This window comes from Anaerovibrio sp. (assembly GCF_045637405.1).
Classification (GTDB): domain Bacteria; phylum Bacillota; class Negativicutes; order Selenomonadales; family Selenomonadaceae; genus Anaerovibrio.
Genome location: NZ_JAZTZI010000100.1, coordinates 1 through 50,990 on the forward strand (window position 1 = coordinate 1; position 50,990 = coordinate 50,990).

At 42.6% G+C, this 50,990-nt stretch carries 51 protein-coding genes and 1 pseudogene; 6 read left to right on the forward strand and 46 right to left on the reverse strand.

Features of this window, described 5'->3' with window-relative positions:
- Window positions 1-151 precede the first annotated feature (151 nt).
- From ACKI5G_RS07215 to ACKI5G_RS07240, 6 genes are all read right to left on the reverse strand, one after another.
- The gene (locus ACKI5G_RS07215) at window positions 152-619 is read right to left on the reverse strand and encodes a hypothetical protein (protein WP_407399005.1); all 468 of its coding nucleotides are present in this window, start codon (window positions 617-619) and stop codon (window positions 152-154) included.
- A gap of 24 nt (window positions 620-643) precedes the next feature.
- A complete protein-coding gene (locus tag ACKI5G_RS07220; RefSeq protein ID WP_407399007.1) occupies window positions 644-1,036 on the reverse strand; it encodes a (deoxy)nucleoside triphosphate pyrophosphohydrolase in 393 nt (130 codons plus the stop codon).
- 15 nt (window positions 1,037-1,051) lie between these two features.
- Window positions 1,052-4,057 (reverse strand): DUF3427 domain-containing protein, encoded by a 3,006-nt coding sequence (locus ACKI5G_RS07225; RefSeq protein WP_407399009.1) that lies wholly within the window; start codon window positions 4,055-4,057, stop codon window positions 1,052-1,054.
- Window positions 4,058-4,160: 103 nt separating this feature from the next.
- Complete coding sequence (locus ACKI5G_RS07230) at window positions 4,161-4,469, reverse strand: hypothetical protein (RefSeq protein ID WP_027397786.1); 309 nt, start codon at window positions 4,467-4,469, stop codon at window positions 4,161-4,163.
- Window positions 4,470-4,614: 145 nt separating this feature from the next.
- The gene (locus tag ACKI5G_RS07235) at window positions 4,615-5,070 is read right to left on the reverse strand and encodes a peptide deformylase (RefSeq protein ID WP_407399011.1); all 456 of its coding nucleotides are present in this window, start codon (window positions 5,068-5,070) and stop codon (window positions 4,615-4,617) included.
- A gap of 31 nt (window positions 5,071-5,101) precedes the next feature.
- Window positions 5,102-5,818 carry an SDR family oxidoreductase gene (locus tag ACKI5G_RS07240; RefSeq protein ID WP_407399013.1) on the reverse strand — a complete coding sequence of 239 codons (717 nt, stop codon included), beginning with the start codon at window positions 5,816-5,818 and terminating at the stop codon, window positions 5,102-5,104.
- A gap of 391 nt (window positions 5,819-6,209) precedes the next feature.
- Between ACKI5G_RS07240 and ACKI5G_RS07245 the strand changes: the two genes are divergently transcribed.
- A complete protein-coding gene (locus ACKI5G_RS07245) occupies window positions 6,210-6,863 on the forward strand; it encodes a hypothetical protein (protein WP_407399015.1) in 654 nt (217 codons plus the stop codon).
- A 68-nt stretch (window positions 6,864-6,931) separates the two neighbouring features.
- Here ACKI5G_RS07245 and ACKI5G_RS07250 read toward each other — a convergent pair whose 3' ends face one another.
- From ACKI5G_RS07250 to ACKI5G_RS07270, 5 genes are read right to left on the reverse strand one after another with little or no spacing between them, the layout of a single operon-like run.
- Entirely contained in the window at window positions 6,932-7,603 is a 672-nt protein-coding gene (locus tag ACKI5G_RS07250) for a potassium channel family protein (protein ID WP_407399017.1), read from the reverse strand.
- Window positions 7,604-7,613: 10 nt separating this feature from the next.
- On the reverse strand, window positions 7,614-8,987 hold the full coding sequence (locus ACKI5G_RS07255) for a TrkH family potassium uptake protein (RefSeq protein ID WP_407399019.1): 1,374 nt from the start codon (window positions 8,985-8,987) through the stop codon (window positions 7,614-7,616).
- A 60-nt stretch (window positions 8,988-9,047) separates the two neighbouring features.
- Window positions 9,048-9,374 carry an AzlD domain-containing protein gene (locus ACKI5G_RS07260; protein WP_407399021.1) on the reverse strand — a complete coding sequence of 109 codons (327 nt, stop codon included), beginning with the start codon at window positions 9,372-9,374 and terminating at the stop codon, window positions 9,048-9,050.
- A complete protein-coding gene (locus tag ACKI5G_RS07265; protein ID WP_039211494.1) occupies window positions 9,371-10,066 on the reverse strand; it encodes an AzlC family ABC transporter permease in 696 nt (231 codons plus the stop codon). Before ACKI5G_RS07265 ends, ACKI5G_RS07260 begins: the two co-directional genes overlap by 4 nt.
- A 22-nt stretch (window positions 10,067-10,088) precedes the next feature.
- Window positions 10,089-11,324, reverse strand: coding sequence for an aminopeptidase (locus tag ACKI5G_RS07270; RefSeq protein WP_407399023.1), 1,236 nt, complete (start codon window positions 11,322-11,324; stop codon window positions 10,089-10,091).
- A gap of 254 nt (window positions 11,325-11,578) precedes the next feature.
- On the opposite strand from ACKI5G_RS07270, the gene ACKI5G_RS07275 reads away from it, so the two are divergent.
- On the forward strand, window positions 11,579-12,598 hold the full coding sequence (locus ACKI5G_RS07275) for an AI-2E family transporter (RefSeq protein ID WP_407399025.1): 1,020 nt from the start codon (window positions 11,579-11,581) through the stop codon (window positions 12,596-12,598).
- Between the two features lie 82 nt (window positions 12,599-12,680).
- On the opposite strand, the gene ACKI5G_RS07280 is transcribed toward ACKI5G_RS07275, so the two are convergent.
- Entirely contained in the window at window positions 12,681-15,836 is a 3,156-nt protein-coding gene (locus ACKI5G_RS07280; RefSeq protein WP_407399027.1) for an ATP-binding protein, read from the reverse strand.
- Window positions 15,837-15,890: 54 nt separating this feature from the next.
- Window positions 15,891-16,676, reverse strand: a complete 786-nt coding sequence (locus tag ACKI5G_RS07285; RefSeq protein WP_407399029.1) for a PleD family two-component system response regulator — start codon at window positions 16,674-16,676, stop codon at window positions 15,891-15,893.
- Between the two features lie 288 nt (window positions 16,677-16,964).
- Between ACKI5G_RS07285 and ACKI5G_RS07290 the strand changes: the two genes are divergently transcribed.
- A complete protein-coding gene (locus tag ACKI5G_RS07290) occupies window positions 16,965-17,237 on the forward strand; it encodes a hypothetical protein (RefSeq protein WP_407399031.1) in 273 nt (90 codons plus the stop codon).
- Between the two features lie 157 nt (window positions 17,238-17,394).
- Window positions 17,395-17,829 (forward strand): Rrf2 family transcriptional regulator, encoded by a 435-nt coding sequence (locus tag ACKI5G_RS07295; protein ID WP_407399033.1) that lies wholly within the window; start codon window positions 17,395-17,397, stop codon window positions 17,827-17,829.
- Between the two features lie 67 nt (window positions 17,830-17,896).
- Here ACKI5G_RS07295 and ACKI5G_RS07300 read toward each other — a convergent pair whose 3' ends face one another.
- The 10 genes from ACKI5G_RS07300 to ACKI5G_RS07345 all read right to left on the reverse strand — a co-directional run bounded on the left by ACKI5G_RS07300 (window position 17,897) and on the right by ACKI5G_RS07345 (window position 26,915).
- A complete protein-coding gene (locus ACKI5G_RS07300) occupies window positions 17,897-18,313 on the reverse strand; it encodes a DUF169 domain-containing protein (RefSeq protein ID WP_407399034.1) in 417 nt (138 codons plus the stop codon).
- A gap of 165 nt (window positions 18,314-18,478) precedes the next feature.
- On the reverse strand, window positions 18,479-19,171 hold the full coding sequence (locus tag ACKI5G_RS07305; RefSeq protein ID WP_407399036.1) for a Crp/Fnr family transcriptional regulator: 693 nt from the start codon (window positions 19,169-19,171) through the stop codon (window positions 18,479-18,481).
- Window positions 19,172-19,333: 162 nt separating this feature from the next.
- On the reverse strand, window positions 19,334-20,128 hold the full coding sequence (locus tag ACKI5G_RS07310) for an Rpn family recombination-promoting nuclease/putative transposase (RefSeq protein ID WP_407399038.1): 795 nt from the start codon (window positions 20,126-20,128) through the stop codon (window positions 19,334-19,336).
- A gap of 433 nt (window positions 20,129-20,561) precedes the next feature.
- Window positions 20,562-21,353: a nitroreductase family protein gene (locus tag ACKI5G_RS07315; protein ID WP_407399040.1), complete on the reverse strand. Its 792-nt coding sequence runs from the start codon at window positions 21,351-21,353 to the stop codon at window positions 20,562-20,564.
- A 158-nt stretch (window positions 21,354-21,511) separates the two neighbouring features.
- Complete coding sequence (locus ACKI5G_RS07320) at window positions 21,512-22,465, reverse strand: hypothetical protein (RefSeq protein ID WP_407399042.1); 954 nt, start codon at window positions 22,463-22,465, stop codon at window positions 21,512-21,514.
- A gap of 292 nt (window positions 22,466-22,757) precedes the next feature.
- Window positions 22,758-23,882, reverse strand: a complete 1,125-nt coding sequence (locus tag ACKI5G_RS07325) for an MBL fold metallo-hydrolase (protein WP_407399044.1) — start codon at window positions 23,880-23,882, stop codon at window positions 22,758-22,760.
- A gap of 17 nt (window positions 23,883-23,899) precedes the next feature.
- Window positions 23,900-24,934: a DUF362 domain-containing protein gene (locus ACKI5G_RS07330; protein WP_407399046.1), complete on the reverse strand. Its 1,035-nt coding sequence runs from the start codon at window positions 24,932-24,934 to the stop codon at window positions 23,900-23,902.
- Between the two features lie 175 nt (window positions 24,935-25,109).
- A complete protein-coding gene (locus ACKI5G_RS07335; protein WP_407399048.1) occupies window positions 25,110-25,937 on the reverse strand; it encodes an SDR family oxidoreductase in 828 nt (275 codons plus the stop codon).
- Between the two features lie 15 nt (window positions 25,938-25,952).
- Window positions 25,953-26,471, reverse strand: a complete 519-nt coding sequence (locus ACKI5G_RS07340) for a flavodoxin (RefSeq protein WP_407399050.1) — start codon at window positions 26,469-26,471, stop codon at window positions 25,953-25,955.
- A gap of 15 nt (window positions 26,472-26,486) precedes the next feature.
- The gene (locus ACKI5G_RS07345) at window positions 26,487-26,915 is read right to left on the reverse strand and encodes a nuclear transport factor 2 family protein (protein WP_407399052.1); all 429 of its coding nucleotides are present in this window, start codon (window positions 26,913-26,915) and stop codon (window positions 26,487-26,489) included.
- 175 nt (window positions 26,916-27,090) lie between these two features.
- Here ACKI5G_RS07345 and ACKI5G_RS07350 point away from each other — a divergent pair, with 175 nt between their 5' ends.
- Window positions 27,091-27,978, forward strand: a complete 888-nt coding sequence (locus tag ACKI5G_RS07350; protein WP_407399054.1) for a LysR family transcriptional regulator — start codon at window positions 27,091-27,093, stop codon at window positions 27,976-27,978.
- 70 nt (window positions 27,979-28,048) lie between these two features.
- On the opposite strand, the gene ACKI5G_RS07355 is transcribed toward ACKI5G_RS07350, so the two are convergent.
- The 13 genes from ACKI5G_RS07355 to ACKI5G_RS07415 form a co-directional block, all read right to left on the reverse strand.
- Window positions 28,049-28,465, reverse strand: coding sequence for an ester cyclase (locus ACKI5G_RS07355; RefSeq protein ID WP_407399056.1), 417 nt, complete (start codon window positions 28,463-28,465; stop codon window positions 28,049-28,051).
- Window positions 28,466-28,486: 21 nt separating this feature from the next.
- Window positions 28,487-29,446 (reverse strand): alpha/beta fold hydrolase, encoded by a 960-nt coding sequence (locus ACKI5G_RS07360; protein WP_407399058.1) that lies wholly within the window; start codon window positions 29,444-29,446, stop codon window positions 28,487-28,489.
- Between the two features lie 18 nt (window positions 29,447-29,464).
- A complete protein-coding gene (locus ACKI5G_RS07365) occupies window positions 29,465-30,115 on the reverse strand; it encodes a flavodoxin family protein (protein ID WP_407399060.1) in 651 nt (216 codons plus the stop codon).
- A gap of 60 nt (window positions 30,116-30,175) precedes the next feature.
- Window positions 30,176-30,454, reverse strand: coding sequence for a cation:dicarboxylate symporter family transporter (locus tag ACKI5G_RS07370; RefSeq protein ID WP_407399062.1), 279 nt, complete (start codon window positions 30,452-30,454; stop codon window positions 30,176-30,178).
- Window positions 30,444-30,629, reverse strand: a complete 186-nt coding sequence (locus ACKI5G_RS07375; protein WP_407399064.1) for a hypothetical protein — start codon at window positions 30,627-30,629, stop codon at window positions 30,444-30,446. The genes ACKI5G_RS07370 and ACKI5G_RS07375 overlap by 11 nt, the downstream gene beginning before the upstream one ends.
- A gap of 174 nt (window positions 30,630-30,803) precedes the next feature.
- Window positions 30,804-31,316, reverse strand: coding sequence for a flavodoxin family protein (locus tag ACKI5G_RS07380; RefSeq protein WP_407399066.1), 513 nt, complete (start codon window positions 31,314-31,316; stop codon window positions 30,804-30,806).
- A gap of 51 nt (window positions 31,317-31,367) precedes the next feature.
- The gene (locus ACKI5G_RS07385; protein WP_407399068.1) at window positions 31,368-31,715 is read right to left on the reverse strand and encodes a hypothetical protein; all 348 of its coding nucleotides are present in this window, start codon (window positions 31,713-31,715) and stop codon (window positions 31,368-31,370) included.
- A gap of 17 nt (window positions 31,716-31,732) precedes the next feature.
- The gene (locus ACKI5G_RS07390) at window positions 31,733-32,788 is read right to left on the reverse strand and encodes a rubredoxin (protein ID WP_407399070.1); all 1,056 of its coding nucleotides are present in this window, start codon (window positions 32,786-32,788) and stop codon (window positions 31,733-31,735) included.
- 248 nt (window positions 32,789-33,036) lie between these two features.
- The gene (locus tag ACKI5G_RS07395) at window positions 33,037-33,582 is read right to left on the reverse strand and encodes a glutathione peroxidase (RefSeq protein WP_407399072.1); all 546 of its coding nucleotides are present in this window, start codon (window positions 33,580-33,582) and stop codon (window positions 33,037-33,039) included.
- A gap of 38 nt (window positions 33,583-33,620) precedes the next feature.
- Entirely contained in the window at window positions 33,621-33,851 is a 231-nt protein-coding gene (locus ACKI5G_RS07400) for a glutaredoxin family protein (RefSeq protein ID WP_407399099.1), read from the reverse strand.
- 2 nt (window positions 33,852-33,853) lie between these two features.
- On the reverse strand, window positions 33,854-34,801 hold the full coding sequence (locus tag ACKI5G_RS07405) for an NAD(P)/FAD-dependent oxidoreductase (protein ID WP_407399074.1): 948 nt from the start codon (window positions 34,799-34,801) through the stop codon (window positions 33,854-33,856).
- A gap of 110 nt (window positions 34,802-34,911) precedes the next feature.
- Complete coding sequence (locus ACKI5G_RS07410) at window positions 34,912-36,009, reverse strand: ATP-binding protein (protein WP_407399077.1); 1,098 nt, start codon at window positions 36,007-36,009, stop codon at window positions 34,912-34,914.
- A 5-nt stretch (window positions 36,010-36,014) separates the two neighbouring features.
- Window positions 36,015-36,689 (reverse strand): response regulator transcription factor, encoded by a 675-nt coding sequence (locus ACKI5G_RS07415; protein WP_297964541.1) that lies wholly within the window; start codon window positions 36,687-36,689, stop codon window positions 36,015-36,017.
- Window positions 36,690-36,901: 212 nt separating this feature from the next.
- Here ACKI5G_RS07415 and ACKI5G_RS07420 point away from each other — a divergent pair, with 212 nt between their 5' ends.
- On the forward strand, window positions 36,902-37,483 hold the full coding sequence (locus ACKI5G_RS07420; RefSeq protein ID WP_407399079.1) for a DUF2284 domain-containing protein: 582 nt from the start codon (window positions 36,902-36,904) through the stop codon (window positions 37,481-37,483).
- Between the two features lie 57 nt (window positions 37,484-37,540).
- On the opposite strand, the gene ACKI5G_RS07425 is transcribed toward ACKI5G_RS07420, so the two are convergent.
- From ACKI5G_RS07425 to ACKI5G_RS07470, 10 genes and pseudogenes are all read right to left on the reverse strand, one after another.
- Complete coding sequence (locus ACKI5G_RS07425) at window positions 37,541-38,038, reverse strand: cyclophilin-like fold protein (protein ID WP_407399081.1); 498 nt, start codon at window positions 38,036-38,038, stop codon at window positions 37,541-37,543.
- A 35-nt stretch (window positions 38,039-38,073) separates the two neighbouring features.
- The gene (locus tag ACKI5G_RS07430; protein WP_407399083.1) at window positions 38,074-38,613 is read right to left on the reverse strand and encodes a flavodoxin family protein; all 540 of its coding nucleotides are present in this window, start codon (window positions 38,611-38,613) and stop codon (window positions 38,074-38,076) included.
- A 50-nt stretch (window positions 38,614-38,663) separates the two neighbouring features.
- Window positions 38,664-39,116: a cupin domain-containing protein gene (locus tag ACKI5G_RS07435; protein ID WP_407399085.1), complete on the reverse strand. Its 453-nt coding sequence runs from the start codon at window positions 39,114-39,116 to the stop codon at window positions 38,664-38,666.
- A 273-nt stretch (window positions 39,117-39,389) separates the two neighbouring features.
- Window positions 39,390-39,575, reverse strand: a pseudogene (locus tag ACKI5G_RS07440) (flavodoxin); the annotation flags it as partial.
- Window positions 39,576-39,695: 120 nt separating this feature from the next.
- Window positions 39,696-40,817: an alpha/beta hydrolase gene (locus ACKI5G_RS07445; RefSeq protein WP_407399087.1), complete on the reverse strand. Its 1,122-nt coding sequence runs from the start codon at window positions 40,815-40,817 to the stop codon at window positions 39,696-39,698.
- 250 nt (window positions 40,818-41,067) lie between these two features.
- Complete coding sequence (locus ACKI5G_RS07450) at window positions 41,068-42,354, reverse strand: RsiV family protein (protein WP_407399089.1); 1,287 nt, start codon at window positions 42,352-42,354, stop codon at window positions 41,068-41,070.
- Between the two features lie 191 nt (window positions 42,355-42,545).
- Window positions 42,546-45,053 carry a hypothetical protein gene (locus ACKI5G_RS07455; RefSeq protein ID WP_407399091.1) on the reverse strand — a complete coding sequence of 836 codons (2,508 nt, stop codon included), beginning with the start codon at window positions 45,051-45,053 and terminating at the stop codon, window positions 42,546-42,548.
- A 79-nt stretch (window positions 45,054-45,132) separates the two neighbouring features.
- Window positions 45,133-47,241 carry a peptidase domain-containing ABC transporter gene (locus ACKI5G_RS07460; RefSeq protein ID WP_407399093.1) on the reverse strand — a complete coding sequence of 703 codons (2,109 nt, stop codon included), beginning with the start codon at window positions 47,239-47,241 and terminating at the stop codon, window positions 45,133-45,135.
- Between the two features lie 11 nt (window positions 47,242-47,252).
- Entirely contained in the window at window positions 47,253-48,635 is a 1,383-nt protein-coding gene (locus ACKI5G_RS07465; protein WP_407399095.1) for an HlyD family type I secretion periplasmic adaptor subunit, read from the reverse strand.
- Window positions 48,632-50,737 carry a peptidase domain-containing ABC transporter gene (locus tag ACKI5G_RS07470; RefSeq protein WP_407399097.1) on the reverse strand — a complete coding sequence of 702 codons (2,106 nt, stop codon included), beginning with the start codon at window positions 50,735-50,737 and terminating at the stop codon, window positions 48,632-48,634. The genes ACKI5G_RS07465 and ACKI5G_RS07470 overlap by 4 nt, the downstream gene beginning before the upstream one ends.
- Window positions 50,738-50,990: the final 253 nt, after the last annotated feature.

A 50,990-nucleotide genomic window follows, 5' to 3' on the forward strand; every position in this document is an offset into this window, starting at 1 on the left:
TGATAGGTAAGCTCGGACAAGTTTAACTTTCTCCTCTGCTGTAATTTTATGTTTTTGTGGCATAAAAACTCCCCCTATGATGACAGTTTTATTTTTTACTGTCTCCCATAGGGGGAGCATATCAATTTGAGAACAGCCCTGTGATTTTTAATTATCCATATAATGGGATCAACATTGCATACGGAGCGGTAAATATTGCCAGTATCCAACACAATTTATTTATAATTCTATCGTTCAAATCAGTATTTACAAATGCAAATCTCCTGTTCAAAAAGAAAATGCTCACCGCCGACAGCAGGACCCCAGGAACGGCTATTAAAGTTGCACCAGGAAAATAAAATGTATTCCATTCAGGACAAATTTTATCAACCAGCAAAGCAACTGCCAAAATCAGCAGGGCCCCAAGAATATCGCTTATAAATCCAATGACCCAAATCCTAAAAATACAGCGCTTCCAAAGTTTTACCAAATCCTTAATATGCAAATATCTACCACCAAAATATAATACCAGACTATCTATCAGAAAATTCGCTGGCAAGATAATCAGCCATACACCGGTGGGCAGAAGGTAAAATAACCACATGGGGAAAAGAATATTGTAAAGCCGTTTTTGCATCATATCTTCTCCCCCCAAACATTAAATTTATCCACGCAATAATTCTTTAATTTTTTCTGTCATTGGCTTATCCGCTGGCAGCCAATTCACAGTATCTATTGTTTCTGCCGTAAGCCACTTCATAGCTTCATGCTCCAGTAAGGTTACATCCTCAGAAACGAGTGAACACATGAAGCATCTCATATTCAAATGAAAATTAGGGTAATCATATTCCACTACTCCTAAATCCTCACCCACAGAAACAGCAGCCTTCAATTCCTCTTTAATTTCTCTCTTTAGGGCCTCCTCCGGTCTTTCCCCAGGCTCAATCTTTCCCCCCGGAAACTCCCAGCCGTCCTTAAATTCACCATATCCCCGCTGGGTAGCCAGTATCTTATCGCCCTTACGAATTACTGCTGCTACTACATTTATAGTTTTCATTAAATCCTCCAAAAATTACGTATCTTCGCTCGTAATATAATCATAAATATCTTCACGGACACTTCTATCAAGATTCCAGAACATCTCCACAGCGTTATCACCAGTGCCTTGCATTTTCACTGGTACACTATGATCCATTGTCATACGTCCCAAATAGTAAAAACTTTTGGCAACATTATCATCTTTATTTTTGCGTACAAACAAATCAACTGCAATCCCTAATTCCTTTGCCTTAGAAAATCGTATTACATCCTCAGATTCCTGTGTTCGATTATTTTTGGATAAAGAAATTAACTGCCCACTGTTAATAAAACGGTCATGATAATTTATAGAATCCTGCACATCTTCTCCCTTATCATAATTTATAAAGACAGGAAAAGTTTTTGTAGCCTCATCGTATTTATATCCGCCAATATTTAATGGCACTATATTCTTATCCCAATTTAAAATACGGCAAACATCTTCATACTCATATTTTTGATATAGTTGGAATCCACTATCCGTATATGGATCATTATAATTGGTCTGGTAACGATGTAATCCAAATTCCACCAATTCTGCCACATTTTTTCGGAAAATATTATTGTTCAAACAACTAGAAAAATTATGTGAAATTTTATAATCATTTCCATCTTGTTCAATGAAAATACAATCCGCTACTGTCTTTGCACCTGAACCTGTTATAAAATTTGCCGTCATAATATTAACAAGATTATTGACTGTATTTTTCTTAAAATCAATTTTCCACTTGCTCTTTAATCTATCCTTTAATTGAGAAAAAACATTACTAGGATTATTCAACAATATATCCAGTAATTCTAGTTCATGTGGCCGTTTTCCCTCTGCCCATTTCATGGATATAAATTTAAGGAATGTTTCTTCCAGTGGAGTTAATTCATCTTTATAATCATTCCTATCATATTTCGAGAGAAATGTATGATATGAACCCAACGATTTATTTTGGAATAAACAGATTACATCCATTTCGCCATACCGGTCAAAATCCATTAACTTAGGGATACGGCCTAATTTATTTTTCAAATTTTGATAGCTTTCCTTTATCCGTCTTAAATCACTTATATTAGTCAAATCAATGGATTTAAAAATTCTTTCCTTGGCAACTTTATCAAAATGAATAGTAGAAGCACCTGGAATAACTCTTGCACCTTCCAGTAAACACCGACGGATATTATCCTTGTTGTAGCTTCGATCTCCAGAAAGAGCCATTGGAATCATAAAATTGTTACCTACATAATTACCAATGAAATCAAGAATAACAACATATTCCTTATCCTGATATTTGCGTAGTCCACGACCTAACTGCTGAATAAATACAATAGGACTTTGAGTTGGACGAAGCATAATAACCTGATTTATTTCCGGTACATCCACACCTTCATTAAAAATATCCACTGTAAAAATATAGTCTAAATAATCTACTCTAGTATCAGAAACTAAACGATCAACTGCATCTTCTCGTTGTGCCTGATTATCAGCACCTGAAAGATGGACTGTTCTGAACCCTGCTTGATTAAATTTTTTTGATAGGTCCTCTGCTTCGTTATTTCGGCTACAGAAAATCAAACCCTTTACCCGCTTGCCACTATAACCGTAAAAATTGATCTGCTTTATAATATGTTTTACTCGCTCATCACAGGTTAAACGCGTAAAATCTGTTAAATTACTTTCGTTATCATCCTGGTTATCAGCTAACTGAATATCAGTAATGCCAAAATAATGGAATGGACATAATAAATCTTCCTCCAAGGCTTGTTTTAACCGTATTTCATAGGCAATATTATGATTAAATAAAGCATATATATCATAACCATCACTGCGATCTGGAGTTGCTGTCATCCCCAAAAACATTTTAGGTCTAAAATAGTTAAATATTTTCTGATAACTAGGTGCCCCAGCTCTATGAGCCTCATCTACAATAATCAAGTCAAATTTTTCTGGACTGAATTGAGTATAGATATCTTCTTTAGAAATAGTCTGCATCGTTGAAAAAATAAACTGTTTATCCATGTTCTTTTCTGTACCAGACAGTATTCCCATAGAAACATCTTTACTCATAACCCGCCTGTAACTTTTCATTGCCTGCTTGGCAATTTGCTCACGATGAACAATAAATAATAACCGATGTGGCGCAAAGTCACGTGCAGCAAATGCTGATGCATAAGTTTTTCCAGTTCCGGTTGCAGAAATTAAAAGTGCTCTTTTCGCCCCCACATCCTCTAATTCACGCATATTGTCTATAAACTCACTCTGCATTACATTAGGGCTGAGTTTGCTTGATTTCTGATTAACAACATAGGGTGGATGATTACCATCAGCTACAAGTTCATTTTCAGCAAAATCATCAGCATCAATTTCTGTAGATTCAAATTCTATCTTTCGTTGTTTTTTATGTTGCTCATATGTTGACTGATATTCTAATTTTATAGCATCATAATCAACGCAATTTTCATCTTCCCATAACTGGTCAAAACGACGCACCAATGTATAGGAATATTCACCTTCTTGGCGGGATATAAGCTGCGTATTCCATTCCTCATTTTTAGTAAGGGCATTTTGTGTCAAATTGGAACTGCCAACTATTATACGGTATATGTTACCGCTCCGAAAAATATATCCTTTGGTATGAAAACCAATGTTATCAACTGATTTAAATAAACGTAACTCAATGTTAGAAAACTCCTGTAATTTTTCCAAGGCTTTTGGATCACTGAAGCACAAATAATCCGTGGTAATAATTCTTCCACGGATTCCCTTTGCCTCCAACTCCTTAAAAGTAGGTAATAATGATACTAAACCGCTCATAGTTATGAAGGCTACACTTATGGCAAACTCATCACAATATTTAAGTTCACGTTCCAACGATGCTAATACTTTTCTGCCTTTACGAAAGTCATTGAACACAAACTGTGGACGAAATTCCATATCAGAATGACTATCTTTATTTTCAAATGCAGTGCGCAAACCTTGTCGTATTTTATCTGTAATAATCTGATTATCCACTGCAACTCCTCCAATACACTTTAGCTTAAATTAATTAATATGATTATAACATAAAAAAATAAGCCCTCCAAAAATGAAGGGACTTATATTTCACTATTTAACACTATTCGTGACAATCTACAATATAAATAAAATCATCATCATTCAATCCGTAAAGTAAACCGTTATTTATTGATTCGTTGGATAAATCCGTATTGAAGTCACCATACTTTGAGAAATAGCCATAAACCTCAGACAAAATATCCTTTTGTTCTTTAATTGTCTTTACATCATAACGCTCCAAAGTTTCTTCATCTACATAATCAAACATGTCCGGAACGTGCTCATAAAGCTCATTGAGAACCGCAGAATCACACGCTTCCGTGGTCTTATCGCCTCGCTCCATAGCAACTGCAACATATACATGGGCCATAACAAATAATCCTCCTTACTACCAAATAAACATATACTCGTTGCTATTATTATACAGAACAAATATTTGTTTTTTCAACAATAAATTTGCATTGATACAGTTCAGTTTATGAGCTGGCATTTACTTATTCATAAAAATGGCACCCTTATATAATTTTGCCTTCCAAATGATCCATTTCATGCTGAACTATCTCAGCCAGAAGACCAGTGAATTTCTGACGTTTTTTCTGCCATTTCATATCCCGATAGCTTACTTCCACCCATTCAGAACGTTTTACTTCACGCTTATCGGGAAGTGACAAGCACCCCTCTTCGGCAATATATGTTTTCCCGGACTGTTTTTCGTACTTTGGATTCAGCATTACAAGTATATCAGCAGGGCCGGCACCAGGAAGACTGCCTACACTATTTTCTGCATCCAAGCATACGGCAATTACTGCCTTTGGTTCACCTATCATATTTGCCGCCATTCCAACACAGGTCATGCGATATGCCTGTAAGGTGTCAGCTAAATCCTGGGCAATACCGGTTATATCGTTCTTTGTGGCAGTCTTGGCCTTTATCTTCAGTATCTCTATATCCCTATTTATTTCCCTAACCATTATCTAATACACTCCTTTATGTATTGTCTACTTAGTCATGGTTCAGTATCCACCCATTGTCGCCATGATAAATCATTTGCCGGGTCATTCCACCATCAATACAGATATTTTCTCCAGTTATGAAGCCGGCCATATCTGAGCACAAAAACATAACCGCATTGGCTATATCGAGTGGCTTTCCCACTCTTCCAGCTGGTTGCTGACTGGCATCGGAGCCGGTGAATACTTGGCCGGTAGTATCAATCCAGCCCGGGGATATGGAGTTTACCCGTACCCTTCCAGCAAGGCTTATGGCCAGGGCATGGGTCAGTGCCGAAATACCGCCCTTGGCGGCTGTATAGCTTTCCGTCTGTGGCTGGCTGATTCTGTCACGGGAGGATGAAATATTGACTATGGATGCCCCCTTGTTAAAATGAGGTGCAAATTGCTTGGCGAGGTAATATGGAGCCGTTACGCCGACGGCCAAAGCATATTCAAATTCCTCATAGGTACATTCGTCAATCCCCTTCATCAACGGCAGAGCATTATTTATAAGGTAATCAACGTGTCCGTATTTATCGATCACCTGCCCGGCAAATTCCTCCAGCACATTCTTATCGGCAATATCCCCCACAAAGTGATTGCCGGGAGACTTGTCTATTACTGCAACAGCTGCATTGCTACGTTGAAATTCATCGGCAATGCTTTTGCCAATACCATTGGCCCCGCCGGTTACAACGACCACTTTATTTTGAAAATCAAACTTCATTACGCTTCAACCTTCCCTTTCTGCGTTCTTTATCTTTCCAAAATTATACCCCAACCTCGTTATAAAAAAAATCTTTTATCAATATCATAATCAGGCGTTTGCTGCAAAAAAAGTGATTCAAATGCCACCAACCTGCCCCACAGCATAAAGTGGCAGATTTATCAACCACTCCTCTTTCTTGTAGTCTGCCATTGAGGTACAAACAGAAATTTGGAGCATGCTTGGAAAAATCCTGCTCATAAGCATATAATAATACAGTGAACTTTTGTACAAAGTTGTATTGGCCCTTTTTTCGCCCATACATATATTGCCAATAAATTTCGCTTAGTATAGTATAAAATAAAACATCGGAATATACAAAGAGCTGTGATTCCTTGGGGGAGGGATATATATGGGTATTGAGGACACTCATTTATGGAAAGATTATTATGACGGGTGTGAGGAAGAGGGCTGGCAGGATGCGGATCCTTTTGACAAGGACAGCCAGGACGCTTATGATGCCATCTGGGATGATTACAGTATGGACCGTGATGAATTTGAAGAAGATAATTACGATCCAGATTTTTTTGATGAACGCGATAACGATAGTGTAAAGGTGGATAATCCTCCAGCCGCCACTCCCAGAACAAGAAATATCTACATTCCTATTATTGATAATCCCCGCAAGCCCCGTTATTACTGCCCCAAGTGCCACAGTAATGGCGCGATACGACTAAAATATATTACCCCGCCGCCACAGTTGGATTCCAGCCCAGCTGTTCACTACTTTTATTTACTCATTTCCCTGATATTCCTTTTGCCAGCCCTGCGCAGTGTAGCCGATATAGTCATGGGTATCGATATAACAGGGAATCTGCTGATTATAGGTGTAAGTGGCACGATCGCCTTCTTTGCCGGCAGGGCCTGCCTCTCCAACAAAAAACAGCACGAGGAACGTTGCAAAATCTACCAACAGCAATGTGATTTATGGTCCAACGGTTATAGATGCACAACGTGCGGCACCCATTACCCCGGGCAAAAGGATGATAATGATTTGTCCAACTAAAGCCTATTCAAAACAAAAAGCCGAAAGCAGGCTGCTATCCATTGGATAGCAACCCGCTTCCGGCTATTTTACTCCCCGGACAAAACCTTTTCCTTGAACTTTGCCAATACCTCATTGGACCCAATGGCAAAAACCTTATCCCCTTTACAGAATTTGTAGGTTGGCGGCGGCGTAATCAAGGTTTTATCTCCATGAATGATGGCGATAACATTAACTCCGTATTGGGCGCGGAGATTAGCTTCCACAAGATTTTTCTCCCACAGTTCCTCCGGTGCATTAAAGTTAATTATTTTAATATCACCGTCAATTTCAATGTAGTCCTTAATATTAGGCGCCACCAAATGCAGGGCCAATCTCTTGGCCATTTCCAGCTCGGAAAAAACTATTTGAGTGGCTCCCATTTTTTTTGCCATTACGGCATGACGTTCATCAATGGCCTTCACCACTATATCCGGAATATTGCGTTCCTTGCACAGCATAGTAGCCATCAGGCTTGCTTCCAGATTTTTGGTGCAAATAATAACCGTATCAAAGTTCTCTATCCCTGCCTGGTCAAAGGCTCTGGAGTCACGGATATCAAAGCTGACTATTCTCGATACCTGATCTGCCAATTTGCTGACAACAGCTTCATCTACATCCACGCACAAAACTTCATAGCCCATTTGTTCCAAGGTTACGGCCAGGCTTATGCCAAAACGGCCCATGCCCAGAATTGCAAATTGATTTTTTCTGCTTACCATATTCTTTACCTCAACCTATCATAATATTGCCTTCCGGATATTTAATCAGTGATTCCTCCTGCTTGATAACGGCCATTATAAATGTCAAAATCCCCACTCTGCCCATGAGCATGGTAAGGGACAATATGAGCTTGCCCCACATATCCCATTCGTTGGTGATGCCTATTCCCATACCTACTGTGCCAAAGGCCGAAACCGTTTCAAAAATTACAGCTCCCAGCTGATGGACCTCACCATCAATTACCGACAGCAAAATACCGGCGGATACCACCCAAATAGTTGCGATGGTAAAAATGGCGTAGGCCTGCACCTGAAGCTTTCTGCTTATCTGTCTGCCAAATACAACATTTTCCCTTTTACCACGAACTACAGACCACATGGACAGCATAACGATAAAATATGTGGTGCTCTTAATGCCACCACCAGTGGACAAAGGCGAGGCACCAATAAACATGAGCAATATCATCACCAGCTTGCTAATCTGGGTCGCTGCTTCCAAATCAAAGGTGTTGAACCCTGCTGTACGGCAGGATATGGAAGTGAAAAAGGACTGAGCCAGCTGCTCACTCAAAGGCAGATTGCCCAATGTCTTTGGATTCTGGCTATCCACCAAAAATATCAATAAGCCTCCCAATACAATGAGAAATGCTGAAGTGGCCAGCGCAATCTGACTATGAAGAGTAAGCCTGCGCCATTTATGGTTATGCAAAACATCATGAATAACCGTGAAACCAATTCCGCCCAATATTATCAAGGTTCCCAGACACCCCATCAAAAAGAAGTCATCCCCCCGCTTGGTCAGGCTGTCATAATTACCGAATAAGTCAAAGCCCGCATTACAAAAGGCGGAAACAGAATGAAATATCCCATAGCCGATACAATCCCAGCCATATTCCGGGTAAAAATGCCAGGCCAGCAAAACGGCAAAAAAGCCCTCCACCACAAAGGTGTATTGTATCATGCGACGAATCAGGGGGAACATCCCCATTCTAGAGCTTTGGTTAAGGGATTCCTGCAACACCTGAGTTTCCGACAGGCGAAAACGATATCCCATACTATGGGCAACCAAAGTACCCAGGGTCATAATGCCCAACCCTCCTATCTGAATAAGGAGCAGCATAACCACCTTGCCAAATAGGGTCAAATCATTTTTCAAATCCGTCACCGTCAGTCCTGTTACGCAGGAGGCCGAGGTGGATACAAAAAGTGCGTCCACGGGGTGGAGCCCCATATGATCCGTAGTACTGATGGGCAAGGTCAACAACAAGGTGCCTAAACCAATCATAAGGATAAAGCTCAGACAGATTATCTGATTTGGCTTCATGCGGAAGCTATGTTGAATTTTTATAACATCATGTCTTCGCCAGTTTGGTCCAAAATGCATGTTATCTCTTCACATCCTTCTCGATGGATATGGTTAATATATTTAGTCACATCAATTTTATCACATATATTGATTCAAAAGCCAATAGGCTGCCAGCCCTACAATAATGCTGTAAGCGAGATTTTTTGTCTTTGCCGCCACCAGGAGTACCGGTATGGCTGCCAAAAATTCTACATTTGTCCAGCTGAAGCGAAACCCACTATGGGCATCACCAAAAATTGAAACAAAAATCAGCGCACCAAATACAGCCGTGGGCACATACTTCAACCAAAGGGACAGAAATGTCGGTATAGGGCGTCTCCCCAAAACTGCCAATGGCAGAATTCGGGAAATATATGAAGAACAAAACAGTCCGAATATGCAGATTAAAATATCTGTATAACTCATTTCTTCTCTACCCCCTCACCATTATCTATTGCCGCCCCCACAATAGCTGCCACTACAGTGGCCACCACCACATTCAGCATATTGTCCAGCCACAATGACAGCAAAAGGGCCAGGCCCCCGCCCAGCACACCAATACCAATAAGCTTGGCGGATTTAAAATGAAATGACCACAGGCCAATAAACATGGCAATAAGGGCATAGCTTACGAGTCCGGTATCAATATACACTGCACTGCCCAGCAGCACCCCAGCCACTGTGGCCAGCATCCAGCTCATGTGAGCCAGAAAATTCAGGCCTGCTGCTTTTTTAGGATTCCATTCACTATTCCGCTTCTGAAATTCAATGCTATTCACAGCAAAGGTTTCATCCACGATTTCCTGGGCATAAATCATACGATACAGCAATGATTCCTTGGAAATATGCTGATTGAGGATGAGTCCGTACAGCATATGACGCAGATTTACAATGCCTACAGTAATCACAATGGGAATGATGGCCGTCCCAGCGCCAATCATGGCAAGAGCAATAAACTGGCCACTGCCGGCAAAGAGGAAAATAGACATCATGGCCATCAAGAAAGCATCCAGCCCCACCTTTTCTCCCAATATACCGCAGGCCACGCCCAAAGGTATATATCCGAAGCATATTGGCCAGACTGCCTTGAAAACCTGTTTATTAAAATACTCACCCATAAATAGATTTTCCTCCCCACACTCAGAATCCGGCGAAATTTCCCTTGGTGAAAATCTGCACTGTGCTGCCATCCGCCTTGGTGCCTACGATTTCCATATCCTCTGTACCGATCATAAAATCCTCATGGACCAGAGAATCATTTACACCATGCTGCAAAAGCTCCACAGTATCCATTTTTTCTCCACCTTCAAGGCAGGTAGGATATGCCTTGCCAAAGGCCAAATGACACGCCGCATTTTCATCAAAAAGTGTATTATAGAAAAGGATACCGCTGTTGGAAATTGGAGAATCATAAGGCACCAAAGCCACCTCTCCCAAATGCTTCGCCCCATCGTCGGTATCAAGAAGCTGCTTTAGAACCTCCTGCCCCTTGGTGGCACTGTATTCCACCACTTTTCCTTCCTTAAATACAAGGCGAATGCCATCAATGACATTTCCCTGATAAATAAGTGGCTTGGAGGCATAAACCACACCATCCACACCGTTACGGTCCGGCAGGGAATATACTTCCTCCGTTGGCATATTAGCCACAAATTCCACTTTATCTGCAGCTATTTCGGCACCGCCAGCCCAAATATGTCCCTCTGGCAGCTTCACAGTAAGATCGGTGCCCAGGCCATTGGTATAGTGTAAAGATACCAGCTTCTCTCTATTAAGAAAATCCGTTGCCTTCTTCATAAAGGCTGTGTGCTTGCTCCAGGCCTCAATGGGATCATTTTTTTCATCAATGCGGACTGCAGAGAAAATCGCCTGCCATAGCTTGGCAACTGCCTCCTCCTCATTTGCAGCCTCCTTGAAAACCTTGGAGGCCCAGGCCGGAGTTGGAATGGAAACCACACACCAGCGAAGCTCATTGTTCATAATAGCTCCACGATATTCCAACAGGGCTTGCCCCGCAGCCATCTGGGCGCGACGGAGCTTATCCTGCTCCACGCCCTTAAAAATAGAAGGATCAGAAGCATGTATGGAAATAATGGCTGCTCCCTTTTCCTTGAAGCTCATGAACATATCGTAGCGATACTGAGGAAAATCATCAAAAATTTCATTGGCAGCACCATCAAAACGAATACGGAAAAATTTCTCATCACTCCAATTAATCTTTACATCGGAGCACCCGGCCTCAAAGCCTTCCTTGGCAACACGACGGGCAAAATCAGCACATTCAATTGGAGAATTAATTACCAGCAGCTGTCCTTTTTGCAGGTTTACACCAGTTTTAACCACCAATTTTGCATATTTATTTAAAAGTTTATCCATAAAACTACTCCTTAAATTCTAGCTTTTAATAATATAAACAATAGTATAACGAAAAAGCATTCCATGCAAGTTAATGTTTAAAAAATCCTATTTAAATGATATAATATACATAGCAAGGCTTTATTTTTTAGGAATATATATGTTTCCTTTATGTATTCTTTCATTTTAGAAGTTTTTCCTTATAAAAAAGGAAAAAAATGAATAACTGCTGTATAATTAGCCTTATACACCATTTAATTAAAGGAGGGCAATTTATGATATCTGCCCGTCAGACATCCATAGTCCTGGCTGTAGCCTTTGTGGCTCTGGCATCAGGATTTTGGTTCTTTCCATCCTTCGCCTTCATATTTTTCATTTCACTTTTGATACAGCTGTTGCTGGTAGGGATGGTAAACAAATTATCCAAAAAAGTTCCACGTTCTATAGCAGCAGGCCTTATATTATTTTTATTTTTACTTATTCTCTTTGGGCTGGCTACAGTGATATCCGTTTCCTTTGTACCGACATTTTCCAGTTTTATTATGGACTTGCCCCGTCTGGCCGCCAAAATACAAAATATGCAGCTTATTCAGGATATGCCGTCCATCAACGGCTACCTGGATAATATGTGGGACGATGTAGCCTCCATGGGGGCCAATCTGTTGAGGGAATCCTTGAGAATCATTGTATCCACCTTCAACAAGATTATCGATTTTGTTATCATAATTTTTGTTACCTTTTATCTCCTTAAAGACGGCAGGGCTATTCTTCATTTTATCGCCAATCTTTTCCCACGAAGAGACAAAGTAAGAATTTTCCATCTATTTACCGCTGTATTACATTCATTGCAAATATACATCCGCAGCCAGCTTCTCATGTGCTGCGTAACCGGTGTTATTGTATACTCCTACTTCTCTATTATGGATAATAAGTACGCTTCAGTTTTCGCCGTCATCAGTGGCATCTGTGAATTTGTTCCAGTTCTGGGTCCTACAGTGGCATCCCTCTTTGGAGTAATGCTTACAGCCACCGACACACCATATCTGATTCTTCAGACAGCCTGCTTCTACCTTATAATGACCCAGATTAACCACAATCTCATTTATCCAAATGTTGTAGGCAAAGCCCTTGATATACACCCTATTACCACCATTCTGGGGGTTGTGCTGGGTGGTGAAATTCTAGGTGCTGCGGGAATGTTTTTGGCTGTTCCATGTATAGTAGTGGTAAAACACATAATTCTTGATATTTATCGAAATGAGCAGTATTTAAAGGACACAAGCAAAACTAAATAAGAAAAACAAAGGATGAAAGGTCTGCTGGTTTTGTAGCTCAGCAAGCCTTCATCCTTTTTTAATACCCTTAGTTTGGCATTCTCTATTTAATGAGCTCCTTCAGCTTTTCCCAATCCGGTACCTTGGCAGCATCCTCCAGTGACTGGAGCTTTTTACGGTCCTTCTCCTCCAGCCTGTACCCTGACAATTCACCCAACAAATACATCAAATTATCATAATCAAAGGTCTGGATCATATCACCGATGGCTTCCCATGCCTCTTTTAGCTCCGCATCAGATATGGCCACCTTATTTTCTTCGTCGACTTCAGATTTTTCTGTTAATGGAGACAACGCTCTGGCATACTCCTGGCAGAGGGCTATTAATATCGGAGTATCTGTGGAAAGCTCTTCCAAGTATCCATTATTGCCGGCATCCTCCAGCCGTCTGGCCCGTTCAGAGAGTTCAGCCAGCCCTGCGACCCGGGCGGTACTTTTTAGTGCATGAACCTTGGTAGTATAATTACTGCACTCTTTCTCATCAAAGAAGCGCTGGATTTCTTCTGCGGTTCCACGCAATGACTCCGCAAATACCGTAAGTGCTGACAAATAGGCCTCTACACTGCCACAATGCTTTATTCCACTTTCCGTATCCAATCCGGAAACAGACAATAACCATTCCGGCAGCGATACCTCAGCCACTTCTTCTGCCGGTACATTTTCCTGATACTTAACTTTTTCTGGTGGTAAAAACTTAATCAGGCATTGCTCCAACTGGCGGCTATCAATGGGCTTAGTCATATAATCATCAAAGCCGGCCTTAAAATATTCTTCCCGTGCCCCAGCCACCGCATTGGCCGTAAGAGCTATCACCGGCGTATTGGCATTAGGACAATCAGTTAATTTTTTCAGCTCTGCTAAAGTTTCTATACCGTCCATCCCCGGCATTCTATGATCCAGGAACAGTGCATCATAGGTGTTTTTCTTAACCATGTCTATACACTGATAGCCACTTACCGCAGTATCTATCTGAATCTGAGTCCGTTTAAGCAGTCCCTTGACCACTGTCAAATTCATTTCCGTATCATCCACTACCAAAATTCTGGCCTCAGGAGCCACAAAGGATTGATTGTCGTTATGCCGCTCCGCCTGACTTCGCCGATAGGCTTCCTCATAATTTCCCATGGCTGTCCAGTTAAGAACCTTCTGCTTTACATTAAAGGAGAAGCAGGAGCCCTCACCATATGTACTGGTCACCTCCAAGTGACTGCCCATCATGGACAGCAGCTTTTGGGTAATGTTCATTCCAAGTCCCGTGCCTTCCACTGTACGGTTACGTTCTTCCTCGATGCGCTCAAAGGCCTTAAAGAGCTTATGGATGTCCTCCTCCTTTATACCTATTCCCGTATCACTAACGGCCACCTTGACCATAATTTCATCCCCTGATAATTTTTCCCAGTCTACACTAATGGTGACACTGCCCTGCTCGGTGTATTTTATTGCATTGGTAAGGATATTCGTCATGATTTGACGCAGGCGCAGCTCATCCCCCAATAGCATACTTGGAAGGTCATCCGCCGCCCTGACAACAAGCTTCAATCCCTTTTGTCTGGCCCGGTTGGCAATCATATTCACCAAATCATTCAGTAGGGAGCTGGTGGCATATTCAGCCGGAATAAGCTCAAACTTGCCCGCTTCAATCTTGGAAAAGTCCAAAATATCATTTACCAGACCCAATAAGGTGGTACCGGCCGTACGGATATTATCTGCGTAGTCCCTAATTGTTGCATCAGTAGCTTCCCGTAATATCATTTCATTCATACCCAGTATAGCGTTGATTGGTGTACGAATTTCATGACTCATATTGGACAGGAAATCGCTTTTGGCCTGATTGGCTTTTCTGGCCTGCTCCGCCATATTCTTAAAATTCTTGTTGCTCTGAATCAGCTCCTGGGTCATGGCATCCAAAAAAGCCGCCAAACGGGTAGACAACGGTATAACATTATGCCGTTGCTGTTCTTTTTCTTGTATCAACGGATGACAAACACCTTGGTTAGATGGTTCACCTTCTCTGAAGCCAACGGCTATCAAGGCACTATTTAGGATTCCCCCCTGTCCATGGTTGAAATATATCTCAGAGGTTCCATAATTAACTGCCAAATCCGGTACAAATCGCCGATAAACACTGATTTCCTCATCCGATGCTTTATTCAAAAACAAGGTTCTATTACCACATATAGTCAGAAATATCCCCTCAGGAGAAAAATCGCACATTCTATCACTGTATTGAGCTGTTTCCTTTAATAAATCAGCTGGTACAGCATAAGTTAACCGAATCTTTTCCCCTTCATATATATCACCATTAAAATATATCCGTCCCTTGTCATCATGAATCGGTGGAACTCTGGCGATAAGGCATCCATTTCTCTCTATTGCCAGTGGGAATTCCGCAATATTAAATACGAAATTTTCATCGGGAGTAACCCTCAAATAATGGTGATAAATCTCCGTTGCTGGCATATTATCGAGAGTGGCAATACAGTTTATGCCAACGGCCTCCGTTATTTTTAACTCCTTGCCAAGGGGCTTCCACCCCAATATATAATCTCCCTGAACATATAATTCTTCACCACAAAAAAGAGCTATCACTATACCATGGGAAATTATATGATCCCCAATAATAAACTGTTCATCCTGCTTATTATGGGCATCAATAAGCAACAGATTTGGGCTGGCTGCATGTATTTCCTCCAGATTACCGAAGGCTCCCGCCGATGCCCCAAAAAATACCACATCATCGTTATCTATTACTAAATTATTAAAAAATATAGAAAACTCCGTTCCTAGATGATTGCAATACACCGCAGCCGCCTTCACATCAGGATACGAGGCAATCATCTCCCCCATTCTTTTGCCTTCCAGTTCATAATTTTCTGGCACGCCATCAAACTGAAGCAATTTAACCTGGGATTTTACAAAAAAATTAGCGTTTATAACCAAATACTCCGACTTATCTTCCTCTATGAAGATAGTTTCTGGCATCCCAGTAACAATAGCCTGTGGCAGTACACCCTTTACATGATTGAAAATACGCTGGGCAAAATCCGTATTCATGCCGTGAAAAATCAAGTGAAGATATGCATTTTTTGCCTCAGTATTATCAACTATACCCTTTATTTCTTCCAATGTATCATAAAATTTCTGCCATTGTTCTGTTGTGTGGCCCTCTTTCTTGTAGATGACAAATTTTCTTTGCAACATAAATAATTGGCCTCCCTTTTAAAAAACGCCCTTGCAAAATACAAGGGCGATATTTCATAAAACATTATCATCGTGAAGCTTTTTAAATTTTTGCTTTTCAAAGAAATCATCAACTGCTGCAATGAGCTTGGCGCGGTCCAGACTTTTTAGCAAATAGCCATCTGGCTTTAGGGCCAATACCTTCATAACACTCTCCTGATCATCTTTCCCGGTAAGAAAAATAACCGGTATTGTATCCACCTTGGTCTCGCTCCTGATCATTTCCAAAACCTGAGGACCAGAGGTTACTGGCATTTCGTAATCCAATAAAATCAAATCTGGCGTGTTATCCGCAATATACATAAGAGCCTGGGCACCGGAGGTAACAATAGTAACCTTATATTTTGTAGAAAGCCAATCCTTCACCATCTTCAAAAAGGTACTGTCGTCATCTACTAGCAGTATATTTTTCCGCTTTGCCAAATCATCATTGGCCTCCAACAGCCAATCCGCCTGAGCCACCAGTTTTTTCATATCAAATGGACGTTCAAAGCTGGCAGAAATTAACGGTACCGGGATACTTTGGGTCAGGGTTTCAATTTCAGAGGCAGTGCCGATAACAATAAGGAGCTTATCCTCCTCTGTACATACATCCTTAAGATATACCAAAGTATTGGTAATATCATCCACATAATCTCCCAAATATAACACAAATAAATTTGTATCTTCTTTATGAGCCCCTATATCCTCCATAGTCGGCTCCACTTCCACCACTTTATATCCAGCATCAGTAAAGCTCTTGGCAATGGTTACCACCATAAAGGACTTGCCCTTATTTATCAATAAAACAGTTTTCTGCATAGCTATCACTCCTCTGGCCACACTCGTCTAACTGTTTTTATTCGACATAAAAGCAACATTTCCTGCTTCTGCCCATATCTGCCATATTACTGCCCTCCTACCTGCAGCTCTTTTCCAACGATTGCTGCATACGCCACTGAAGCGTTAACCAACCACTCCAAAGCATCTTCACTTGTAAAATTATTTTTAATTTTCGTTGTAACTATTGACATTACATCAATGCAGTGTTATTATCTCATTGTAATCAAGTTAGTTACAACATTAAAAGAATTTTAGGAGGAAACCAAAATGAAAAATTTCAACAAAATTAATGCAACAAATGGTGCAAGAACCGAATTACATGATACCTTACAACTTACCGGTGCTGAAATCAGCGTAAATAATCTTCCAGCTGGAGCCAGCGTTCCATTTGTTCACTATCACAAAAAGAACGAAGAAATCTACTTTATCACCAACGGCAAGGGTAAGGCTGTAATAGATGGTGAAGCTGTTGAACTGACAATCGGTGACTGGCTCCGTATCTCCCCCCCCTGCCCGCCGTCAGCTCTTTGCGGCTGCTGATGAAGGTATCAGCTATGTTTGCATTCAGGTTAGGGAGAATTCCTTGGAGGAATATACCGCTGATGACGCTGCCATTGAAAAATAAGCTCAATTGACAATAAAGACTCATTGTAATAACATGATTTACAATGAGTCTTTTATTATTAGGAGAATTGATATGCAGTTTTCATTTCGCATGCCGGTAGCAGTACAAATATTGCTGTGTATTGCCAAATTTGATGGTGTCTTTAAAACCACCTCCACCTTTCTGGCTTCCAGCGTAAATATTAATCCGGTTATTATCCGCAAAACCCTGGGACAGCTAAAGGCTGCCGGACTGGTTGAAGTCGCTGCTGGTGTAGGCGGGGCAAAGCTTGTAAAAGAACCCCGTGAAATTACACTACAGGAAATATTTAATGCAGTGGAAGAAGATGAAGACTTATTTCATATTCAGGAGAATCCTAATCCTCAATGCCCTGTAGGAAGAAATATACAGCAGGTGCTGGGCAATAAATTATCCGTAGTCAAAAATCACATGCTGGATGATTTTGCCAAGATTACATTGGCTGATTTACTGAACGATATAAATACTGCTGAAGAAAGCAGACAGTAGATTTTTTCCACTGGCGGGTTATTTCATCTCATATTTTCCCACGTTATTACATTTGATTTTATTCTATTCAATCCAGCCGTTGGCAGATGGTTTGCCAGGTACCAGTGTGGAAGAAGCTTTTATCGGCATTTTCCTCCATTTCCAAAAAACGCTTAAACGGAATACTGAAGGACATAATATCCGCCGGCAATACCTTTCTGGCTGACGGATCTGTCATGCCGATAAAGCACTCCCTGCTGCCACGCTCCGAAGCAGCCAGCACATTGCCTATGGACTGGCCGCAGCCAGCGTGTCCTCCCTGACACACAACCGTTGCATTGCTCAGGGCTACTGTCTTTCCTTTGGAAGCGGCATTAATCAGGGCCACCACACAGCCCCATCGGCCCTCCTTAAACATTAAAGCTCCATCTGGCTTTTGGTCAGTGAGAATAACTGCCACAGGTTGATTTTTCAGCTTAATTGCTTCGGCAATCTTACTTTTCATAGGAAATCCCTCCTCATACACACATTTCTATGCCTTGTCCAGCTACCACATATATTCGTCACCTAGGGCCGTTATCCTGCAAATTCAGAGCGTTACTTCATATAAGTATACTACCCATAAAAAAAAGGCGATTCTTTGATAACTTCTATCAAAGGATCGCTTTTTTTAGGTAATGTCCTTAATCGCTAACTCAAAGTGCTTTCGGTTGGTTTTTAAAATCCCTTCCCTTTGCAGCTTGGAGATTTCCACCGTCATGGCAGCACGCTCCACACAGAGATAGTCAGCCAGCTCCTGCCGATTAAAGGGTATATCAAAGCTAAGACTGCCCTTCCGCTGGGCTTCCCGAGAAAGATAGGAAAGTATTTTTTCCCGGGTTGACCGTTTGCTTATATGAGTAATCTTCTCATTAAAAGCCATAACCTTATTGGCTAAAACACTAACCAAGTTTCGAATAAGCCGTTGATGGTGCTCACAGGCCGAGGAACAGCTGGCCATTAGTCTTTTGACGTTCATCATCATTATGAGGGAATCCGTCTCTGCCACAACGCTGATATTAAGCACTGCGCCAGGAGTAGCGGCATAAATTTCCCCGAAAAACTCCCCTGGATGACATTTGGCCATAATATTTCTGTGCCCCCATACATCCTCCTGAATAATGAATACCGAACCGGACAAAACCAGCCCCATGACTTCAGTGCTGTCCCCTGCCCGGAAAATATACTTCCCCTTAGGAGCCTGCACTGTATATGCACCAATGCAGCCTAATACAGACTGAATATCTGCATTATCCATACCTCTAAAAAATGCACTGTTACTTAATATAGGCAAATGTTTTTCTATTTCTTGTACAGTATTCATACCACGTAATCCTCAATGATGAGCTTCGTCACGAAATCTTCCAACAAATAAAACGATTTTTTAAGCATAAATAAACAATATACTTTAGTATAACTTATTTAACATATATTATACAAACCTAAAACTCCCAGCCGCAGCTGGGAGACATGGAAAACAAAAATCTTAAATTAGTGCGTTTTTCTTGCCAATCTCTTTTACCTGTTCAACTGTGAGCATAGTGAAACGGGCAACCATGTCAACCGACATTTTTTCTTTGAGCATTTCAAGGGCTACTTCAGCCTTTCCTTTAGCCACACCTTCAGCTATACCTTCAGCCTTATATCTCTCAATTACCTCACACATCTCGCTCACTCCTTCCTCCGTAGTCTTAAACCTACGTTTACGACCTGATGTTGCCGGGAAACGGCTATCATCATAAATATTATCCTCAGTAAAAACATCCATCAGTAGTGCAACATCTGAGCCATCATCCACTTCAGCATTGACATAAATCTCAGCAAAACCGTTATCTGCCAAGCTACCAGTTTCTCTGACTATTCTATCTACATGATACAACGCTTTGCCAGATTTGAAAACATCAAATCTTGATATGAATACAACAATTACGTCAGGTACATCCTTAAACCTATCACCCGGATCAGTAACATTGGTGGTAAGTAATGCTCCATTATAGCGTACACGTCGTTGATGGTCATCATCATCAGCTTTTTGGACCTCGATATTCACAATGCGCCCATCACCTAATAAACATTTTACATCCAATGTACAAGACCGCCCCTGAAGATTTTTTGCCACAAATTGAGGTAAATTATCCAATACCCTCAGCTCTTTATCACTTAAAATTACCTGCAATATTTCCTGGCAAAAACTTATATCCTCTGCCATCTTTTGAAACAGTGCATCGTCAATTGGATTAAGGCTCATTGCATCCTCGCGGATCTTGGATTTGTTGCTCATTAAAATAAACTCCTAGTAGACAAATTTTACCATAACTGTAATCGTTTATCAAAAATAGGTTCGTATAAATAACAAACTATGCAATATATATCACCACAAAAGCTAAAAGATTAACTGCCGTCCATCATTCCTGATAGTAATGCCGGTTTTATATTATATATCATCTTCTATTGTTTATTAATTATATTAGTATATTAACACAATATTTCTTATATTTCTATATAAAAATAATAAATTATGTTATTTTATAAATGCTGATGTTGCCAGTTTAGATGTTTAACAAGTTAACCACCCAGGGAAAACATTCCCACCGTTGCCAGCCCGCCAATAATAAAATTTCATCTATACATGATCCCATACAAAAAAAGCCTTTCTCACAAAGATAATCCCTTGTGAAAAAGGCTTTTTCCTGTTTATGAGCTAAATCTTGGCATCACACCGTAACAGTAGCGATATACTCTGTCCCTTCAGGACAGACAATATCAGGCTCTGCCAGACTGCAGTTTCCACCGGCTACGCTCATAAAATGGCAGAGGGCAATACCCATATCAATTTTCTGTACATCCCAAGACGCTCTTTCCTGCAAGGATTTCGTATGTGCTTCATAGAAGTGGAACGCATTGTCCACTTTTACGATGCGCCACGGCTGATAATTGACCGCAGATGGTCCCAATCGTACTGCTTCTAAGGCCTCTTTGATTTTTTCATCGGTTTCAACAAGCGGCGTCTCAAAGCTGTTAGCAAAAAAGAGTTCCGCCTCCGCTTTTCGCTCATCGGCATGAATGGCCGTCCGCATTTTCTGTTCTTTTGCCGACATATCAGTGGCAGCATACCCCACCGGACTGACACAATACATGATTTCGTCATCATGCAAAGCTGCGGCCTTTTCAAAAATCTGACGATCCAAAGTCCCAGCCATCCAGGTTGTACCCAAGCCTAGCGACTGCGCATAGAGCACCATTTTTTCAAAGGAATAGCCGAATGCCTCTTCACTATGCAAAACCATTGGCACCTTGCCAATAATATAATACTGCTCACCATCGATAACCGGGCTGAATAATCCCTGTTCTTTGGCGTCAACCAGCAGGAATTCAACTGGGATTCCGTATGGGTTTTCGATATTCTTCACATAGTCACATAATTTTTGGTAATCTGAGGCCGAAATGCCTTTCCCATCAAAAGTGCGAACGCTTCTTCTCTTTTTGACAAATTCCATTATATTCATGTATTTTCCTCCCTGGGTATGTGTTTTTTATGCTCAGGTCCAAGCCTGCATATTAAAAATAACACATCAATATGACCTCAATGTGACTTTTTTGAGCTGCCAATATTATATCAACCTAAAACTCCCAGCCATAGCTGGGAGTCATAAAAAACGAAATATTAAATTAGAGCATTTTTCTTGCCAATTTCCTTTACCTGTTCAACGGTGAGCTTAGTAGCACGGGCAATCATCTCTATAGATATTTTTTCCTTAAGTAGTTCAATAACAGTCTCATTCGCCATCTGTTCCCTACCCTTGGCTAAACCAAGTGCTATTCCCTTTTCTATTCCACGTCTTTCCACGCCTTCGCTCAAATTACACATTTCCTGTACACCCCTTTCAAGCCTCGGTGTCATTTTTATGGAAAATTCCTCTGCCAGTTTGTTTTTCTTTTCCTGCTGATTAAGGTCATTATCAACTAGTACAAGATTTAATAGTCGCAAAAGTCCTCCCAGCTCGGTATACTGTTTTTGCCCAAGGCAAATCATCACCACTGACAACAAATCATAGTGAGAAGTTTTTGCTTTCGCGTTACCAATTATATTTTCTTCTATTATACCATACCTGGCAATATTATATTCCCATTCTTTACTGGCATTCGTACAAACCCAAATTGAATATACCTTCTTGATTTTCTCATAGTGGGATTTGGTGAATACCGTTCCATATTGACTGGAAATCATCCTGCTGCAATAATATATTCCACGTTTCAAAAGAGGATAACCGGGATAAAAGTCGTTCTGTGCCTCAATGTTAATTATAAGTTCAATGAGATCTTCTGTATCAGGTACCAATGCAGTGAATCTCACATCAAAAAATACTGCATTTTCTACTTCGGTTGCATCTTCTGTATGCTGACTTTCTATGCGATAAATAGCGCCATCAGGCTGAACAAGAGTCTTTTCTACTTCCGGAGTACCTTGAATATACTTATTAACTATATCCTTAACAGATATATTTTCATATTCTCGTACACAAGTCTTTAAGATATGGCCTATAATCCCCTTCTCTGATAAAACCTCCTTACAGGCCTCATCATATAGCATTTTCCGCCGTCTATCCGCACTACCCATGCCAATTCTCCTCAATTAAATATTATATCATGCTAAATATATTAATATATTATCACATTTTACATAATATTTCTATGCGGAAATAAAATAATATGTTATTTTATACGGTAAAATATTATGATAATAAATCACGGCACAATAAAAAGGACTGCCGAAGCAGCCCTTTCAATACATCGCAAGGTGTGTCGGAAAACAAAATAAATCAGATCCCCAATTATGCCTTCATCCAGCAATAATTCAAACACCTCAGCACATTCCAGGTACACATCATGCGATCTACCTTGAACAGTTGTTATTTCATATTTTCCCACCATTGCCCAAATTGCTGTGGTGGTTCATCACCTATATAGAGGACCTCACCAATCATAGGAGTAAGCAGCTTATAGCTCTGCCCTTGGCTGTAGCGGCTTAATTCAATATATGGCTCCTGCCACGGATGGCGGGCCAAAGCAAACTTTCCGCCATGAGCAGGCAGCAATGCTTTTGCTCCCACATCCACCGCCGCTTTAGCGGTTTCCTCTGGCAGCATGTGAATAGCGTGCCAAGCCATATTATACTGGCCATTTTCGCCAAGCATCAGATCAAATCCACCGAACTGGTCACCAATGGCCTTAAAATAAGCCCCATAGCCCCCATCACCACTGTAATAAACCTTGTGAATCGGCGTTACAAAGGCAAAGCCACACCACAGGGTAGGATTTGGCGTAAGAAACCGCCCCGAAAAGTGCTGAGATGGTAACACATGAACAGAAAAGCCCTCTGCTAGTTTAATTTCCGCATCCCAGTCTTCTTCATGGAGAATTTGTGGATCAAAGCCCCACTGTTCGAAATATTCGCCTACACCAAGGGGACAAACGATATTCTTTATCTTGCTTTTCAAAGACATAACTGTGGGATAATCCAGATGGTCCCAATGGTCATGGGAAATGGCCAACACATCAATATCCGGAATATCATCGGCATTATAGACATTACTGCCAGTAAAGGCTTTATTTATAAAAAATACTGGTGAAGCATAGGGGCTGAACACCGGGTCTATTAAAATTCGCCGCCCACCTAATTGCATATAAAATGTGGAATGACCCATCCACACCACCAAATCCCGATTTATGTCCAGAGCTTTTAAATCTGTTTTATGGGACACCATAGGCTCCTGAGGTGACAGTGCTGACTTGTCCCCAAAGAGAAACTTGGCGGTGGCCACAAACCGATTTTCCCCGCTATCCTCATTCATCACCTGTACTGGCACCAGATTTTGGAACTGACCATTGACATAGTGAGGTGAAGCCTGAATGCGGGCTAATCGCTCCTCCTGTGGCAGCCGTCCAAATTCCGGCCGATGAACAAAGCTTAATCCCCCAAGAGAAAGCATTCCTACCGTCGCCAGTCCGCCAATAATAAAGTTTCGTCTATTCATGCGCGTTCACCATATACTTACTCTACCTCAATTAATTCATACTGGTCATTGCCCATCCTCAGCTCCTTCATAGCTGATAACTGTCGTAAGCCTTCCCGGCTTTCAATGCGTTCGATGAGGTCATTTTTACGGGAATCCTTAAAATTATATACCAGGTCAATAGAGGCCTGGTCAATAGCCAAAATATCCGTTGAGGCCAATATGGCGATATCTGGGATAACAGGCTCCGCCGCACTGGTCCCAGCGCAATCACAATCCACCGACATACGTCTCATCACATTTAAGAAAGTGATATTTTTGCCAAAATGGTCACAAATAGCCTTGCCACTATCCGCCATAAGCTCCATAAAGAGACCGCCCATTACCCATTTCCCGTAATCCTGTACACCATGAACCTGTAGCTTTCCCTTTTTACCTGAAGCACAGCCAATGGCGATATTTTTCAATGAACCGCCAAAGCCGCCCATGGCATGGCCTTTGAAATGGGTAAGCACCACCAGTGAATCATAATTTGCCAAATGGCCTCCCACAGCCACCTCTTTAAGATGCAAGCCGTTCTTGACAGGGAAATTCACATCACCGTCTTCATCTATAATATCCACCGGGCAGAAGGTCCAGCCATTGGTCTGCAAGGTTTCCCGATGCTGCTGCGTGGTAGAACGTGGCCCCCCATAGGCCACATTTGCTTCAATAATGGTACTGTTTGGTATCTGACTCTGGAAGGCTTGTACCATATCCCGTGGCAAAATATTGGGACCATGGGGCTCACCAGTATGGAGCTTGATTGCTATTTTGCCACTTATTTCACTATTAACCTTCTCGTACAGCTTCTGAAGGTGCTCTGCATCTATATGCTTGGTAAAATATACCTTTGCCTTATCTGACGCCTGTACAGACGCTTTATTGGCATTTGTTGCAGAAGTTGCAGAAGATTTACTATCCGCGGCCTTTGCACCACAACCACTTACAAATCCCGATAACCCAGTAAGACTAACTCCGGCAATGGCCGCACTGGCCATTTTCACAAAATTACGGCGTGACATATTCGACATAGCATTATCCCTCCTAAGCCGTAAATTCTATACTTCTTCCTATGCAAAAGAATATCATAAACAAAAATCTATTGCTACACCTCACTCGCGCTTGGAATTTCATCTTCCTCGAATTTGATTTTCTAAAGTATATCAGACGGTAGTCACTACCGGTCAAGAAGAAAAGGAGTCATACTTATGTATACGATGGTCCATAGTAATAAGATGCTGTAGCACCACCGTCTACTAAAAATGTTGAACCAGTAATAAACTGCGCCCGTTCACTCATCAAAAGCTCCGCAACATCAGCTACTTCATCAGCAGTACCTGGACGGCCTGCCGGGCATTTGGCAAACATATTCTTGTAAAAATCACCACGAGGACCATTGAATTCATCTATGGCCAAAGGCGTAACAATGATTCCAGGCGCAATATCATTGATTCGTGCTCCACGTTCGCCCCAGCGGACAGCTTCATACATCGTGCGCTTTTCATTACAGCGTTTGGCCAACTGATAGGCATGCAAGGTATCCTTTATCTTTTCCGGCTGCAAAAAATCCAACTTTAACAGGTCTTCTGTCGGGGTCATCGCCAGTGCCCTGTCCTGTTCAGGCGTGAGTGCTGGCATACGATGCCCGGACTGACTGGATATAATTATCCCCGTGCCGCCCTTAGCGATAACCTTGCCCACTTCTTCCATCAATACTGCCGTTCCATAAAGGTCAACCTGCAAGATCACTTCAATCGGTGCCTGTGATGGCGAAACACCGGCACCACAGACCAATGCTTTTACTTCGCCATATTCCGTTGCTTTTTGCACCATAGACTGAATAGAAGTCCGTGAAGACATATCCATCACAAATGGCTCCACATCAAAGCCTGACTGATTCATAATTTTAGAAACTGCCTGCGCATTGTTTTCGTTTTTATCCCCGAGAATAATTTTCTTGCCATAACCCATGCGGCGGGCAATAGCCATGGAAATCTGCCCTGCACCGGTGACAATCATAACATCTTTACTCATTTTATTTATCCTCTTTTATTCCAGATTTTTCTTTGCCCAGGCAGTCACTTTTGCTTCAGAGCCTGTAGCGGCTCCCCCCTGTATAGCCAAGCCTTCACCAACCACAGCTCCCCGACAAAACTTTTTCAAAGCGGCAGGAGCCCCGGCAATGCCACTGCCCTCATGGGTCATCAATGGAAACACTTTTTTACCGTTAAAATCCAACGCCTCCAACTGGGTAAAAACCGCACAAGGATAGGTCCCCCACCAGCAAGGGCCAGCCACTACAATATTGTCATATTCGGCTACTGAGTCCAGCATTTTAATTAGTTTCGGACGGGCGTTGTTTTTCAATTCTTCCTTTGCTTCAACTGTACACTGGGTATAATCCGTAGAATAGGCTTTTTGCGTCTCTATCTCAAAAATGTCCGCACCTACGGCTTTTTGTATATATTCTGCACATATTTCCGTATTGCCCTTTGGCAAATCCACAATACTGCCATTTACATAGTTCTGCCCCTTACGGGAATAATAGATTACCAATGTCTTTACCATAACAAACGCCCCCCATTACACATTCTGCTTCTTGGTAATCACAAAATGCTGCTCACGTTCCTTAATGAGCCACTTGCCATCCTGTTTCACCAGCTTATCCGTATAGCGGATGTAGTTGTCCGACACCACATCATGTCCGTTTTCCTCCATCACCAGGGCTGCCCGGCAGTAATGCACATCCGTGGCCCTATCGCCTTCCACTTCAATTACCTGCTGGCCGTTTTGATGGTGTGAGGCCTTAATGCCCCCGGTAAAGGCGCTGAACTGTTTTTCCAGTGTATCCCGCCCATGAATATCCATGGTGAGCTTATCACCCATATAGACCATAACATGAACGTCCTCGGTAAAATACTCCATCTGGGCTGGCACATTGCACTCCAGATTGGCAAAACCATCAATAACCTCACGAATCGCTTCTTTTGCTTCTAAAATCTCCAATGACATTTAATATTCCCCTTTCATCACATCTGTATTTACTTTTGTTGATTTTATTATAGCCGCCTCTTATTGGAATATCTAATTGTAAATTTAGATTATTGATTTAATTTTTTTATTGAAATCATTGTTTTTTACCACGTCAACCGCTATACTGCAAATAGAAACAAAGGAGGCCTCACCTATGAACACCAAACAGATGGAATATATATTGGAACTGGCGCAGGTGCTGAATTTCAACCGTGCAGCCGAAAACCTCTTTATTTCTCAGCCCACACTCACTTATCAAATAAAGCTGGCAGAAAAGGAAATTGGCTTTGATATCTTTGAACGATCTGGAAAAGGAGCTGCTCTCACCCCTGCGGGGGCCCAATTCGTGGGAACACTGCGCTCTATATACAATCAACTGACTGCCGCCATTGAACAGGGACAAAATTTTAGTGCCAAATACAAGGAAAGTATTAGCATAACCTTGCCCATACGCTCCGCCATCTATTTCCTTCCCCAAGTCATCTCCCAATTCAGCCGCAGCTATCCTGAAGTCTCTATAGTTGCTAACTTTGACTGGAAGGATGGGCAAAATGCTTTTCTGAAGGGAGAACATGACGTGACCTTTGCCATGGAATACACCATGAAACGGGTACCAGACGTTATTTGCCACCATCTGTTTAATAGCAAAATATATCTTATTACAGAGAAAAATGATCCATTAACAAAAAAGTCGCTGGTTTTACCCAGCGACTTAAAAGGTCGTACCCTTATGGTAGGCGGTGGCTCGCCGCCTGTGTTACGTGCTCTGCAGCAGCGTATGATTCAGGAAATTCATGTGGATTACTTCAACAGTCCCGACCATGATACCACCCTAACCAACGTAGCAGCTCATCGCGGTGTATGTCTGGCGCCTGGCTTTCTTAACGACCATAATGATGAATTTGCCTGGCTGAATTTTGATAGCGAGGTAATCATTCCCTGCGGTGTTTATACCCATAAAAATGATCAACGAGAATCCCTCCGTGCCTTCATAAAGCTATTGCAGCACTTCTACCTCGACCAGCCGAATTTTAAGGTCTGAATTACGGCTTTCAGATATTTGGAGCTTGCAAAGTCTATGTTGCCATGCCAAGGAAGGATAACACAGAATCTCAAGCAGGCATTAGCCCTGTCTGCATAAGAATCCCAAAAATATCCGGACAGCCAGTATCCGAAACGAACTGGCTGTTTTTTATTTGGTAAAAGTTCATGCAACGAACCTTAAACTTTTTTCCAGTAGCCGCATGACCCATAAAATCACCGTCATGTGTTCCTGTACAAGTCCAGCACACGGCTATTTTCCCAGGCTCTGTCACACAGTCCACCAAGTGCCATTGTACATCGGAAAATGCTGACCGCATCATGTGCACAATCGCCAAATAACCCTTTGGCCCCGTCAGTGGCTCTGGCTGGGTCGGTGCATAAAATATGGCATCTGCAGCAATCAGCTTTTTTGCCAAAGCTTCATTCGCTGTATTAATCATCGTTTCAAACTCAACCAGTAATTGTTTTTCCTCGCTGTTATTCATGGTCAATAACTTCCTTTTCAATCATCGTATGTTATATGCTACTTTCTTACTCCCCGTCAGCATAGACCGGTCAGCCTGCAAAAAACCTTCCATAGCCGTCCAGGTTACGGGGAAATTATCGATAAAGGCAGAATGCCATGCTTTAGGGACAATGCAGAGGCTGGCATTCGGGATATACTGCTCGGCCTCCACCATCGTGACCATAGGGGCATGGTCATCTTCATCTCCCGCAATCAGCAATACCGGACACTGAATGGTCTTGAGGAAATCTTCCCCCACTTCCATGTTGCTCCAGAAATTCATATAGCTGGTACAAAATTCCTGATAACGTTCCGGTTCCGGCATGATGTTTTTCTGCTGCTCAATAAACTGTCCATCAATTTTGGCTAAATCCTCCACCTTCATTTCCCCACCGAAAAAGCCTTTTTTCAGGGTACCGACACCAATGGCAACAACCCTGTCCACCCGCTCAGGGTACATGGATGCCACTTTATAAGCCGTGTAGGCACCATCGCTAAAGCCCAACAGTATTGCAGGTTTATCCGTAACGGCTTTCATCACCGCCAGCATATCCTCAGCCTTTTGCTCATAGGTCAGCGGAGAGTGACCAATTTCTGAACGACCATGACCACGGGTAGACACGGCTATTACCTGGCAGTTTTGACGCAGCTTATCGATAAGCTGCCCCATTTCATAAGGAGTGCCTACGCCACCACCATGAAAGACAAAAACAGGCTTGCCCTCGCCATAAACTTCATAATAAATCTTTGCATCGCCGGCCTGTACATAATGACCGGCTTTTTCATTGTTGCCATAAGGCGTATTGCTTTCATAATTTCCCGGCTGCTGCATAAAATAATGCAAAGGTGCTGCCGCAGCTTCAATTATTGTGCCAAAGGTCAGGGCCGTCCCCAACATCATAGTGGCAAGTCCTGTGGTGATTTTTTTCCAGTTCATCAGTACATCCAAGAAATGTATCACAGTAAGGAGCTCTCCATCTTAATCAGCTACCAAGGTCTTGCCCAATTCATAAGCCGCCGCACATTGCTTAGGGAACATCTCCTCACGATAAGCAGCTTTAGCCTGCGGGTCGAATATCGAGGACTCATATTTGGCATAGTCGCTAAACTGTGTTGTATTATACGCATATAGCGTCTTGGTTTCCGCTTGCAGGATTTTGCTGGCAAAACCTTCATGAACAGCAAATTTTTCCCGCATACCAAACTGTTTAACATGTTCCTCGGTCATATTCATGGTGTAAATAAACGCATTTGGTAACGACTTTGGAAAAACGGTTGGGATTTCATTGCTGTAAATGTAATTGGAAAACAGCAGCCTCTCGATAAATGCACTCATTCCAGAAGAAAGATTCATAAAATAAACGGGTACGCCCATAATCAAAGCATCTGCTTCCTTAATGCGTTCGATAATCGGCGTTAAATCATCCTTCATTGCGCAGGTACCATGCTCCTTGTCCTTGCGTTTGCAATAGAAGCAGCTGATACAGCCTTTGAAGTTCAGACTATAAAGATTGATCAGCTCGGTTTCCGCACCAGCTTCCTGCGCTCCTTTTAAGGCCTGGTGCAATAGCTCTGCCGTGTTACCATTACGCCGTGGACTACCATTAATGGCAATTACTTTTTTCATCATTCAAGCCCTCCTATTTTCATACACAAATACCTAGGTATCCTCTTCGACACCAACTAAAAATTACCTGCTATGCATTTTAGCATATATTTCTTTATCCACCTTATCATTCAAGCGGGCCACAACAAAGGCTGAGGAAATATCACCAGCCACGTTGCCGGCAGTCATAATACAATCCATAATAGGATCAATAACAATGAAAAGTATTACCACGGATGCCGGTACACCAGCCATTCCAAAAATAGAGGCCATAACAATTACCGTAGATCCCGTGACACTTGGGAAGGTGAAGGTCAATAAAAGAGTCCCCACGAAGAAGGATATAAGGAACTCAATATACATACATTTCCTCCTCATCATCGGAAACTTCCTCCATAGATACCAATGGATTAAAGGCCTCCCCACGGGCTGAAAGGCTGATGCTGATATCCCCAAACCGCCTTCTGATGGTAAGCCTGCCCTCAAAATTTTCCGCATCGGCAGAAGCACTTACCAGGCGAAAAAAGGTTTCCTCCAATAAAAGCTCCCCTTTAAGGATTTCCTTTTTGGTAAATACTTCCTTTCCTCTACATCTTCGACTATTTTTTGCTAAATCCTTGAATAAAAAAACCATTGACCAGTCCGGGACCAATCAATGGGATTTAGATTAAATTCAGCAGGACTCTAAAGCCCCCTCTGAATGACTCTCACTTTACAAGCCCTTGGCAAAATCTCTGATTTCATTCATTTTAGCCTCGGACTTATTTTCTTCGCCGGCAACGGTAATAATACCAGCCACTTCAATATTAGCATAAGCCATATAGCTCTTGAACTGGGCAATGGAACCATCGTGAGTACCTGGAGAACCAGAAGAAAGCATCAGGACACATTTCTTTGCCTTCTGTGGCTTGCCAATGCAATATACGCGCTGAATTGCTGCCTGCATCTGAGCTGTCATGGTGAAATAATACACAGGAGAAGCAAACACAATCATATCAGCTTCCTTGTAGGCTGGCAGCAGCTTCTCAAAATCATCCTTTTGAATACAAGCTCCCTCGCCCTTGGTATGGCAATACTCACAGCCAAGACAGCCACCAATTTTCATCTTGCCAACATGATATTCTTCTACCTGATGACCAGCTGCCTCAGCACCTTCACAGAAAGCCTGTACCATAGCTGCAGTATTCACTTTACGTGGACTTCCATTAAAAATTGCAATTTTCATTTATAATCCTCCTAAATAATACACCACTACACACATCACTGTTTTTAGGGATTACCGTTTAATTCCACTTTCCTCATAAGCAAATGCGGAGCCTACACCGAAGTGAATAATCCACTCTGGACGTTCCTCAATAGGAATCCAATAGCCATAGGCCTTGCCAAAGGCCCCCTCGTAGGTAATCGCCACCGTCTCCTTGCTGTCAGCCGCCTTATTGCACAAGCAGCCCTTATGCTGTTCAGGCTTACCGATAGATGAGCATTTAATCCCTGGCTTTAAACCGAATTCTGCTGCTTTTTTGTTCACAGCAATAATTTCCCGATCCTTCTTAATTACCATAACTGCCTCGGGAAAACCATTCCACATTACATGAAACGCCTTAATTAATTCTTCATCATTCATAACGTTATAAACTCTCCTTACGCCTTATTAAATTTATCCTTGTTCTGCTTGCAGACAGGACATTTCCAATCATCAGGTAAATCCTCAAAGGCTGTACCAGCTGGTATGCCATGGTCCGGATCACCTACAGCAGGGTCATAAACGGCCCCACATATTGAACACACATATTTACCAGTAGCCTGCTGCTCCCCATAATTCATTTCTGGAGGGATAGAAGTAGGCATATTGGCCAAATCAACAACTTTTTTATTATCCAGATTTTCATACCCTAATGGTGTATGGGTTGACAAATATACTGTCTGGTGGCTTTCAATAAAGGCACGAACCCTATTCAGGGTATCCCGTGCTGCTGCCTTGTCCTCGGTGGCAACTGACAGCTTATTACAATAAAGGGCTTCATCCGTATAGGTCACGTCACCATGAATGATATAGTGGAGGCCATCATTCTCTACTATAATAATGCTGTTACCCGTAGTATGTCCTGGGGCAAAAACATAATAAACACCATCGGCAATCTTTTGGCATTTATCGAAGTTTTCATAAGCGCCATCGGTGAAATCTACCCTTACCACATTATCGCCCTTTAATTCCATGGCGTCGGCTTCAATCCTGGCAATGTATATCTGGGCATTCGGAAAGCTGCGAAGCTCACCGGTATGGTCAGGATGCTTGTGGGTAACGAGGATTTTAGTAACCTGCTCCTTTTTATATCCCAGCTTGGACAGGGCAGTCACATAATCATCGATTCGCCTGCCTAAATAAATTGGTGCATTCAAATCCACCGCCATATCCGGCTGCTCCAATGGCATTCCAGTATCCACCAGAATCACCTCATCACCGGTATCAATGAGGAAATTCTGTAAGGTGCTGCGATACTTCACATTCTTGTCGAATTTGTCCTCGCCATCCTCCAAGCCCATGGCAAAGGGCTGTGTCATGAAGCCATTCTCATAAAGTTTTACTGCCTTGATTTCCATGCGTCTTGCTCTCCCTTCTGCAAACATTGAAAACTGCCCAGCTAGCAGACAGGCTGTACCTATACCTGCAGCCTTAATAAACTCACGACGATTCATATTTTTCTACACCACCATTAATTCTGAATGTAAAATCTCAAGCTTTTAACCTGATCTCCTCTCTGCCTTCAATCTCTGCTACGCTTTTTATTAAATTACTCATTCAAATGGTTGAGCTTTGAACCACTGTATAATCATTACACACATCAATCTTTACGCTAACTATTCGAGCTGCAAAGTAATAAATCCTTCCCATGGTACAGTAAAGCAGCCAGCAATACTAAGGTAAACATTACTGGCTGTTCTTCTTACAACAATTTTTCAATTGCTGCGGCCATGGTGGACGGGGTGGTAGTTGGTTCATAACGATCCACTACATTGCCTTCTCGATCAATAAGGAACTTGGTAAAATTCCACTTAATGCCATCGCCTTCCAAATACTCTGGGAAATTTTTCTTGAGGGCATCCAGCAGCACTGCAGATAATTCATGATTTTCGTCAAAGCCCTTAAAGCCTTTTTCTGCTGTTAAGTACTTAAAGAGAGGCTGAGCTGTTTCACCGCGGACATCACCCTTCTCAAAAAGCTGGAAGCTGACACCATAGTTACGGCGGCAGAACTGCTGTACCTCGCTATTGCTGCCAGGTTCCTGCTCACCAAACTGGTTGCATGGGAAGCCGAGGATTTCAAGGCCCTTATCCTGATACTTATCGTACAGCTCCTGCAATTCCTTATACTGAGGCGTGAAACCGCACTTGCTGGCTGTATTGACAATAATCAGCACCTTGCCTGCATAATCCTTGAGGGACTTTACCTCACCGCTGTTTGTTTTTGCTGAAAAATCATAAACACTCATTATTATTCTCCTTTTCTAATATATAAACTACCATTCTATCAAAGCCCCAACAAGGCGTCTATTTTGCCCTTATCAAAGCCCAATACATACTCTTTGCCATCTGCGGTAATTACAGGAACGGCCTCGTCATTGGTCAGTGCCTGGCATTCTGCCAGAGCGACTTCATCGTTTTCGATGTTACATTCCACATATTCCACCTGCCGTGACTGTAAGTATTTTTTTACCTTGTCACACCAAGGACAATTATTGATTGAATATACCTTAACCATCATTATTTCTCCTTTCTGATTTGCGCTAAATATTTCTCCGCCAAAATAGCGGCTGTCGTACCATCTGCGGCGGCGGTGGTAAGCTGCCGTACTTCCTTGTATCGGACATCACCGGCGGCAAACACACCTGGAATATTGGTGCGACAATCCTCGCCGGCAGCAATCCGCCCATCCTCCGCAAGTTCTATATCCCCTTGGAACATATCCGTATTTGGGGTAACGCCGATATTGACAAAAATGCCATCTATGGCCAATTCTTTCATTTCTCCGGTCCCTTTATCCAAGACCTCAACGGTTTCTAACTGCTTGTCGCCCTTTAACGCCACCACATCGGTTTCAAGCATAATTTCTACCTTGGCATTGCTGCGCAGCTTTTCCTGTGCTGATTCATCGGCACGCAGCTGAGAGCGGTGGAGCAGATAAAGTTTTCTGGCATATTTGGTCAGGAAATTGGCTGCATCTACGGCGGCATTACCACCGCCCATAACGGCAATTACCTTGTCCTGATATAAGTGGCCATCACAAAGCTCGCAATAATGCACTCCCCTGCCAGCGTATTTGCGCTCTTCGGGAAGAGGTAATTTACGCCGCTCCATGCCAGAGGCGATAATCACGCTGCCGGCTTCGTAAATACATGACTCAGTTTCCACGATTTTATGCTCTGCCTGTAGACTGACCCTCTCAATTAGGTCAAACTCATCTATCACAGCACCAAATCTCTCCGCCTGCTGCTGTACCGTGGCAATTAAATGCTTCCCCGCCACATTGGGCATTCCGGGATAATTTTCAATTCCGGTGGCATTGGCAATCTGACCACCCACCAACGCATTTTCCAGCACCAGTACCGACAGATTCATACGGCCCGCATAAAGAGCAGCGGTAAGACCGGCCATGCCTGCTCCTATGATGACGATATCCTTTTGTATCCGCTTCTTTTCCGTTGGCATCATTATCTCCTTTCTATCTTCCAGATTTACTATGCTTATGATTGTAATGACCTTTTGTGACCCTTATGTGACCTTAATTCGATTTTTTACAATTTTTTTGGAAACAATCAATCTTATTTTGCTGATATTGGAAGCACACAGCTCCTGCTACTGTCCAAAGGCAAGGCCACAATCATTTCTGTCCCCTTGCCAGACTGGCTTTGGCAAGCAATCTGACCGCCCAACAGCTCAAGAATACGCTTAACAATGGATAGGCCCAGTCCATGCCCCTTTTCCTGATGTGATTCATCGCATTGATAAAACCGTTCAAAGATATGGGCCTGCTTATCCTCAGGAATGCCAATACCCTCATCCCGAATGCGTACACATACATAATTAGGTGTAGACTCGCCCGTAACATGAATTGTACTTCCCTTTATCGAATACTTAATTGCATTGTCGATAAGGTTTAACCATACCTGCTTAGTCATATCCGAATCACTTTTAACATGCATGGCAGGCAAATCCATAGCAAAGGAAATCTCCTTGTCTTCCCAACGCTCAGCCAGTAGAATTACACACTGCCTTATCTGCTCATCTACGTCAATGTCCTCATGATGCATGACAATGGCCTGAGCATCCAGCCGGGATAGCCGCAGAAGATTTTCTGCCAATCTGGACAGACGCAAGGCCTCCTCATGCACTAGAGATGTATACTCGCGTCGTTCCTCCTCTGACAAGCCATTCTCTAAAAGAATTTCGGAAAACCCTACAATAGAGGCTAACGGCGTTTTAAATTCATGAGAAACGCTACCCGTAAAGCCTTTTTGCATGTGGTCAATGCTTTGCAGCTCCTTGGCCATACGATTGAAATTCTCAATCAGCTGCACGCCTTCCTCCGTACTGACCAGATTTTCTGGCTGGGGCACACGCACAGCAAAATCCCCCTTGGCGATACGCCCCGTAGCCTCTACCACAGACTGCGCCGGACGAATGTAAAAACCGGCCTCCCAGGCCAATAGTAATGCGCTGGAAATTAGTGTAAACAGGCTACAAGTAATTAATGCTACTGGTAAATCCAGTTCCAATCCTACCACTTCGTCCAAAATATAAACCAATATACTGGACACCCCACAACAAACAGCCAGGGTCAGCAATGTGGACAAGCTGTGATAAAGACGAAGAGGCAAAATGATTTTTCCATTTTCTGCATTTTTCCGCCATAAACTCATAGGGACTACTCCTTAAACACCGCTTTATAACCCAATCCACGAACCGTTTCAATAACAAAATCAGGATGATCAGTAAAGCGATGACGCAATTTTTTGATGTGGGCATCCACATTACGACTATCCGTTTCCTTGTCTACTCCCCAAATCTCATCCAAAAGCTCCTGACGAGTAAATATCCTCCCCGGCTGATTTAGCAATTTAAACAACAGATAAAACTCCTTAGGTGGCAAAATATCCACCTGTTCTCCTGTCTGTACCGTCAATGAACTATAATCCAGCACAGTACCACGAATTGTTAAGTGTTTTTCACTCATTAGCTGGGCCCGGCGTAACAATGCCTCCACCCTCAGTAAAAGCTCCCGCAGCTTGATAGGTTTTACCATATAATCATCTGTGCCAGCCCGAAAGCCCTTTTCCATATCCTCCATCTGCCCTTTAGCTGTAATAATAAGAATAGGCAAGGTCATCTTTGCCCCCCGCAGGGCAGAGGTTAGCTCCAAGCCATCCATTCGGGGCATCATAACATCACTGATAATCAAATCAATGTGTTCCTTCTCTATAATATCCAAGGCCTCCTGGCCATCAAAGGCTGGAAAGACCTGATACTGGGCCTGCTTTAGCTTGGTGCATATCATACGATTGAGATTTTTATCATCCTCAGCCACTAATATAGAAAACATATACCGCCCTCCACCACATTGAAAATACTTTTGATTAGAATCATAATCACCGTATGTGACTTCAATATGACTTTTTCCATCCAATTTTTCTAACAAATTCGTGACATACAGCCATTTATCCTGCATGAAATAAGATATTTAATAAATCGCCATTTTTGAGCGATAGCGTTATAATAGTGACAATGATGTGTGTAAGTAACAGGAGAATTACCATGATGTATTCAGTGGATTGCCAGAAAAATTTTATTACTATCGAGGAGTTTAAAGGAAAATACCAGAATCGGGAAAAGTTTCTGGCATACTGTAAGGAATGCCCCAGATACAACAATACCTGGTCCTGCCCGCCTCTTGCCTTTGATGTCAACGAGTATTTAGATAAATATACTTATGTCTATGTGGTCTGTGCCAAAATAACCCTAACTGATCAAGTTATTCGTGAAGCAGATACCCCTGACAAGGTAAAGGATATGGGTTGGAAAATTCTATGTGATGTAAAAGCTAATCTGGAGGAAAAGCTCCGGAGCATGGAACGATTGGTTCCAGAAAGTATCTCCCTATCCTCTGGTGGCTGTAACAATTGTAGTATATGCACCCGAAAAGATGGTATTCCATGCAGACTGCCCGACAAAATGCGCTATTCCATGGATGCCTTTGGCTTTGACCTTACAGCTATCACCAAGGACCTGTTTGATATTGATATTCAATGGTGCAAGGATAGTCTGCCAAAATATTTTACCCTTATCCACGGTCTGCTGACTAAGAGTAAAGTGAAGGATGAGCTTTGGAATTTTTAACAAAAAAGCTGTATGAACGTCATGCTCATACAGCTTTTCTTTTGCTTAAAAATACAATTATTCTGTAATTTTTATTGTCACATCGCCATGTGACAATAAATCTGTCATTTCCTGCTGGGATAAATTAATATGTCCTAATCGGGTATATGCCCAAGAATTTGAACCATAAAAAATTACTATTTTATCACCAGAGTATAAAACAATATCCCCATATTGGGTAGTTGTCGGTGTATCATTTCGAATTAAGCTATGACCTATAGAGCCCACCTGTTCAAAGCCACCATACATTGACATTTTGATGGTTAAAGGCAATAGCTTTTTTAGATTTTCCGTAGATGGATTTTGTTCCCAACTAACCGGAACCTCGAGATTATTAATCATCATTTTCATAGCCATTTCCTTATTCTGTTCTGATTTAACCAGCATATTATTCTGGACAGACTGCCCATGGCTTTCAACCACAGAATTTTCACCAGTAATCTGATTTGCCGAACAGCCTGACAGTAAAATCAGCATCGTTAGGCCTGCTACGCCCAATATTTTACTCTTAATCATAAGAAACTCTCCTCGAGCAAGGCTAGTACATCATTTTAAATGTTTTTTCCGGCCGTCAATGCTGTTTCTAATACAGCATTTCCTGCAATTTCTCCCACTTCGGTTACACCACCACAAAAAATTGTATCCTTCAGCTGAGCCTTCTCAAAGCAATCTATCCAGCCCTGTATACCAGTGCGTGTCCCAGCTACCGTTGATTCTTCATCCTCAGCGGCTGTAGCCAGTAAGTAAACATCACGGAATCGATAATCTGAAGGAAATAGTGGATTGGCTCTATCCAACAGGGTCTTAAGCTGCCCACACATGCCATAATAGTACACTGGCGTAGCGAAAACCAATACATCCGCCTGCTTCATTTTTCCCACTATATCATTGGCATCATCATCAATTACGCATTTAAAAGTTTTTTGGCAAGTAAAACAGCCCACACAAAATCCTAAAACTTTATCTCGTAGTGTGATTTGTTCCACATCATGACCGGCAATCTTTGCTCCTTGACCAAAGGCGGAGGCCAATGCCTCTGAATTACTGTTTTTCCTCAAGCTGGAGGAAATAATTACAACACGTTTACTCATTTTCTCTCCTTAAAAAATAATACACAACAATGTAGCTTCAATAATTCGTTTTATTTTAATTTATTATATTCAGCTGCATCTACAGCTTCGCACCATTCACTGGAGGTATTTTCCCCTGGTACTTCTATAGCCAAATGCTGGAAGGCCGAGTTTGGAGCAGCACCATGCCAATGCTTTACATTCGCAGGAATATGCACCACATCACCTGGCTTAAGCTCCTGAGGAGCCTTGCCCCATTCCTGATAATAGCCGCGACCAGCAGTAACGAGCAGCATTTGTCCGCCGCCCTTATCTGCATGATGGATGTGCCAATGGTTGCGACAGCCTGGCTCAAAGGTAACATTGCCAATAATGACTTGATCCATGGACAGCATATTTAAATAGCTGGTACCATCAAAATACTGAGCATAATTTACATTTTTGCCCCCTACCGGGAATAGGCTGGTAGCCATAATATTTCCCAGTGTTTCATTGCCTGAAGTGGTTTCATTATTAACTATCATTACTTCTTCCTCCATTCAATATAAACAAATTATTTATAATAATTCCAACCAAAACATACAATCCCAGCAAGCAGGCCAGCAATATGGCATAGGCCCCCCCTGGCAATGAGGTGGCTGCTGTAGCAAAAATATGCTTCATCAACAGCCGATTGCCTACCTGATTTATTATGGAACTGTAAATTCCAACGATGATGATTATTGCCACCAGACAATATTTATACCATGGACGGATCCAAACTGATTTATCAATATTCAGCCCCTTCTTCCATTGTCCTAGCCATTATCCGCCAATTCTGGACGTACGCTGTCATTCTTCTGCTCCACAGTAGCACGGGTAGTTTCATCATTATAATTTAAATCATCCTTGCTATAAGGCTTAGCTGGACGGATTTCGTACAAATCAGCTCCCAGGGCTTTAGCTGTGTTTTCAGCCAGTTGCTTGCTATTACCTGTGGCGGAAAAATATGCAACTCTTTTTCATTCTCTTCATCCTTTCTAAAACACTTCACATTAACAGTTATCATTCATAACACCAAAGGCCGGAGCTCATACAAAAGCCCCGGCTTGGTATCTATTCTGTCATTTCATATTCTTCTTGAAGAAGTCTTCAATTTTATCAAATGGAATTTTATCCATATTATCGTACAAATCAATGTGAGATGCTTCTGGAACAATCACCAGCTCCTTGTTATCTCCCTTCAGCTTTTTGAAGGCATCATCACCGAAATAACGGGAATGAGCCTTTTCACCATGAAGAACCATCACAGCACTTTGAATTTCATCGCTGTACTGTAAAATCGGCATGGTCATAAGGGAAAGCCCAGAAGTCATATTCCAACCACCGTTGGAGTTAAGGGAACGTGGATGATAGCCCCGCTTGGTCTTGTAATATGTAAAATAATCCTTTACAAACCAAGGTGCATCCTCTGGCAATACATCAGGAACACCACCGGCATTTTTATAATAACCATTTCTGTAGTCTTCTGTACGCTGATTATTCAATGCCTGACGGTTGGCATAGCGCTCCTTGGCTAAGGTATCAGCATCCTTTTCATAATCAAAATAGCCATTGGCACTGACTCTGGTCATATCATACATGGTAGAAGCCACCGTAGCCTTAATCCTGGTATCCATAGAAGCAGCATTAATTGCCATACCGCCCCAACCACAAATCCCGATTATACCAATACGTTCCGGATCTACATTTTCCTGAGTGGAAAGGAAATCCACTGCAGCTGAGAAATCCTCGGTATTTATATCCGGCGAAGCCACATAACGTGGTGTTCCACCGCTTTCACCGGTAAATGAAGGATCAAAGGCAATAGTCAAATAACCTCTTTTCGCCATCTCCTGAGCATAGAGGCCAGATGACTGCTCCTTTACTGCTCCAAATGGTCCGCTCACCGCTAAAGCCGCCATTTTCCCATTTGCTTCTTTGGGAATGTACATATCAGCGGCCAAGGTAATTCCATACCGATTTACAAAGGTTACCTTTTTATGATTTACCGCATCACTTTTGGCAAAAACCTTATCCCATTCACTGGTGAGATTAAGTTTTTCTGCCTTTATAACACGATCCGTTTGCTTTTCAGCACTATGCATAATACTTCCCTCCTGCACTGCTGCCTCAGTATTTATTCCTACAGTCATCACTCCTGCACATAACATAGCTGCCATAAGCCGTCTAAGCGCTTTTTTCATGTAGTTTACCTCCTCAACCACCACTATCTTTATCGATGGTCCTAGTATAACAAAGGCAGTTTACCAATACAAATACTTATAACAAATACATATCTATGCTTCCTAGTAATACATATTGGTTTCTTAATTTATGAAATATATCTCCTTATTATTTTCAGAATCAACAGATGGAATATTGTTATCACAGGAGGCGTTTTTTACTAAGACTAGGCTTAAAAGTCAGTTTTTTCAGCGGCAGCTGCAAGCCTGGCTATTTTAATACTGGTCTTCCATCCTCCCCAATTCTATAATAGAGGAACCCCACATCACCGCTATCCATATCCAGATTTGTCATGGCAAAGGAATCCGGATCAGCTATTGGGTAGAAAATACATTCAGAATTCTTATATTCCTTTATCTGAATAAAATTATTCGGAATATCTCCCCGTCTGGTAAGCCACTGATACAATGGCACAGCAACCGGCGCACTGGAGGTAATATCATATATTCTGGTTCTTTCCCACACCTGTCCTTCATCTACTCCATCAACATAAATATAACGCCGACCGTCTGCCAGGCAGATTAACTGCGACCGTATATCCATGCTCTTTTTTTCATCTTTAATGCTGTATGGGCCTGACTGAACCACAATTCCATCATCTACATCATTAATACACAGGGAAGATCCACTGCCATCAGGAAACAGGGTACGAACTGGCATATACGTATAAAGCTCCATACAGTATGATGCAGGGCGTTTGCGATATTTTAACTTAAACAACTCAGGAAATTCATCCATAAAAATTGTGGAAGTAAACATCCCCTCCGCATAAGAGCCTATGGCATAAGGGTTAAAATAAACCGTAATGCCCCATGGATCCAGAGTCCAAGGAATAACATCATCCTTAATCATTTTTTCAACAGTTTCCTGCATTAAGGTACTGTTGCTTTCCATAAAAGAAGCATTTGGATAATCCCGACGCAACTGATTTTCCACAGCTGCAATCAAAAGGCTTTTATCTTTAATGACATCCTTTAATTTTAGCTCCTTGCCACTTTGGGCGTCAAAATTTCGACCCCATACACCATACATACCATGAACACCGCCCTCATAGGAGTGGCAAAACTCCAAAAGACTTACGGCCATAGTATCGGACCGTCTGATATATACCTTCTTCGTTGCTTCATACACTGGAAAGAAGGTGGAGCCACCTTCCTTGCGCATTACCTTTTCTCCGGTAGCTTCCTTTATCATCCCAGCCCTAATATCTTCGTACTTTTTTAATTCCTGAGTATTATAGTTATTCAGGGCCTTTTTTAGTGCCTCCACGCCCAAAGCCTGCCCCGAATCAACCATGTCCACAGTGGCAATGGACGAATGCAATACCTCTCCCTCTTCATCACTATCCACTGCAGTTTTGGTAGTTACATAAAGCTGTACAGGTTTTATTGATGCATCCACAAAAATTTCCGTAGCTGCCTCGCCTACAGCCATAAATCCAGTAGTCAGCATCGTGATACCCAACAGAAAACTAAAAAAAATCCGCTTTATATTCATTTTTATCCCTCCTTGAGGTGATATATTCGATATTTATGCGCTTATTCCTTTATATACCCATTCCTGCTTCATCAAAACAACAAACTCCTCCCATGGCCAACAGGTAGAATACTGTTATCACAGGAGGAGTTTTTTCAGGAGAGGTAAGTTTTATGAAGGTATAATTTTTTGAATGAAATGAAGGTTAATTTTTAGCAGGATGCACTCTGCTTGGAGAATCCCTTATCAGAAAGGCTGTAGCTGCCATCCCCGAACTGAACTGTATCAATATGGTCAGCTGAAGTAAACCAATCAGAAAGGGTAACCGTATTAGTTGCAGCAGAACCGGTCTGCTGATAGGAAATAACCAAATCGTCGAAGTCCTGAGAAATGGTATATTCCTTTTCGTTAAAGGCATTGGTGAACTGAATAACGTCATTGGAAGCTCCGCCAACGATGGTATCATGACCAAAGGTGTTACCAAATACATAAGTGTCCTTGCCCTTGCCACCTACCATCAGATCGTCGCCCTTGCCGGAATGCAGGGTATCATCACCCTTGGAGCCCAGCATAATGGTGCCTTTGTACTTATCGTCAGCATTGGCATTAACATCACCACTGCCAGCTTGAACATTAAACAGTACATCATCTACATAAAGTCTGCCATTGGTAAATTGCATGTCAATGTTACCGCTGTTCTTGGCAAAGGAATCAAAGGCATCCTTGAAGGTTACGCTGGCTGCTTTGTCACCAAGATTATCCGTCATAACAAGGTCATCACCGTTTTCAGACCAACGCATATGCTGGAAGCGGATTTCATCTGCAAAGTTCATAAGTACATTGCTGTCCTTGGCCATAGTGCCCTCAAAAATAACTGTATCGTTGCCGAAGTTTGAGTAGTTACGCTCCCACTTAAGCTGAGCATTACCCTGAGCACCATCGCGGATTACCATGGTATCGTTACCCTCGTTGCCACAGAGGAAATCATTACCCTTGGACCATACTAACGTATCGTCACCATGACCGCCAAAGAGCAAATCGCTGCCCTCGCCACCGTCAAGGTAATCATTGCCATCTCCACCGAAGAGGATATCGTTACCAGCACCACCATGGAGGCTATCATCCCCATTTTCGCCTGCAAGATAATCGTCTCCACTGCCGCCTACAATATAATCATCGCCATGACCGCCGGCCAAAATGCTGCCTACATTGCCGCCCTTAATAACATCGTTGCCATCACCAGCGTATACCTGAGTAGCCTGGTCACCAGCCTCGATATAATCATTTTCAGAAGTACCGAACATGGTTACCTCCGGCAGGGACAATGAAGATCCTTCCCATACCTTGCGTGGCTCACCATAGGCTCTGTAGACTGCACTGCCCAGACCGATAATGCTAGGATCCTTGAAGCCTACAGCAGTACCAGACCACAATACAGCGGACTGATCAGGCTCATGGCGATCAAAGCGGGTTGCCTCAATGTTGCCAAAGCCCAACTCATCTGTAAGCTCAGGTGTAACAAAATGCTTTCTGTTTACACCATCCACTACATCATATTCCAGATCCTGCATATCCTCACGGGTAGTCATAAGATACGGAACAATAATAGATACACCGATATGACCGTCCTTTTCAGGGTCAGCATCATAGTTTACAGCACCTACAGGATCCTGCACCGTAATCATATTGGTAACAAAGCTGAAATCACGGGCTTTGAAGGTGTCAACGATAGCTTTGGCCTCCTTGGCACGATCCACCATGCTGCCGCTATGAAGACTAACCACATTTCCACTAGGCAAATGAATGGATTTACCGGCCAAAAGCTGCTCCTGAGCGTAAAGCTTCAAGTGCTTCAGCATACCAGGGCCAGCCTCTGCCAAAGTAGGAAGGGCAACACCGGTATCAATGTAATACATGCCTGGAAGCATCTGGGCCAAACCGCCGCCCAGAGAGTGGCCTGCAAAGGAAATATTGTAGCCATTATCAACAAATGTATTGGAGATATCCGCTACAATTGTCTTAAATTCCTCATATCCCTCACGCATTTGTGGTGGTATAATCCCAAGGCCAATTTCAGCATCTGTAAGACCATCCTTGCAAATCCACAGGGTACTGAGATCACTGTTAGGCTGGGTGCCCTCGAGAGTTACTACAACCTGCTTATCAGCCTCATTAACATAGGTGCGGCAATTAAAGCCATGGGTGGTTTCAATATCGTTATATTGGGTCCACTTGTCCATAAGCTCCTGATTGTACTTGAAACGTCCCTGATAAATCATCCAGGACATCTCGCCAATAGAAGCACCAGTGTTAAATTTTGAGGTAATAACAGCCCCCTCTGCCTGGCTGACAGCATTATCCTGTCTTTCAAAATGCATTGGAGCACTGTTACCGGCAAACCCGTTGAACACCTTCAACATACCATCCTTGGTAATGCCAAAAATGCCCTTAACGAAATTAGCCGTATCCCGAACCGGATGTGGACCATGGTGTCCCCAAACTGCTACCTTGGCATCGTTGATTACCATATCCAAGGTCCCCTTAGGATCAGAGATTACCCTTTCGCCCACCGCCACAGCAGTGTCTGCCAGCTGCTGCATGGCAGTATGCCGTTTTGCAGCATTTAACTCTGCCTGAGAACGCTCAGTGGCACTTTCGTAATAATCACCTCCTTCCCAAAATTCCTCCAGACCGTTTACGATCCTCGATAATAATGCCATCTTTCTTTTCCCCCTTACAAGAAATAAAATTTATAATGCAACAGCGCGTTATAACGAGGTATATGGCATCTTTACCTCGTTATTGCTGTTCCATCCATAATGAATGGTATAAACCTCCCTTTTCCAGCAGGTCGTCATGACTCCCCTCTTCTGCTACCATGCCCTGGGAAATAACAAATATTTTATCGCACTTCATTACAGTCTTTAGCCTGTGAGCTATCATAATGACCGTGCGTCCTTTGGCAAACTTCGCCAAATTACTCATAATACTGTGCTCTGAGGCATAATCCAATGCACTGGTTGCCTCATCCCAAATCAATATTTTAGGATTTGTAATAAGTGCCCTGGCTATAGCCACCCTCTGGCGCTGTCCCCCTGACAAATTACCGCCTCTTTCTCCCACATTGGTGTTAAAGCCATCAGGCATATCCTGCAAAAAATCCATGACCCCGGCCATTCTGGCCGTCTGGACAATTTCCTGCTCAGTTGCATCCGGCTTGGCAGCCGCAATGTTTTCGGCAATAGTGCCATTAAACAGAAAACTCTCCTGCAAGACCACCCCAATCTGCCGTCTAAGCCATGCAGGCTCCATCTGGGCCATATCCACTCCATCCACCAGTACCCGACCAGCTTCCGGTGAATAGAGGAGCTGCATCAGCCTGGTTATTGTACTCTTGCCTGACCCTGACGGGCCCACAATACCCACACAGGTGCCCTCAGAAATGCTGAGGGATATATGCCTTAACACCTGGTTTCCTTCATCACTGTAGCGAAAGGACACATTGTCCAGCTCCAGACGCCCCCGTAAAGAGGGCAGTACAGAACGATTAGGATTAAAGGTGGCCTCAGCGGGGCTGTCCATTATATCCCCTAGCTTATCCAAAGAAACCTTGGCCTGCTGAAAGCTCTGCCATGCAGAGAATATTCTCATAACGGGTGTTACCACCATTCCCGCCAGCATCTGAAATGCAATAAGCTGACCGATACTAAGCTGATTTTCCATTACAAGATAAGCACCATACCAAAGTATTGAAAGCATGAACAGCTGCTGATACAGACCACCTACACTGCCCACTCCATTTACCAGATTGGCAATAGCCTTATTTGATTTTACAAATCCATTTAGAAGTTTCTCCCACTTTTGCTCCATAAGTCCTTCCACAGCATGATGCTTCACGGTTTCAATACCCGTAACTGTTTCAATTATGTAGGACTGGGTTGCCGCATTGGCGGCAAAATTTTCATTTAAACGCTTTCTATATATGGGAATAATCGCCAGATTGAGCAGGGTGTAGCACGGAACTGCCACCAATACTATTAGTGTCAGCTCCACACTATAATGAAGCATTACCACCATATAAATAATGGCAAATACGGCATCCAGTACCAGGGTAACCCCGGTACCTGTTATGAACTGACGTACCTTTTCCAGCTCCCGTATTCTTGTTACCACATCCCCTGATGTCCAATTGTTATAAAATGATGTCTGCAAAAACATCAAATGCTTAAACAATCTGGCACTCAACTCTGCATCCGCCTTGTTGGCAATATTGGTAAAAATATAGCTTCTAAAGCCTCCCAAAACCAGCTGAAACAGCATTACCATAGCCATGCCGCCAACCATAATATCCAAAGTAGATACACTGTTATGTACCAGTACATCATCTATAATAATCTGAGTAAAAAAAGGGCTTAACAGGCCAAATAGCTGCAATAATACAGACAACAGCATTACTTTTGCAAGCTGGGGCCAATATTTACGAAGGACGCTGACAAACCAGGAAAAGCCTATTCCCTGTACCTCATCAGTAATGCCATCATATGCAAACAGTATAGAAGTTCCATCCCACTGCTGCAGCTTTTCCATAGGAGCCTGTTCCATAAGTCCATGGTAAGGATTGTAAAATACTATTTGATCAGCATGACTTTTGACTACAACAATATGCTCATTCTGCCCTATACGGGCAATAAAAGGCGTTGGTAAAGATTTTAGGTGATTTTTCTCGGCCTTTATCTGCTGTGCCCTAAACCCCAATTCCCTGCTGGCCCTTATGAGCTCTGTCAGGGACAATGGCTTCCCCTCAGCAGCATAGGCCCGTTTTAACTGATTTTCCTGTATAGCCTTGCCGTGAATACTCAACACCACTACCAGACACTTAAGCAGGGAATCCATTTTTATTTCTCCCATCCCAAGTCTCCTTATCTCTCACGTAATGCTTCACTTTTATAACGTCGGAATGGGTCCAGGAAAAACTCAATAATCCGTTTTTGCCGTATTTTAATTTCAGCACTGGCGGTCATTCCTGATGAAATATCTGCCACTCTATCAACGAGCTGAAATTCCGGCTTGTCCAGCTCTATAGTTACCCTGTAACGGCGCCCCTTGTCTTTGTCCTCCATGGCATCAGGACTGATCTGCATTACATGGCCGCTTAGGGTTCCAAATTTTTGGAAGCTGAAGGCCTCAACTTTTACCTCTGCCTCCTGGCCTTCCTGTACAAAACCAATATCGCGGTTTTGAACCCAGGCCTCCACTTCCATACGGGCATCTTCAGGGACCACTTCCAGAATAGCCTGTGCCGGCGTTACCACACCGCCCTCAGTATGAACGCTTAAATGGGCTACCTTGCCATCAATAGGTGCCCGCAGCTGTGATAGACGATTTTTTTCATCTGCTTTTTTCAGTTCCTCCTGATACGAAGCCAGCTGTCTGCGGCTCTCCACCAGCATGCCGGTAATTTCCTTGTCATGCTCAGCCCGAACCTCCTCCAGCTGCTGCTCTGCCTGAATCACAGCCCATTGAGCCTGATCGATTTTATGGCTCTGTCCATAAACATCCTGCTCCAGCTCCACAGCCTTTGACTGGTATTCCAGGGCAGTAAAGGTAGAAATGGCATTTTGCTCTGCCAGCTTTGCTACCTTGGTATTTTTTTCCTGAGCGATATCATACAGCCGTGACAGCTTCTCATAGCCTGTTTGTTCCGAGGAAAGGGCTGCCTTCTGCTGCTGGAGATTATATGCTGCCACTGCCAGCTGAGAACGGTAATGGGCCATACGGCTTGCATATAAATTCTGCTGAAAAAGTCTGTCCTGCTTATCCAATGAACTGTTTTCCCCAATAATAAAAGCCTCTCCGCTTTGTTCTGCCAAAAGCCTTTCTATATCAGTCTCGTAGTAGGCAATTTTCTTTTTTAGATTATCCAGATCTGCCTGGGTCATCGTGGTATCCAGCTCCACCAGAAGATCTCCTTGATGAACCAGTTGCCCTTCTGTAACGTAGATTTTTTTAATTACGCCCTTATCCTCAGCCTGTATAACCTTGCTTTCCCCGTTAGGTATTACCTTGCCCTCGGCTACGGCCACCTCATCCACATGGCCAAAGCAAACCCAAAGTACCGCTGATAACAGCAATGCAAAAAGTACCCACAACAGTTTGCGGGCTGCTGGAGCCGGCGGACTGGCCATTGTTTCCAAAACACCCGGTAAAAACTCCCTCTCCTGGGAGGTCAGCTCCTGTGAATCCCCATTTTTTCTGTCAGCCGTCAATCTGTCAATATACAAACGCAGCTTTCTAAACATCATCCTACCTCCTGCTGTCTATATAAGCTGTAATACAGCCCCTTTTTCTCCATTAGCTGGTGGTGGCTTCCCTCTTCCACCAATCGGCCTCTCTCCATAACCAATATCTTGTCGCAATTGACCACAGTAGATAATCTGTGGGCGATAATCAACATGGTACGCCCCTTGGCTATACTATCAAGATTATTCATAACAATACGCTCTGTTTTATAATCGAGAGCACTGGTTGCCTCATCGAAAATTATTATCCTTGGGTTATTCAGCAGGGCTCTTGCAATGGCAACCCTTTGCTTTTGTCCTCCTGATAGGTTGGCTCCCTGTTCTCCCACCTGGGTATCATAGCCATTAGGCAATTCCACAATAAAATCATGAGCCCCCGCCACTGTTGCTGCCCTGATTACTTCTTCAATTGTGGCCCCCGGCCTTGCAAAAGAAATATTCTCTCTTATGGAACCCTTAAACAGTGTGTTTTCCTGCTGCACCACCCCGATATTACTGCGCAGCCAACGACGATCAATTCTCTGCCCCGGCTGCCCGTCAATCAATATCTGCCCCTCACCAGGCAAATATAACTGTTCTACCAGCTTGGTAACAGTACTTTTACCAGACCCGGAAGGACCCACGATACCAATACGCTGTCCTGCCTCCACCTGAAAGCTGACATCTTTTACTGCCGGTTCTTTCTCCACATCATAGGAGAAGGACACTGACTGAAATTCCAGAGCCCCGGACATGGCTTTGGGGCATTCCCCCTGAAGCAGCTCCGGACGACTGTTCATAATATCCCCCAACCTTCGAACCGAAAGCATTGTCTGTTGTGCCTTCTGCCATAAAGCTGAAAGTCTGAACAAAGGCTCGCTACCCTGTCTGGCCAGCATCTGAAAGGCAATCAGCTGACCAATTGTCAAGGTACCATCCATAACCTGATGACCGCCTACCAGCAAAATGAGCAAGGTGGAAAAATTTTGAACTCCTGACGTGGAAGTATTAATTAACAGTCCTAACTTAAAGCTGTTAAACCCAGAGCTGATATTTTCAGCCAGCAATTTTTCCCATCGTTTTATAAATTGCGGCTCTATGGCAAGAGCCTTTACAGTCTGGGCTCCTGTAACAGTTTCTACAAGAAATGCGTTATTAAGCGCACCTGTCTGCCAATATTCTGAAATTCTCTTTTTATAAACCGGCGTAACTATAATATTTATGAGCAAATACAAGGGAGCAGGAAGCAAAGCTAAAATCATAAGGCTCCAGCTGTAATAAGCCATAATGGCAAAAAAAACAATTGAGAAAATACCATCCAAGACAGCCGTTATAGTTGATCCCGTAAGGAACTCTCTTATGCTGCTTAAGGCGGAAACCCGTGTAAGAGTATCTCCAACTCTTCTGACCTCAAAATACCTCAAAGGAAGCCGCAATAAATGATGGACCAGCTGACTGCCCAAAATAATGTCTGCTTTACTGGTAACCGAGGTTTCCAGCAGCTTTCTGGCAATAGACATGGCACAAACAAATAATGCCGAAAAAATCAAGGAAATACCCAATACAGTTAAAGTGGCTATTCCCTGTTGGGCTATAACCTTATCAATAATAACCTGTGTAAAAATTGGCGTTACAATCCCCAAAAGCTGCAAACAAAAGGATGCCAATACCACCTCAAACAGATAAGACTTATATTTAAGCAATACCGGCAAAAACCATGACAAACCAAACCTTCTCTGACCTTTAGACAAAGAAAAAGGCTCCGACACACTCAGACAATACCCACTCCACTGGGAAATAAATCTATCGAGGGTAACGGCTCCCGCTTCACCAGATAACGGATTCATGACCATAATCCGTTGATTATTTCCTTTGCCAAGCACACGCCAGCTTCCATCCTTCATTATGGCCAGTACAGGAGCTTCCAGGGAAGTCAGCTCTTCAGTAGCATAATCCCGTTTTCTGAATCGTAAACCAAGCTCCTTGCCAAGTTTGGCCAGCTCCTTCCAGTCCTGCGGCTTTTTCGTACTGGCAGCCAATAATTTATCTCTTTCAGCCGGAATCCCCTGAAGCTGAATTAAGCAAAAAATTCCTTGCCAAAGTTCATCATATTTTTCAAAGACCATCTTTAATCACCCAAAAAGCATAAAAAAGTTATAAAATATAACTTTTCCTAATGTTTTCATTAAATTGTTTTTAAATCTTATAATCAATAGGCGATAAAGTCAACAATTTTCGCAAAATTGCAACAATAGTCCTGAACGTTTTTCCAATAGTATTAATATTTCGATAATTTACTAATTTCAAGCTATTAACCAGAATAATACAAATACACGTAATCCCTTGAAAATACTGGTATAAGACGATATTTGCACTTGG

What these genes read in the sequence shown, in the direction of transcription:
- ACKI5G_RS07410 (WP_407399077.1), bottom strand. Translation starts at nt 36,009, where the DNA reads ATGAGTTTATGGCGGAAAAATGCAGAAAATGGAAAAATCATTTTGCCT.
- ACKI5G_RS07365 (WP_407399060.1), bottom strand. Translation starts at nt 30,115, where the DNA reads ATGATGAAAAAAGTAATTGCCATTAATGGTAGTCCACGGCGTAATGGT.
- ACKI5G_RS07420 (WP_407399079.1), top strand. Translation starts at nt 36,902, where the DNA reads ATGATGTATTCAGTGGATTGCCAGAAAAATTTTATTACTATCGAGGAG.
- ACKI5G_RS07415 (WP_297964541.1), bottom strand. Translation starts at nt 36,689, where the DNA reads ATGTTTTCTATATTAGTGGCTGAGGATGATAAAAATCTCAATCGTATG.
- ACKI5G_RS07295 (WP_407399033.1), top strand. Translation starts at nt 17,395, where the DNA reads ATGCAGTTTTCATTTCGCATGCCGGTAGCAGTACAAATATTGCTGTGT.
- ACKI5G_RS07345 (WP_407399052.1), bottom strand. Translation starts at nt 26,915, where the DNA reads ATGTCATTGGAGATTTTAGAAGCAAAAGAAGCGATTCGTGAGGTTATT.
- ACKI5G_RS07285 (WP_407399029.1), bottom strand. Translation starts at nt 16,676, where the DNA reads ATGCAGAAAACTGTTTTATTGATAAATAAGGGCAAGTCCTTTATGGTG.
- ACKI5G_RS07275 (WP_407399025.1), top strand. Translation starts at nt 11,579, where the DNA reads ATGATATCTGCCCGTCAGACATCCATAGTCCTGGCTGTAGCCTTTGTG.
- ACKI5G_RS07380 (WP_407399066.1), bottom strand. Translation starts at nt 31,316, where the DNA reads ATGAAAATTGCAATTTTTAATGGAAGTCCACGTAAAGTGAATACTGCA.
- ACKI5G_RS07265 (WP_039211494.1), bottom strand. Translation starts at nt 10,066, where the DNA reads ATGGGTGAGTATTTTAATAAACAGGTTTTCAAGGCAGTCTGGCCAATA.
- ACKI5G_RS07470 (WP_407399097.1), bottom strand. Translation starts at nt 50,737, where the DNA reads ATGGTCTTTGAAAAATATGATGAACTTTGGCAAGGAATTTTTTGCTTA.
- ACKI5G_RS07220 (WP_407399007.1), bottom strand. Translation starts at nt 1,036, where the DNA reads ATGAAAACTATAAATGTAGTAGCAGCAGTAATTCGTAAGGGCGATAAG.
- ACKI5G_RS07310 (WP_407399038.1), bottom strand. Translation starts at nt 20,128, where the DNA reads ATGAGCAACAAATCCAAGATCCGCGAGGATGCAATGAGCCTTAATCCA.
- ACKI5G_RS07240 (WP_407399013.1), bottom strand. Translation starts at nt 5,818, where the DNA reads ATGAAGTTTGATTTTCAAAATAAAGTGGTCGTTGTAACCGGCGGGGCC.
- ACKI5G_RS07370 (WP_407399062.1), bottom strand. Translation starts at nt 30,454, where the DNA reads ATGTATATTGAGTTCCTTATATCCTTCTTCGTGGGGACTCTTTTATTG.
- ACKI5G_RS07235 (WP_407399011.1), bottom strand. Translation starts at nt 5,070, where the DNA reads ATGGTTAGGGAAATAAATAGGGATATAGAGATACTGAAGATAAAGGCC.
- ACKI5G_RS07395 (WP_407399072.1), bottom strand. Translation starts at nt 33,582, where the DNA reads ATGAGTGTTTATGATTTTTCAGCAAAAACAAACAGCGGTGAGGTAAAG.
- ACKI5G_RS07290 (WP_407399031.1), top strand. Translation starts at nt 16,965, where the DNA reads ATGAAAAATTTCAACAAAATTAATGCAACAAATGGTGCAAGAACCGAA.
- ACKI5G_RS07435 (WP_407399085.1), bottom strand. Translation starts at nt 39,116, where the DNA reads ATGATAGTTAATAATGAAACCACTTCAGGCAATGAAACACTGGGAAAT.
- ACKI5G_RS07340 (WP_407399050.1), bottom strand. Translation starts at nt 26,471, where the DNA reads ATGGTAAAGACATTGGTAATCTATTATTCCCGTAAGGGGCAGAACTAT.
- ACKI5G_RS07390 (WP_407399070.1), bottom strand. Translation starts at nt 32,788, where the DNA reads ATGAATCGTCGTGAGTTTATTAAGGCTGCAGGTATAGGTACAGCCTGT.
- ACKI5G_RS07250 (WP_407399017.1), bottom strand. Translation starts at nt 7,603, where the DNA reads ATGGTAAGCAGAAAAAATCAATTTGCAATTCTGGGCATGGGCCGTTTT.
- ACKI5G_RS07430 (WP_407399083.1), bottom strand. Translation starts at nt 38,613, where the DNA reads ATGAGTAAACGTGTTGTAATTATTTCCTCCAGCTTGAGGAAAAACAGT.
- ACKI5G_RS07460 (WP_407399093.1), bottom strand. Translation starts at nt 47,241, where the DNA reads ATGGGAGAAATAAAAATGGATTCCCTGCTTAAGTGTCTGGTAGTGGTG.
- ACKI5G_RS07255 (WP_407399019.1), bottom strand. Translation starts at nt 8,987, where the DNA reads ATGCATTTTGGACCAAACTGGCGAAGACATGATGTTATAAAAATTCAA.
- ACKI5G_RS07450 (WP_407399089.1), bottom strand. Translation starts at nt 42,354, where the DNA reads ATGAATATAAAGCGGATTTTTTTTAGTTTTCTGTTGGGTATCACGATG.
- ACKI5G_RS07280 (WP_407399027.1), bottom strand. Translation starts at nt 15,836, where the DNA reads ATGTTGCAAAGAAAATTTGTCATCTACAAGAAAGAGGGCCACACAACA.
- ACKI5G_RS07260 (WP_407399021.1), bottom strand. Translation starts at nt 9,374, where the DNA reads ATGAGTTATACAGATATTTTAATCTGCATATTCGGACTGTTTTGTTCT.
- ACKI5G_RS07335 (WP_407399048.1), bottom strand. Translation starts at nt 25,937, where the DNA reads ATGAGTAAAGATGTTATGATTGTCACCGGTGCAGGGCAGATTTCCATG.
- ACKI5G_RS07385 (WP_407399068.1), bottom strand. Translation starts at nt 31,715, where the DNA reads ATGAATGATGAAGAATTAATTAAGGCGTTTCATGTAATGTGGAATGGT.
- ACKI5G_RS07330 (WP_407399046.1), bottom strand. Translation starts at nt 24,934, where the DNA reads ATGTCGAATATGTCACGCCGTAATTTTGTGAAAATGGCCAGTGCGGCC.
- ACKI5G_RS07455 (WP_407399091.1), bottom strand. Translation starts at nt 45,053, where the DNA reads ATGGCATTATTATCGAGGATCGTAAACGGTCTGGAGGAATTTTGGGAA.
- ACKI5G_RS07425 (WP_407399081.1), bottom strand. Translation starts at nt 38,038, where the DNA reads ATGATTAAGAGTAAAATATTGGGCGTAGCAGGCCTAACGATGCTGATT.
- ACKI5G_RS07465 (WP_407399095.1), bottom strand. Translation starts at nt 48,635, where the DNA reads ATGATGTTTAGAAAGCTGCGTTTGTATATTGACAGATTGACGGCTGAC.
- ACKI5G_RS07305 (WP_407399036.1), bottom strand. Translation starts at nt 19,171, where the DNA reads ATGAATACTGTACAAGAAATAGAAAAACATTTGCCTATATTAAGTAAC.
- ACKI5G_RS07215 (WP_407399005.1), bottom strand. Translation starts at nt 619, where the DNA reads ATGATGCAAAAACGGCTTTACAATATTCTTTTCCCCATGTGGTTATTT.
- ACKI5G_RS07405 (WP_407399074.1), bottom strand. Translation starts at nt 34,801, where the DNA reads ATGATGCCAACGGAAAAGAAGCGGATACAAAAGGATATCGTCATCATA.
- ACKI5G_RS07315 (WP_407399040.1), bottom strand. Translation starts at nt 21,353, where the DNA reads ATGAATATAATGGAATTTGTCAAAAAGAGAAGAAGCGTTCGCACTTTT.
- ACKI5G_RS07300 (WP_407399034.1), bottom strand. Translation starts at nt 18,313, where the DNA reads ATGAAAAGTAAGATTGCCGAAGCAATTAAGCTGAAAAATCAACCTGTG.
- ACKI5G_RS07445 (WP_407399087.1), bottom strand. Translation starts at nt 40,817, where the DNA reads ATGAAAAAAGCGCTTAGACGGCTTATGGCAGCTATGTTATGTGCAGGA.
- ACKI5G_RS07400 (WP_407399099.1), bottom strand. Translation starts at nt 33,851, where the DNA reads ATGGTTAAGGTATATTCAATCAATAATTGTCCTTGGTGTGACAAGGTA.
- ACKI5G_RS07230 (WP_027397786.1), bottom strand. Translation starts at nt 4,469, where the DNA reads ATGGCCCATGTATATGTTGCAGTTGCTATGGAGCGAGGCGATAAGACC.
- ACKI5G_RS07320 (WP_407399042.1), bottom strand. Translation starts at nt 22,465, where the DNA reads ATGGGTAGTGCGGATAGACGGCGGAAAATGCTATATGATGAGGCCTGT.
- ACKI5G_RS07355 (WP_407399056.1), bottom strand. Translation starts at nt 28,465, where the DNA reads ATGAATAACAGCGAGGAAAAACAATTACTGGTTGAGTTTGAAACGATG.
- ACKI5G_RS07350 (WP_407399054.1), top strand. Translation starts at nt 27,091, where the DNA reads ATGAACACCAAACAGATGGAATATATATTGGAACTGGCGCAGGTGCTG.
- ACKI5G_RS07270 (WP_407399023.1), bottom strand. Translation starts at nt 11,324, where the DNA reads ATGGATAAACTTTTAAATAAATATGCAAAATTGGTGGTTAAAACTGGT.
- ACKI5G_RS07325 (WP_407399044.1), bottom strand. Translation starts at nt 23,882, where the DNA reads ATGAATAGACGAAACTTTATTATTGGCGGACTGGCGACGGTAGGAATG.
- ACKI5G_RS07245 (WP_407399015.1), top strand. Translation starts at nt 6,210, where the DNA reads ATGGGTATTGAGGACACTCATTTATGGAAAGATTATTATGACGGGTGT.